This window comes from Neisseria sicca 4320 (assembly GCF_000193735.1).
GTDB classification, from domain to species: Bacteria; Pseudomonadota; Gammaproteobacteria; order Burkholderiales; family Neisseriaceae; genus Neisseria; species Neisseria sicca_E.
The window spans coordinates 1-57,671 of record NZ_AEPF01000056.1 but is presented as its reverse complement, the minus strand read 5'-3'; the positions used below and the strand labels follow the sequence as shown (position 1 = coordinate 57,671).

Genomic DNA, 57,671 nt, shown 5'->3' with positions numbered 1-57,671 from the left:
GCCTTGGTCGGCTTCGGGATCGGTTTCGGCTGTCTGCCCGATGTTTTCGGAGGGAATGTCGAGGCGGTATTCGCGCACTTTTTGTTCCTGTTCTTGCATGGTTTGGCGGGTGTTCTGCCACAGGCGTTGCGCGGTACGGTCGTCTGAAAAGTCAGAACGGGGCGCGGCAAGGACGGGGGCGGCGAGAAACAGGAGAAGGCAGGCAGACGGTTTGTACATGGTGTCGGCTTTCCGGTCGGCGGTTTTCAGACGACCTTGAGAAGGTTGGCGGGCTGGTGTTTAAAAAAGCCTGCGTGAAGCAGGCTTTCATTTTACTTAACTCATTTTACTTAGCTAGGGATTTTAGCGTTTTACACCGCCGTATGCCGTATCCAAGTTGCGGTCGGTTTTAAATTTGGCAACACCGGCCAGCGCGCTTGCGTTGTGACCGAAGAAGTGGCCTTCGGTTTTACCGAAGTGGCCGTTGGCGCGGGCATAGCCTTCAAACGATGCGCTGGATGGTTTGATGCGGGCATGGACATCCATGTTTACCGCGTTGTTTCTCATAGAACCCGCCAAGACGCGTTGACCGAAGTCTGCGCGCAAAGTACCCACCATCGGGTTGTTGCCGGTGTAGTTGTTGATACCTTTAACTGCGTAGTTGGCTACGCCTGATACCGGCATAGAGGTAGCGCGTTTGTCGCCTGAGTAGAAAACGCCGCGGTTGGTGCCTTTAACGTATTCTTTACCGACCCACTCGCCGTAGTACACTTCAGAGCCGCCGCTCTTAATGGTGTCAAATGCATAGTGACCGAGGTTTTGGCGGTAGTATGCGTCGTTAACCTGTACGGTTTTCACGCCGTTACGGTCTACATTGCCGGGCATATGGTTCACGTTGGTGTAGTACACGCCTGAACGGTAGGCAGCGTGTTTCATCACTTTTTCGCCTTCGGCTTCAGATGCGGGTTTGCCCCATTTTTTGCCGTATTTGTGGTTTTTGTAACCATAATCAAACGGGTTGTAGTAATCGTTGGCGGCAAATACGCCTGCGCTGAATAAAACAGCCAAAACAGCAGCGGTGGTTTTTTGCAGATTCAGTTTCATGATACTCTCCTTAAAAGAAAACGATGGTGGGAAAAATAATGTTCTGTCAGTGTGAGCAGATTATCGTTCGTTATGTGAGGAGACTTGTTTTTCTTTTGTCTAGATGTCATTCTAGGCTGGGAGTGTTAGAGGAGAATTAGCGGATGTTTTGGAGAACGTTGGAATGAGATAAGAATAGGATAAGAATGTTTGTTTTTAGTTAAGAAGCATAGTAAACACGGTTGGCGTTGGCGCACGCTGCAATTTAATCTGTCCTTATATATAGAATATATAGAGATGTTTTGGTGATGGATTAATTGAAATGATTTATAAAGAAGAGAAAAGGTCGTCTGAACATTTCTTTCGGCGGAACCTGCAGAGCTTGTTTCAGACGACTTTTGAAATTGAGAAATAATATCTAGGAAATAGGTAAAAAATAACCGCCAAAGGCGGTTTGTTTTGGTGGCCAGAGGCGGAATCGAACCGCCGACACACGGATTTTCAATCCGTTGCTCTACCAACTGAGCTATCTGGCCTTCGCTGTTTCGTTGCGAGATGTGCATTAAACCAAAAACGGCGTTTTAACGCAAGGTTTATTTCGATGCGCCGTATATTATTTTTATAAATATATGTTTTATATTGGATTAAAAAGCAGCCTATTTGGCAGGTTTTTTCTGTTTTTCGCAGCCTTTCCTATAAATAGGCAATACGATAAAATACGCGCTGTCTGAAACACCATTATGAAGGAAGCCGCCATGACCCGTATGGTTCACTGCGTCAAACTCGGCAAAGAGGCCGAAGGTATGAAATTTCCGCCGCTGCCCAACGAGCTGGGCAAGCGTATTTTTGAAAATGTGTCCCAAGAGGCTTGGAATGCGTGGACGCGTCATCAAACCATGCTGATTAACGAAAACCGCCTAAGCCTTGCCGACCCGCGCGCGCGCGAATATTTGGCGCAGCAGATGGAGCAGTATTTCTTCGGAGACGGGGCGGATGCTGTTCAGGGTTATGTCCCTCCGCAAGAATGAGCGCAAGCTGTTTTGAATGACAAAGGCCGTCTGAAACCTAAATTGGTTTTCAGACGACCTTTTTTATTAGTGGATTAACTTTAAACCAAGACGGCGTTACCTCGCCTTAGCTCAAAGAGAACGATTCTCTAAGGTGCTGAAGCACCAAGTGAATCGGTTCCGTACTATCTGTACTGTCTGCGGCTTCGTCGCCTTGTCCTGATTTAAATTTAATCCACTATAATGTTGATGGGCAATTATGCGCCGAACACTTTCAAACGGTTTTCCACCGGCTCGAAGGCTTTTTCACCGGCAGGCGCTTCGATGCCGCCGATGACCATTTGCGCGCGCAAAAGCCAGCTTTCGGGCAGATTCCATTCTTTGGCGATGGCGGCGTCGGGCAGCGGGTTGTAGTGTTGCAGGTTCGCGCCCACGCCGGCGGCGGCAAGTGTTGTCCAAAGGGCGTATTGCATCATCGCGTTCGCATGGTCCGCCCAAACGGGGAAGTTGGCGGCGTAGGCTGGGAACTGCTCTTGCAGGCCTTTGACGACGTTTTGGTCTTCAAAAAACAAAATGGTCGCCGCACCTGCTTTGAACAGGTTTAATTTTTGCGCGGTCGGCTCGAATTGTTCGGCAGGCACGATGGCGCGCAATGCGTCTTCAACGAATTGCCACACTTTGCCGTGTTCTTCGCCGAAGAGGACGACGACGCGGGTGGATTGCGAGTTGAAGGAAGAAGGCGTGTGCAAAACGGCGTGTTTGACGATTTCGCTGATTTCTTCGTTGCTGATAGGCAGGTTTTTGTTTAGCGCGTAAATGGAACGGCGGGTTTCGGCTGCTTGTTGCAAAGTTTGATAAGTCATTTTGTTTTTCCTTTGATTGATGTTTAATCAGTCGGCGGGTTGGGAAATGGATTCCCAAACCCGCTTTGTTTGTTTTCAGACGACCTTTGGGTACATCAGGCTTTGTCTTTGCCAATCAGGTTGTCCAATGCCAATGAGCCTCCGCCTGCTGCTGCGAGATAGAGGAACACGAAGCAGAACAAGACTGCCGATTCGCCGCCGTTGGCAAGCGGGAACAGCGCCGAACCTTGGGAGGCGTGTGCCATAAAGTAGGCAGCCGCCATCTGACCGGACAGGACGAAGGCGGTAGGACGGGTAAACATTCCGAAAATCAGCATGATGCCGCCGACGACTTCCAAAATACCCGCCACCAGCATCAAGCCTTCGGGCGAGCCGCTGCCCATGGCGGTCGGGAAGCCGAAGAATTTTGCCGTACCGTGTAAGAGGAAGAGGTAAGCAGTTACGATACGCAATACGGACAATAAAATAGGTTGGATACGGGCGCAGGTTGCAGACATGGCATACTCCTAATCAAAATGTAAGAACGGAATGAAAACTAATCTTATCTGGGCAGTATAGATAATTACTGCCAGTAGATATATACTGCTTTTATTGACACAACGTTTCCCAAAAAGAAAACATGGATACCCTGTTCAGCCTCAAAGTTTTCCGCCAAGTCGTCCAAAGCGGCAGCTTCACCCGCGCCGCCGAGCAGCTTGATATTTCCACCGCAATGGCGAGCAAACACGTCAGCCATCTGGAAAATTCGATTAAAGCCAAGCTGCTGCACCGCAACAGCCGCAACCTCCACCTGACCGAAGCGGGCGAAGAATACTACCGCCAATGCAGCTACGCGCTCGACACGCTCGACACCGCCGCGCAAAAGGCGGCAGGCGGGGCGGACACGCCGCAGGGTATGTTACGCGTGACCATGCCGCTTTGGTTTGCAGGCAATTTAATCAGCAACTGGCTGGCGGAATACCGCGAACGCTATCCCGAAGTCACGCTTGATTTGGTACTCGACAACCGCCACGTCGATTTGATTGCCGAAGGCTTCGACCTCGCCTTGCGCGTCTCAAAAACCCTGTCGCCGTCGCTTATTGTCAAACCGTTGGCGCAAATCCAATTCGTCCTGCTCGCCTCGCCCGACTATCTGGCAAAACACGGCAAGCCGCAAACGCCCGAAGAAGCCATGAGCCATCCCGCCATCCTGCCGTCCTACACCGACCAGCGCAATTTGGAAATCACACATCAGAAAACGGGCGAAAAAAGCATTCTGACGCTCAATCCGGTGATTCTAAGCGACAATACGCTGATGATCCGCGAATTGGTCAGGGCGGGCGCGGGCATCGCCTATCAGCCGCTGTGGGCGGTGAGACGCGATTTGGCGGAAGGCAGACTGGTCCGCCTGCTGCCGGACTATCGGGTGCGGGCCGATCAATTAAACGCGGTTTATGTGGACAGGGCGTTCTTAAGCGCGAAGGTGCGCAGTTTTATTGATTTTCTGAACGAGAAGATTTCGGCGGAAGGGCAATAAGGTCATCGTTCAAAACTAAAAAGGTCGTCTGAAAACGGAAAACGGTTTCAGACGACCTTTTGTTTGTTCGGCGGTTTATTTGACCTGCTGCATGTATTTTTTCAGACGACCCTTGCTCTGCATGGCGCGGTTTTCCAGTTCGTCCACAACGGCTTGCGCTTTGGCTTTGTTCACCGGTTTGCCGACCTGGATCACGCCGCTCATGTTCATCATGCGGTGCGGCGGGCAGGTATAGACATACACACCTTCTTTGTCGAGCTTGAGCGTGAAGTCTTTGCCGTCTTCGGAGAGGAAGTCGGCAACGCCGTCGGGCAGGGCTTTGCTTTGCACCCAGTGGCCTTTGTTGGCGGCTTTGAAGGTTACGGTGTCGCCGACCTTGGCGTTGACGTAGCCGGGTTCGAACACCATGCTGCCGTCTTTGCCGTTGTCGAGCATTTTGATTTCGTGGTTGGCGGCGTATGCGCTTAGGGAAGCAGTCAGCATCAGGAGGAAGAGGGATTTTTTCATGGAGAAAGTCCTTTCTAAGGATAAAAAAATATGGGGCGGGCTGATGAGTCGGAGAGGCAAGCCTTGGATTTACCGCCCTCTCCCTAATCCTCTCCCGCAGGAGAGGGGATAAATTGCAGGGAGTTTGCAGGCCGGATGCTCAAATCCGACATTTGCAGGAGCGGTTAAGTTACGCACTCTTCCGCATCGGGCGGATAACGGGCAGGCCTTTGCTGTCGTACAAAAGCTCGATGTCCACTTTGTACAATCTGCCGATCATGTCCGCCTGTAACACGTCCTGCGGCGCGCCCTGCGCCTGTACTTTGCCTTCGCCGAGCAGAATCACGCCGTCTGAAAACTGCGCGGCGAGGCTCAAATCGTGCAACACCATCAGCGTAACCAGATTGTGTTCGTGCGTGTATTGCACCACGCGCTCCAAGAGATTCAACTGGTGGTGCATATCCAGCGCGCTGACCGGTTCGTCCAGCATCAGGATTTCGGGGCGGCGCAGCATGACTTGGGCAAACATAACGAGCTGCCGCTGTCCGCCGGAAAGCCGCATAACGTCGCGGTGCGCCAGATGGCCGATGCCCAGCTCCGCCATGATACTTGCAGCTTCGTGCAGCAGTTCGTCGCCGACGTGCATGTGCAGCGCGTCCATGCGGCCGAGCAACACGACTTCCAGCGCGGTCAGCGAGGCTTCGGCGGCGGTGTCCTGCGGCATATAGCCTATGCGTTTGCGCCAGCTTTGCAGGTGGATTTTGCTCAACACTTCGTCGCCGTAGCGGATGGTGCCTTTGTGCGTCACTTCGCCGAAAATCGTTTTCATCAGCGAGGATTTGCCCGTGCCGTTCGGGCCGAGCACGGAATAGACTTTGCCTTGTTCCAGCGTCAAATCGATATTGTCGGCGACCACATAATCGCCGCGCCGGATATGGACGTTTTCAAGTTTCAACATTTCAGACGACCTACCGTTTCGTTAACACAATCCAGAAGAAGAACGGCACGCCGACAAACGACGTAACGATGCCCACCGGAAACAGCGCACCGGGGATAATCACCTTGGACAACACGCTCGCCACCGATAAAAACGCCGCTCCCGCCAGCATCGCGCCGGGCAGGAAGAAACGTTGGTCTTCGCCCAAAAGAATCCGCGCCACATGCGGAGCGACCAATCCAATAAAGCCGATCACGCCGACGAAACTGATGGCCGTTGCCGTCATCACCGCTACCAATACCAGCGTTTTCAGTCGCAAAAGTTGCAGATTGATGCCCAGCCCGACGGCGCGTTCTTCGCCCAGGCGCAGCGCAGTCAGCTTCCACACATCGCGCGAAAGCAGAAACACGCATACCGCCGTAACCGCCGCCGTAACGATGACCGTTTCCCAAGTCGCCTTGGTCAGGCTGCCGAACAGCCAAAACAGGATCTGCTGCGAAATCTCAGGCGCGGCGATAAACTGAATCAGCGACAGAATCGACTGAAACAGAAACAAAAGCGCAATCCCCACCAACACCAGCATCGCCGAATTAAAGCGGCGCGCCGAGGCAAACAGAAACAAGATGCCCGAAGCCAGCATGGTCATCACAAACGCACCGATGGGGACGGCGACCGTTTCAGGCAGCCCGAAACCGCCGAACGCAATCACCGCCGACGCGCCCAAACCCGCCGCCGCCGCCAAGCCCAGCGTATAAGGGCTGGCCATCGGATTGTTCAAGAGCGTTTGAATCTCCGCCCCGCCGACACCCAAAGCCGCACCGACCACCAGCGCCATCACCGCAATCGGCAGGCGCAAATCCATCACAATCAGGCGGTTCATCTCGTCTGTTTCGGGTTTGCCCAGCAAAACATTGACCACTTCGCCGACAGGCAGCGTGTCCGTCATCGCAGGGCCGGTGGCGATGTCGAATAGAAAACTGACCGCCGCGATGATTAAAAACATCAAAACAATCAACCAACGCTTGCCTTCCAACTTGCGCTGGTTCCTCACAATCTCGGCGACAACCGACTCATTCATTTTTTAAGCCTTTGAAATTAAGGAACAAGGCCGGACATCCATGCCCAACCATCTCTTTTGTCTGTATCCGTTTTGAAGGGTGGTTTTTTGAAAATCGGGATAACGGCATTCCAAACGGCTTTGCCCTCTCCCTAACCCTCTCCCACGGGGAGAGGGAACAAATGGCAGGGAATCACAACAATGGTCGGATTTCAGTCATCTGTTCCCTCTCCCCGTGGGAGAGGGGGCAAATTGTAGGGAATCAAAACAATGGTTGGACTTCAGTTATCTGATCCCCTCTCCCCGTGGGAGAGGGTTAGGGAGAGGGCCAAAACAGTCAAACCCACCTGAAGCCCCCCACTCGGCACGACGGAAAGTCGTAGCGTGGGCTTCGCCCACGAAAACAGGAAACCCCATACCGCTTGCCATCATTTCCGTAAACATTACCCGTGGGCAAAGCCCACGTTACTTTCAGACGACCTTTCGTATAAAAAGGTCGTCTGAAACCCATAAGCCCGCCTTGCTGCCCTTTCGGATACAGATACAATCAACCTCTTACATCGATACAGCTTATTACCAGCCGTCATTCCCGCAAACATCACCCGTGGGCAAAGCCCACGCTACGGTTCTGTACAAAACCCACGCTGCTTTCAGACGACCTTCCGCATAAAAAGGTCGTCTGAAACCCAGAAGCCCGCCTTATTGCCCTTTCGGATACAGGTAGAACGTACCGTTCGGTACAACCGGCAGGTTTTGGCGGTAGAAGTCGATATAAGTCTTTTCAGGATTGAAGTCTTTGAACAACTGCGGATAAATCGCTTTGGCCATAAATTGAATCGATGCGCCGTCGGAGAGTGTGCGCGAATTGGCGTGGTAGGCGGCGTAGAGGCGGTTGTTTTTAATCGCAGGCAGGTTCGCCCAGCCGGCGCGTTTGGCAAAACCGGCCAAGCGTTTTTCCGCTTCGGCTTTCGGAATGCCCCAGCCCATCACCATGGCGGTCGGGCTTTTCTTCAATTCGGTTTCGCGACCGGTAATCACGATGACGTCGGGTTTGGCGGCGAGGACTTTTTCAGGATTGATCGGGCCGTAGAACTCGACCGAAGAAGCGGCGATATTGTTGCCGCCGACCAGCGTCGCCATCGAACCCCACATACTCTTGCCGAAGGTTACGCTGTGTTCCGCAGGGCCTTTGTTGCCGAACTCGACATACACTTTAGGCTTGGGCAGATTGGCTTTTTTCACGCGCGCTTGGATGGTATCGGCGATGCGTTTGTAGTCCGCCGCCAATTTGTCCGCCTTTTGTTGCTGGCCGGTCAGCGTGCCGATAAGTTTGGTCGATTGGATGTGTTTGGCGACCGTTTGCGCGTTGTAGTCCAACACCACAATCGGAATGCCCGCTTTGTTGATGCGGGCAAGGTCTGAACCCAGAGCCTTATACTGCCAATCCGCCAGAATCAGCAAATCGGGTTTCAACGCCAATACTTTTTCAACGGAGAACGTGCCGACTTCCACCTCGCCCACGTCGGCAAGCTGGTTCAGCTTAGGCACGGCTTTGCTGAACGCCGCCCAGCTCGGCGGCGCCCAGTCGGCCCAAACCGCTTTGGAGAAGCCGACCACATTATTCAGCGCGTCCTTGCCGCCGATGGCCATGTAGTCTTGATAATAAAAGCCCAAAACCACGCGTTTGGCGGGCAGGTCGACGGTTACTTTGCGGCCGTTGACATCGGTAATTTGAACCGGTTTGGCATGGGCGGCGGCAGTGCCGAATGCCAATGCGGCGGCAAGGGCAAGGGAGGAGAAGCGCGAAAGTTTCATTAGAGTAAAATCCTTTTAATAAATAATGTTATATATAATTTATATATAATTTATATATAAATAAGAATCTTTATTATTTATATGCGAGACTAATAGATTTAAAATAAACGGAAAAGTTCCGTTATTCAGGGAAGTTTTTATTACAAACGTGATGGTGTTTATTGTTCAGAAGACGCCTGCCGTTTGCCCGATAAAAGGTCGTCTGAAATATCAAGCAAAGACATAACCCCTTGTCAATATTATGTCATTTCATTTTTCGAAAGTCCGCCATGCTGACGATTACCACCTACCTCACCTACCCCGAGCCGCCGTCCAACCTGCTGCCGTTGGCGGATGCGCTGACACGGAACGGCATACCCACCGCCTTCGCGCCTTGGCAAAACCGCCCGAAATCCGCCTTTATCCTGCCTTTGTGCGCATGGGATTATGCGGCGGAGCCTGAAGCATTTGGGCAGTGGCTGACCGAAGCGGAAGCGTGCGGGCAAAGGTTTATCAACCCCGTCGGGCTGATGCGTTGGAACATGGACAAACGTTATTTGTGCGATTTGGCAGAATGGGGGGCGGACGTGATTCCGAGCGTGCAGACGTCGTCTGAAAAAGAAAAATTGGAAGACATTTTAAAAAATCGGGGCTGGCGGGAAGCGGTCGTCAAACCCGTTATCGGGCAGAGCGGACGCGGCGTGGCGAAAATCAGGGCGGGAGAAGTGTCGTTGAAGGCGGAGGATTATCCGAAAGGCGTCATCGTCCAGCCTTATATCCGCGAAATCGAAACGGCGGGCGAAACCTCGCTGGTGTTTTTTGACGGGCATTTCAGCCATGCCGTACTGCGTATGCCGCCCCAAGGCGAATGGCGCGCCAATTCCGCCTACGGAGTCGCCGTCAGCCCCGCCGCGCCGCCGGAAAAAGCAATCGAAACCGCATGGCAGATATTGGACATGCTGCCTGAAATACCGGCATACGCCCGCATAGACGGGACGCTGATCGGCGACAGGTTGCTGCTCAACGAATTGGAACTCGTCGAACCCGCCCTTTACCTGCATACCGCGGAAAACGCGGTTGCCGATATGGTGCAGGCGGTAAAGCGCGTTATCGCGGGCAGACGATAAAGAAGTTCATGCTAAAAGGTCGTCTGAAAACAAAGGTAGCGGGTTTTCAGACGACCTTTGTTCAAAATCAGAAAACGAAATGAAGACCACGCATTATAAACGCGCGATAAAGCCGGGCAGCTCGGACAAATCGTTCAAGATTGCCAAATTCGGCCGCGTTGCCAGTTGCGCGGCGGTATGCGCGCCGGTCGGTACGGCAACGGCAGGGGCTTTCGCATTTGCCGCCATATCCAAATCGTGGGTCGTATCGCCGACAATCAAAGTTTGCGAAGGCTCCAGCCCTAATTCGGAACATAAGGCAAAAACCATATCGGGCGCGGGTTTGGACGCATATTCGCTTGCGCAGGCGGTTGCCATCCAAAAATCTGCCGTCCCCGTCTGCATAATAGAACGGTCCAAACCCGTACGCCCTTTGCCTGTCGCTACGGCAAGCCAAAAGCCTTGTTGTTTTAAAGTGTTCAAACAAGGAATGGCTTCGGGGAACAAGGTCATATTGTGATTGTTCGGATTCAGATAATGCGCGGCATAGGTTTCTGCCAATTCTTCGCGCAGGTGTTCGCCCGCATTAGGCGCAAGGCGGAAGATGATTTCGGGCAGGCTGTAACCGATTAAGGCGCGGATGACATCCGCATCGGGGGCTTTTAAGCCGCAGTCGGCAAAACTTTGTTGGAACGTACGGATAATCGGGCGAGTCGTATCGGCAAGCGTTCCGTCCCAGTCGAAAATAATCAGTTCAGGCTTCATCAGAAATCCTTTCAGACGACGTTATCGATATGATTGTATAGCGGATTTTAAGACGGTTCAAAACGGCATTTCATTTGAAGATTTGTTTGGCTGGCAGGAAAATACGGCAGTTTCGGGTAAAATACGGCGGTTTGCCAATCATCCGAAAGAAACCCATGTATTCCCTAGCCCGCAGCCTGCTGTTCAAACTCGATGCCGAAAAAGCCCACCATTTCACCCTCGACGCGCTCGACAAAGTATACAAACTCGGTTTGCTTCCGATTTCCGACAACCGTACCAAGCCCGTCAAACTCATGGGCATCACCCTGCCCAATCCGGTCGGGCTGGCTGCCGGACTCGATAAAAACGGCGAATACATAGACGCATTGGGCGCGCTCGGCTTCGGCTTCCTCGAAATCGGCACGGTAACGCCCAAACCGCAGCCCGGCAATCCGCAGCCGCGCCTCTTCCGCGTTCCCGAACACCAAGGCATCATCAACCGCATGGGCTTCAACAACCACGGCATCGACGCCATGATTCAAAACATCGAAAAAAGCCGTTATCAAGGCGTGTTGGGCATCAACATCGGCAAAAACGCCGTCACACCCATCGAAAACGCCGCCGACGACTATTTAATCTGCCTCGAAAAAGCCTACGCACACGCAAGTTACATTACCGTTAATATTTCTTCGCCCAACACCAAAAACCTCCGCGCACTGCAAGGCGGCGACGAACTGAGCGCGCTGCTCGAAGCCCTGAAAAACAAACAGGCGCAGCTTGCCGCCGCGCACGGAAAATACGTCCCGCTCGCCGTCAAAATCGCCCCCGATTTGGATGAAGTACAAATCGAAGACATCGCCCACGTCGTCAAATCCGTCGAAATGGACGGCATCATCGCCACCAACACCACCATCGACAAATCAAGCCTCGGCAGCCATCCGCTCGCAGGCGAGCAGGGCGGTCTAAGCGGTCTTCCGGTGCGCGAAAAAAGCAACCAAGTGCTGAAAACATTGGCGGAACACATAGACGGCAAGCTGCCGATTATCGGCGTAGGCGGCATCATGAACGGTAAAGACGCCGCCGAAAAAATCCGTCTCGGCGCAACCGCCGTCCAAGTGTACAGCGGCATGATTTATAAAGGTCCGGCATTGGTGAAGGAATGTCTGGCAGTGTTGAAGTAAGCGCAATTTCCAACACGAAAGGTCTGAAACCCAAGATTGGTTTTCAGACGACCTTTTGTGTGAACATAAATGAATAAAAGAATAGATGCGGGTATGCAGATTGGTTTGACAATCGTTTTCAGTCTTTTCAATGAATATTGTATCGGCTGCTTATCAAGCTTTAAGGATAGGTAGATATATAAAGTAGGTAAATATATAAATAAAAAAGACCTTGTTTGAACAAGGTCTTTTTTATCTGGTGGAGGTAAGCGGGATCGAACCGCTGACCTCTTGCATGCCATGCAAGCGCTCTACCAACTGAGCTATACCCCCGAAATTTGGTGGCGAATCAGGGACTCGAACCCCGGACACAAGGATTATGATTCCTCTGCTCTAACCGACTGAGCTAATTCGCCGTTTCGTGAAGTCGCTATTATATGTTGTTTTGAGTTTTTGGCAAGTTTTATTTTGTACTTTGTGTTTTGTTTTTGTTTTTTAATGGAATAAAGCATAGATGAGGCCGTCTGAAACTGTGTTTCAGACGACCTGTGTATTTGGTCAGACGACCTGTGTATTTGGAGAGATGGTTTGATGTGGGGGATTTCAAAGTTTGTGGCAGATGTCGCCGAAGCAGAAACCTGTCCAGTCTATGTCGATGTTTTTGCCAAAAGCGATGACTTTGAAGAGTTCACCCATTTCGTGCTGGTCGGTCAGTTTTTGTACGGCAGTGCTGATGCGGAGGTAGTCTGCTGTGCCTGGGGGAGCGGTTTGTGCCAGCAGGTCGGTAATGTCTAGGTTGAATAGGAAATGGGACTGAGGCAGGTAGCCGATGAGATCTAGTCCACCGTCAGTGCCCGCTTGGGCAATGTCGGTAAAGTTGACATGTGCGGTCAGGTCGGTCAGACCGATATGGAAAAACGGATCGTGAACGGTGTGGTGGCGGTAGTGGGCGATGAGCGTGCCTTCGTCGCGTTGCGGGTGGTAATACTGGGCGGCGTCAAAGCCGTAGTCGATAAATATCATGCCGCCGCGTGTGATTTTCTGCGCTAGGGTGAGAATAAAGGCGTATTGGGCGGGGTGTAGCTCGCTGGTGTAGGGGTGTTCGGTTTCTGGAAAGTAGGTGGTGGCTAAACGGAGGAGGTCGGGTTGCTTCAAGGGTTGAGGGCTTTGTTCAAGCTGTCCGTCGGGGGTGATGGAGATGCCGATGTGTTGAAAGGTGTTTTGAGTGCAGCGGATGATTTCAACAGGCATGGCATCGAGGACTTCATTGCCGATGATGATGCCGTCGAAGGATTCGGGCAGTTCGGTCAGGTGGATGACTTTTTGTGCCAGTTGCGGGGTGGTGTGTTCGGCGATGAATTGGCGTTGGCGTTCGGCAAGCTCGGGGGAAAGTTCGATGATGTAGTAATGCTTGAGGTCGTCTGAAAGGCTTTTCAATAAGGTGGCGGCGAGATGTCCTGTACCTGCACCGAATTCGTAGACGTTGCCGGCGGTTTGCGGGAGGAGTTCGGCAAGTTGTCGGGCGAGAGTTTGTCCGAACAATGGGGTGAGGGTGGGGGCGGTAATAAAATCGCCGTCTGTACCGATTTTATGGCTGCCCCCGGTGTAGTAACCGTATTCGGGGGCGTAGAGTGCAAGCTCCATGAATCGTGAGAAAGGAATCCAGTTATTTTGGGCTTTTATTTCCTGTGTGACGATTTCAAATAGTTTGGAACTTGAGGCTTGCGCGGCAGGGGAGGGGAGGGGGAGGTGTGCCTTCATAACTGTTAGATAATGTAAAATTTGTGAATTTATTTGTCTATTATAACGTGAACAGAAAAGGGGCGTTTTTTCATTTTTTTATACCATATATTGTGTATAAATGAGATTTTTAATACTACATATTGTGTTTTTAAAAACCAAATCGGGTAAAGTGAGAGGTTTGGTTTGTGTGCTTGTTTGGTTAAAATACTGTTTTTTAATGATTTTGTTGTTGCATATGTACTGGGATTTTAAAGTAAGGCGATTTGACCGAGGCGTTAAAATTTTTTATAGTGTGGGCTAGTGGGGCGATGTGGGTAAAAGTGTCTGCATTGCCCAAAAAATTCCGATTTAAACCGATAGGACGAAATTGTGTTTGGTGGCGCTCACGAATTGAGTATTGACAGCAAAGGGCGGTTGGCAATTCCTGCCAAGTTCCGCGATATTTTGCTGCGCCATTATACGCCGTCGATTGTGGTTACTTTGGATTCCCGTGAAAAATTGTTGATGTACCCGGAAGCTGAATGGGCAAAGGTTGTCGAGCAGCTTTTGCGCCTGAAAACAGCGGGGAACCAGATGTTGCAGCGCTACCAAAATCTGCTGCTGCACAATGCGGATACGCTGGAATGGGATAGTGCCGGTCGTGTACTGATTCCTGCCAATCTGCGCAAACGGGTGGATTTCGAAAAAGACGTTACCTTGGTCGGTCGTGCCAACCGTTTGGAATTGTGGGGCCGTGATCAGTGGGAAGCTGAAATGACTCAGGCTTTGGATGACGATCCTGAAGAGTTGGCGTTCCAATTAAGTCAGACGGATTTGCAATTGTGAGTAATGCTGAATATCAACATATCACCGTTTTGTTAAACGAGGCGGTTGATGCTCTGGCGGTTCGTGAAGACGGTATTTATATGGATGGGACGTTCGGCAGGGGAGGGCACTCCCGATTGATTTTGTCCCGTCTGGGCAGTCAAGGTCGTCTGATTGTGTTCGATAAAGACCCGCAAGCGATTGACGCGGCGCAACAGCTGGCTGAGCAGGATGGGCGCGTTACAGTAGTCCATGACGGGTTTTCAAGTTTTCAGACGACCCTGGATAAGCTGGGTATTGAAGAAATAGATGGTGCGTTGTTTGATTTGGGGATTTCGTCCCCGCAGATAGATGACGGCGCACGGGGTTTCAGTTTCCGTTTTGATGCACCTTTGGATATGCGCATGGATCCGACACGCGGAATGTCTGCCGCAGAGTGGATTGCAACAGCATCGGAACAGGATTTGCACGAGGTTATCAAGAATTATGGTGAAGAGCGGTTTAGTCGCCAGATTGCGCGCGCCATTGTTGCGCAACGGACAGAAAGTCCGATCGATACAACCCGCAAGCTGGCGCAGCTCGTGGCGCAAAACGTCCGTACTCGTGAGCGGGGGCAAGACCCTGCGACGCGCACCTTCCAGGCAGTTCGCATCTTTATTAACCGCGAGCTCGAAGAGGTAGAGGCGGTTCTTCCTCAAGTGATGGGTCGTCTGAAACAGGGCGGGCGTTTGGCGGTTATCGCGTTCCATTCGCTTGAAGACCGCATCGTGAAACAGTTCGTTAAAAAGTATTCGCAACATCCTCCTTTGCCGCGCTGGGCGGCAGTAAAAGAAGCGGATTTGCCTCTGCCGCCGTTAAAAGCGGTGGGAAAGGCGATAAAGCCGGGTGTTGGGGAAACCGTCTCCAATCCGCGGGCGCGCAGCGCAGTTTTACGAGTCGCAGAGCGGACGGGCGGTGAGATTACAGAATAAGCATTACGTGGGGCAGGTGTCCTCGGAACAAACATATTGAGGTCGTCTGAAAATAATGAATAAATTAAATATCCTTTTGTTGGTCTTGGTATCGGTATCTGCTTTTTCAGTAGTTACTGTGCAAGACCAATCGCGTTTGCACTTCATCGCTTTGGATAAAGCGCAAAAGCAGGAAATCAAGCTTGATCAGGACTATGCGCGCTTGAAATTGGATCAGGCGCGGCTGGCAAATCACAAGCTGATTAAGGTGGCGGCTGAGAAGCAGCGCCTCAAACCGCCCGGCGCGGATAATACTGTGATGGTGGAGAGAAAAAAATAATATTAATAATGATAAGCCTGAAAAATCTTGGATTTGGAGGGTTTGCGGAACGTAGTTCGGCAAATACATAATATGAGAATTTTAAGATGTTGATTAAGAACGAATATAAGCCTCGGATGCTGCCTAAGACCGAGAAGGTAAAAAAACCCGTCACCAGCGACGGGCGTATCCGTATTGTTTTGGGGTGTATGGCTCTTGCTTTCACTGCATTGCTCGGGCGCGGTATTTATCTGCAAACGACGCAACATGAGTTTTTGAAAAATCAGGGCGATCAGCGTTTCGTCCGCACTCTGAAGCTTCCGGCTTCACGGGGTATGATTACCGACCGCAACGGCGCAACTCTAGCTTTGAGTGCGCCGACAGAATCTTTGTATGCCATGCCTTCGGGTATGGAGGAGATGCCGACTGCCCAACGATTGGCCGCATTGTCGGATATTGTCGATGTGCCTGTTGACGTACTCTCGGAAAAACTTTCAAAAAAAGAGAAGGACTTCGTTTATCTCAAACGGCAGTTGAGTCAAGAAAAAGCTGATGCAGTTACTGCCTTGGGTATTAAAGGCTTGGCATTCCAGAAAGAGCTGAAACGCCATTATCCGATGGGCAACCTGTTCGCGCACGTTATCGGTTTCACCAATATCGACGGCAAAGGTCAGGAAGGTTTGGAACTGTCGCGTGAAGACAGTCTGCATGGTGCGGACGGTGCGAAAGTGGTTTTGCGCGACAATAAAGGCAATATCGTCGATAGTTTGGATTCTCCGCGCAACAGCGATCCGAAAAACGGTCAGGACATGGTTTTGTCTTTGGATCAACGCATCCAAACACTTGCTTATGACGAATTGAATAAGGCGGTGGCTTATCACAAAGCCAAAGCAGGTACGGTTGTGGTATTGGATGCGCAAACCGGCGAAATCTTGGCTCTGGTCAACAGCCCTGCCTATGATCCTAACCAGCCGGGCAGTGCAGATAGCGAACAGCGCCGTAACCGCGCCGTTACCGATATGATCGAGCCGGGTTCTGCCATGAAGCCGTTTACAATTGCCAAAGCATTGGATTCCGGCAAAGTCGGTGTTGCTGATCGTTTTAACACCATGCCTTATAAAATCGGCCCCGCTACCGTACGCGATACCCATGTGTATCCTACTTTGGATGTGCGCGGCATTATGCAAAAATCTTCCAACGTCGGTACCAGCAAACTGTCTGCAAAATTCACACCTAAAGAAATGTATGATTTTTATCATGATTTGGGTGTTGGTGTGCGGATGCACTCCGGTTTCCCGGGTGAGACGGCCGGTCTTTTGAGAAGCTGGCGCAGATGGCAGCCGATTGAACAGGCAACCATGTCTTTCGGTTACGGCTTGCAATTGAGCCTGCTGCAATTGGCGCGTGCTTATACCATGTTGACACATGACGGCGAATTGTTGCCGGTCAGCTTTGAGAAACAGGCAGTTGCGCCAAAAGGCAAACGCGTCATTAAAGCTTCAACCGCGCGTGAAGTTCGTGATTTGATGGTTTCTGTAACCGAACCCGGCGGTACAGGTACGGCAGGTGCGGTAGATGGTTTCGACGTCGGCGCGAAAACCGGTACAGCGCGTAAGTTGGTCAACGGACGTTACGTCGATAACAAACACGTCGCCACTTTCATCGGTTTTGCACCTGCCAAAAATCCCCGTGTGATTGTGGCGGTAACCATCGATGAGCCGACTGCAAACGGTTACTACGGCGGTGTAGTGGCAGGTCCGGTCTTCAAGCAAGTCATGGGCGGTAGCCTGAACATTTTGGGCGTTTCTCCGACCAAACCTCTGACTAATGTTGCAGCCGTCAAAACACCGTCTTAATCCGAGTATCAACGAGATTATTTTATGTTCAGCAAGTTAACCCCTTTAGCTGAAACCAACATTCCGCCTCTGCTGTGTGCAAACGCAGCAGGGCGTTTGTTGCATTCAGACAGCCGTCAAATCAAACAAGGTGATATTTTCGTTGCCTGCCAGGGCGAATATACCGACGGCCGCAGTTATATCCCCGCTGCCATTGCCAACGGCGCGGCTTTTGTTTTTTGGGACGACGACGGCAAATTTGCGTGGGATCCCGAATGGAAAGTCCCCAATCAAGGCATCAAAGATTTGAAACACCGTGCCGGTATGTTGGCGGCGCAAGTGTACAGCAACGTTTCAGACGACCTCAAAGTCTGGGGCGTAACCGGCACCAACGGCAAAACCTCCATCACACAATGGCTGGCGCAAGCCGCCGATTTGTTGGGCGAAAAAACCGCCATCATCGGCACGGTCGGCAACGGCTTTTGGGGCGCATTGGAAGAAACCACGCACACCACCCCCGCCCCCGTCGATGTCCAAACCCTGCTCTACCGTTTCCGTCAACAAGGCGCAACAGCCGCTGCGATGGAAGTCTCCAGCCACGGTCTTGACCAGTCGCGCGTCAACGGCGTGCCATTCCGCAGCGCAATCTTCACCAATCTCACACGCGACCACCTCGACTACCACGGCACGATGGAAGCCTACGGTGCCATCAAGTCTCGCCTGTTTTACTGGCACGGCTTGAAACACGCCGTCATCAACGTAGATGACGAATACGGCGCAGAACTCGCAGGTCGTCTGAAAAAAGACTGTCCCGATTTGGCCGTTTACGGCTACGGCTTCAGCGAACACGCCGACATCCGCATTGTTCATTTCACCGCTTCTTCAGACGGCATGGAAGCCGTATTCCAAACCCCGTGGGGTGAAGGACGCTGCCGCACGCGCCTGCTCGGACGGTTCAACGCGCAAAACCTCGCCGCCTGCATCGCCTTGCTTTGTGCCAACGGTTATCCGCTTGATAAAGTATTGGGTGTGCTGGCAAAAATCCGTCCCGCCTCAGGCCGTATGGACTGCATTATGAACAGCGGCAAGCCCTTGGTCGTTGTCGATTACGCCCACACGCCCGACGCATTGGAAAAAGCACTCTCCACCTTGCAGGAAATCAAACCGCAGGGCGCGGCTTTGTGGTGCGTATTCGGTTGCGGCGGCAACCGCGATCGCGGCAAACGCCCGCTGATGGGCGCGGCAGCCGTACAGGGCGCGGATAAAGTCGTCGTAACCAGCGACAACCCGCGTTTGGAAAATCCGCAAGACATCATCAACGACATCCTGCCCGCCGTTCCCGCGCCCGAATGCGTCGAAGCCGACCGCGCCGCCGCCATCCGTCACGCAGTCGAACGTGCCGCCGCAAACGACATCATTCTAATTGCCGGTAAAGGACACGAAAATTATCAGGACATGCAGGGTGTGAAGCATCATTTTTCTGATTTCGAAGTGGCAGAGAAAGCATTGGCAGAGCGGATATAACAACGGGTTCCAAAGTTTTCAGACGACCTGAAGGCCATCAAGGTCGTCTGAAAACGTTTATCTCCCACAATAAAAGCAACACGACACACGCATTACGGCACGTCAGCCATTAAACCTATCACAATTGTTTCAGACGACACTGATTTCGAATTTCAAAGGTCGTCTGAAAAACGAGGAGACCGATTTGATGCTAAAAATGCCGATAAAAGCCCTTTTAATCATTGCAGCCATGATTTTATTCGCGGGCTGTACCACCAAACAACTGCCGCGTCCGAGCGCTGAAATTGCCGAACTGAGGGCGAAAGAGCCGCCGGCGGCGCAAAGTCTGCCCAATCCTGTCAAAGGCAAGCGTTTTGACGACACTTGGGGCGCAGCGCGCAGTCAAGGACGCAGACATGAAGGCGTGGATATTTTCGCTAAGAAAAACACGCCGATACGCAGCACAACACCCGGTATCGTAACCAAAATCGGGCGCAACCGATTGGGTGGCAAAGTCATTGGCATACAAGGACCGGGCGCATGGCACTATTATGCCCACCTCAACAAATTCGCCAACGTCCGCCTGTACGAACGTGTGAAAGAAGGACAGGTCATCGGCTATGTCGGCAAAACCGGCAATGCCAAAACCACACCCGCCCATTTGCATTACGGCGTTTATTTGCCAAGCGGTGCGATCAATCCGTATCCGTTGATTAATCAGGAAAGATAAAATTTTCAAACGTCGTCTGAAATAAATTTTGAAACAAATAAAGAGGGAACATTATGGGTATTTTTCGCTGCAATAAATGCGGCTGCATGAATGAGCATGACTACGAATCCGGAATGAGTGAAATTACTTGTCCAAAATGCACGGCTCCGGTTAAGGTTTACGACACTTTATTTTTTATCAGTAAATTGTTAGAACGTTATTTTTCGGTGAACCGGGAATTGCAGGCTTTGAAGCAACAGGAAGACGGTGGGGAGGAAAATGTACAGCAAGATACCGGTTCGGAAAACCAAAATTATAATCCGCTGGCAGGCGTCAATTTATCGGAAACTGACATTTTAGCTACTGAAAAACAGCATGAGCCAATACGGCAATGGTTTGCCCGAGCCAATATTGTGCCAATGTTTAACTTACAGGCGGTAAATATGAGCGGTTTTTTTGATGAGGCTGCCGCTAAATTGGGCAGCAATTATCAGATTACTAAAAATATGTTGGGTCAGATCAGTTGGGCATATAGCCACAACCATACAAGCATTAGTTTGGATGTCGGCAAAATGTCGCAAAAAGATGGGCAAACAATGAATAATCTATGCCGACAATTTTATAGCCATACTCTGTTTTCTAAGTATTTTTATCAGAAACAGGAAAAAATTGTCCGCTTGAATCTGCAACGTGCCACTGCCATCAAACACTTTTTTTGTGGTGGATGGCTTGAATGGTTTGCGTTGGGCAAAATGCTTGAAGAAGCAAAACAAAAAGGCAAGGATTATGCTTTTTCTTGCGCGCGAAATGTAAAAGTCAAATTCGGCAATGAAGATAAACAGGAGTTGGATGTCGTATTATTGCCGATAGGTAAAGAGCCGATTGTGGTGGAATGTAAATCAGGGGAATTCAGACGAGACATTGAAAAATATGTACGCTTGAAAAAACGATTGAATTTGCCGGATGACCGTTTTGTGATATTGGCTGCCGATTTAGAGGAAAACCAGGCAGTAGCATTAGGCAGTATGTACGGTTTAACTTTTGTTACACCTAAATCTATGATGAAACATTTACGGATGGTTATGTAAGGCCGTCTGAAAAAAACAAACGAAAGAAACCATGAAACCACTAGACCTAAATTTCATCTGCCAAACCCTCAACCTTCCGCTGCCGTCTGAAAACAAACCTGTTTCGCGCATTGTTACCGACAGCCGCGACATCCGCGCGGGCGATGTGTTTTTCGCATTGGCGGGCGAGCGGTTTGACGCGCATGATTTTGTTGAAGACGTATTGGCAGCGGGTGCGGCGGCGGTTGTGGTTTCGCGCGAAGATTGCGCTGCAATGGATGGCGCATTGAAAGTCGATGACACACTTGCCGCATTGCAAACGCTGGCGAAGGCGTGGCGCGGGAATGTGAACCCGTTTGTGTTCGGCATTACCGGCTCTGGTGGCAAGACGACGGTGAAGGAAATGCTGGCTGCGGTATTGCGCCGCCGTTTCGGCGATGATGCCGTTTTGGCGACGGCGGGCAACTTCAACAACCATATTGGGCTGCCGCTGACTTTGTTGAAATTAAACGAAAAACACTGCTATGCCGTGATCGAAATGGGTATGAACCATTTCGGCGAACTGGCGGTTTTGACGCAAATTGCCAAACCCGATGCCGCTTTGGTCAACAACGCCCTGCGCGCCCATGTCGGCTGCGGTTTTGACGGCACGCTCGATATTGCCAAGGCGAAAAGCGAGATTTATCAAGGTTTGGGCGAAGACGGATTGGCTTTGATTCCGTGCGAAGACGAACATGCCGCCGTGTTTCAGATGACCTCCCAAGGTCATCAGCAACAGACTTTCGGCGTCGATAGCGGCGATGTCCACGCGGAAAATATCGTGCTGGAACCTTTGTCGTGCGAATTTGATTTGGTGTGCGGCAACGAGCGTGCTGCGGTGGTGCTGCCTGTTCCCGGTCACCACAATATCCACAACGCCGCCGCCGCCGCCGCGCTAGCTTTGGCGGCTGGTTTGAGTTTGAACGATGTGGCGGAAGGTTTGAAAGGTTTCAGCAACATCAAAGGTCGTCTGAACGTCAAATCCGGCATCAAAGGAGCGACCTTGATTGACGATACTTACAACGCGAACCCCGACAGCATGAAAGCTGCGATTGACGTGTTGGCGCGTATGCCTGCGCCGCGTATTTTCGTGATGGGCGATATGGGCGAACTGGGCGAAGACGAAGCCGCCGCCATGCACGCTGAAGTCGGCGCGTACGCCCGCGACCAAGGTATCGAAGCGGCTTATTTTGTCGGCGACAACAGCGTCGAAGCGGCGGAAACGTTTGGTGCGGACGGTTTGTGGTTTGCCGCCAAAGACCCGTTGATTCAAGTGTTGAGCCACGATTTGCCCGAACGCGCCACCGTATTGGTGAAAGGTTCGCGCTTTATGAAAATGGAAGAAGTGGTCGAGGCGTTGATGGATAAAGAGGTCGTCTGAAAATGAACAGCCGCGGTTTTGTGAAAGCCTTATTGCTGATTGCCGCGCTGATTGGCGCGTTTTATGCCGGAATGCAGACGCAGGCGTATCTTTATGATGACCTTTGTCTGGACTTGGGCGGCGGCAAGAATCCGGGGAATTATCCGGTTTGCGTGATTGAGAAAGACGCGAACGCCGCCTCCGCTCCATAACGCCGCCCGCGGTCTGGATAACGGATAAAAGTTCCCTAAAAACCTGAATATAAAGTGAACTTCATTAAGCCCTGACTGTCATAACCTGCTTGATAATCTACAAAGGTCGTCTGAAACTTTTTCAGACGACCCCAAAACCAAACTTTAAAACGGGCGATAAGCCCAATGTAACAACAAAAACAAAAGGAAGCCCCATGTTTTTATGGCTTGCACATTTCAGTAACTGGTTGTCCGGTCTGAATGTCTTTCAATACACCACATTCCGCGCCGTCATGGCAGCCTTGACCGCCTTGGCGTTTTCCCTGTTGCTCGGTCCATGGACCATCCGCAAACTGACGCAGTTAAAAGTCGGGCAGGCAGTGCGTACCGACGGGCCGCAGACCCACCTTATCAAAAACGGTACGCCGACGATGGGCGGCTCGCTGATTCTGACCGCCATCACCGTGTCCACAATCTTGTGGGGCAACTGGGCAAACCCATATATTTGGATTCTTTTGGGCGTATTGCTCGCCACGGGCGCACTCGGTTTTTACGACGACTGGCGCAAAGTCGTCTATAAAGACCCCGACGGCGTTTCTCCCAAATTCAAAATGGTGTGGCAGTCAAGCGTCGCCATTATCGCCGCGCTTGCCCTGTTCTTCCTTGCTGAAAACTCCTCCAACAACATCCTGATCGTTCCCTTCTTCAAGCAAGTCGCCTTGCCGTTGGGGGTAGTCGGCTTCGTCGTCCTGACCTATCTGACCATCGTCGGTACTTCCAACGCCGTCAACCTGACCGACGGCCTTGACGGCCTTGCCGCCTTCCCCGTCGTTCTCGTCGCCGCCGGCCTCTCCATCTTCGCCTACGCCAGCGGACACTCGCAATTCGCCCAATACCTGCAACTGCCTTATGTCGCAGGCGCGAACGAAGTCGTGATTTTCTGTACCGCCATGTGCGGCGCGTGTCTCGGATTTTTGTGGTTCAACGCCTATCCCGCGCACGTTTTCATGGGCGACGTCGGTGCGCTGGCGTTGGGTGCGGCACTCGGTACCGTTGCCGTCATCGTCCGCCAGGAGTTCGTCCTCGTCATCATGGGCGGCCTGTTCGTCGTAGAAGCCGTATCCGTCATGCTTCAGGTCGGCTGGTATAAGAAAACCAAAAAACGCATCTTCCTGATGGCGCCTATCCACCACCACTACGAACAAAAAGGCTGGAAAGAAACCCAAGTCGTCGTCCGTTTCTGGATCATCACCATCGTCTTGGTGCTAATCGGATTGAGTACGCTGAAAATCCGTTAACTATTCGGATCAATATCGAAAAGGTCGTCTGAAACAGATTTCAGACGACCTTTTTTATTTTTTGAGAGAGAAACAGAAATCACAGGATTTGTTTTGACGGCTTGCAAAAATATCTGTTTGAAACGATACGGTGATTTCTGTTCAACCCTTTAGATTTAATCGGCGCTACTCCGCCCAAATCACCGTTTCCGATGCATCGCGGCGCGGTTTCGGGGTGATGTCGCGCACACGGTAGCCAAAGGTTGCGGCGACGGACAAGCCGTAATGTTCAGTATCGAGCAATCCGGCTTCGGCAAGGATTTTTTCCACTTCGGCATACTCCATGCCTTCGATGGCGCAAGAATCGATGCCGAGCATCGCCGCGCCGGTGAGCATATTGCCCAGCGCGATGTAGGTTTGCTTGCTTGCCCAGTCAAACAGGGCGCGTTCGTCGTCGGCGATGGGCATATCGTGGGTTTGGAAACGGCGGTAGCGTTCAAGTGCCCCTGACCGTTCTTCAGCGGTCATACCGCGTCTGTCCATCATTTCTTCAAAAGCGGGACTGTCGTAGCGGGCGTGTTTCCGTGCCAACAGGAAAACGACGTGGCTGGCAACCGAAATGGAAGCCTGCATCCCCCAAGCGAAGGGTTTGATTTTTTCGCGCAATGCCGCGTTCTGCACAACCACAAACTGCCACGGCTCGAAGCCGACGGAGCTGGGCGAGAGGAGGCCGAAATCAAGGATGGCGGCAAAATCTTCGGTACTGATTTTGCGTGCAGGATCGTAATAGCGGACGGAAACGCGCCGTTTGAAAATTTCGAGGGCTTGTTCGCGGGTAAGTATCATGATGATTCCTTTGATTGATTATGAAAGGGACTTCCTTTCGAATAGTAAGAATGGTCAAACGTTTGCAAAGTTTGCAGCACCAGCGGCAGCGAAACCGTTTGACGGTTGTGTGCAGAAAGGTAGGCGGCGTTAATCAGCTCCAGCGATTTCAAGCCTTCCCGCCCGTCGACAACAGGCTCAGCCTTGCCGCGCAAGACATCGACAACATTCCGATAATACAGCGGATGCCCGAAACCGTACACCGACGTGGTTTCATAATTGGCGGTTTTGACCTGTTCGTCGTAATCGCGCTCGTCGGCAAAATTCCATTCCTGAATTTCGTTCACCGCCATGCCGCCGATGCGTACCGTGCCGGTTTTGCCCAAAATGGTAATCGAGCCTTCGAGGTTTTTCGGATAAGTGCACATGGTTACCGCCATCGAACCGAGCGTGCCGTCGCGCCAACGGAGGTTCATCACGCCCGTGTCTTCGGCTTCAATTTTGCGGTGGGTCGCAATCATCGCCTGCACTTCCGCCACCGGGCCGATGAGCCATTCCATCAAATCGACGTAGTGGCTTGCCTGATTCATGAACGCGCCGCCGTCCAGCTTCCAAGTGCCGCGCCAACCGCCTCCTTGGTCGTAATACGACTGCGGGCGCGTCCAAAAAACATTCAGATGCACCATATAGATTTTGCCGAAGCGTTGTTCCGTGACCGCGCGTTTGAGTAGTTGCAGCGTGGCGTTGAGGCGGTTTTGTTTCACGACAAACAAGCGTTTGCCCGCTTTGTCGGCGGCTTGAACCATGCGTTCGCCGTCAGTAAAGCAGGTTGCCATCGGCTTTTCGGTGACGACGTGAAAACCCGCTTCCAATGCCTGAACCGCCTGCTCGGGATGTAAGCCGGACGGTGTGGTGATGACGATTACGTCGGCATCGGTTTCCGTCAGCATTTCGGTATAGTGGGCATAACCTTTCGCGCCGGTGCGCTTGACCGCTGTTGCAAGCGCGGCAGGATCGATGTCGCACACGGCAACGAGTCCGCAATCTTCTTGCAACACTTCAAACGAGCCGAAATGGTTGTTGGAAATACGGCCGCAACCGACTAAGGCGAATTTTATTTTGCGGTTTTGAATGGTTTCAGACATTTTCAGACGACGTAACTGAAAAAATGGGGGTGTGGATTATAGTGACATTTTGGTGAAGCGTTATAGACGGAAAAGCGCAAAGATATCGTCTGAAAATCTGATTATGGTTTTTCAGACGACCTTTTTCTATTTCCTGAACTCTTCCCCGACGATGCCCAGCCAAGCCCTGAGCGCGGGGGTGGGACGCTGGTGTTTTTTTCCACGCCATCGTCAGTTGCCAGCGGATTTCGGGTTCGGTCAGCGGGACGGCGGCGAAAGTGTCGGGGTTGATTTTGCGGGCGTAGTATTCGGGCAGAAGGGCGATGCCGATATGGTGCGCCACCATGCGGCGAGCAGGTCCCATTGTCCGGTGCGGCAGACGACGTTGGGCGTGAAACCTTGCTGCGGCAGGCGGTTTGGATGGTTTCGTTGAGGGAAAACCCTGAGCCGAACAGGATAAATGGTTCGTGTTGCAGGCTTTTGAGGCTGAGAACGGCGGCGGGCTTGGGCGCGCGGCATGAGGACGACGAGCGGGTACTCGCAAAGGGTAATGCTGTCGAAGTCTTCGTGGACGGGGGCTAGCAGCAGGTCGCGTTCGTGCAGGAGGTTCAGCGCATGGCGGTACACTTCTTCGCCGATGGGCGTAGTGGCAACTTGGCGTTTTTTGCGGCCGTTTTCTTTAACCAGCAGCGGCGCGCCCAGCTCTTCTTCCAATGCCTGTATGGTTTTGCTGACGGTGGGCTGGGTCAGGTTGAGCGCGGATGCGGCGGCGGAAAAACTTTGCAGGCGCACGAGTTCGACGAAACAATGCAGGCTTTTGAAGTCTATTATTTCTCTTGGGCATGATTTTCGTTTTGGAATTAGAGAGTGATAAACCTTATGGATACGCTGACGCGATTTTTTCAGGCGACCTTGCAGCTTGCCGTGGTCGGCTTGGTGTGGCTGGTGTCGGATTTGAGGTGCGCTTTTGCCCATCTGCCTGTTTCTTCGAGCGTATTGGGGCTGTTTTTGATGCTTGCGCTGCTGGGTTTGGGCGTGATTCAAACCGGCATGGTCGAGCGCGGCGCCAAATGGGTGTTGGGCGAACTGGTGTTTTTCTTTATTCCGATTATGGTATCCGTGTTGCAATACCGTGATTTGTTGATTTCCGAAGGCTGGCGGCTTGTGCTGACGATTGCGGTCGGCACCGCGCTAGTGATGATCAGCACGGCGCTGACGCTGAATTTCTGCTACCGCTGGAAACGCCGCCTGCATAAAAAATTGCACGCCTGATAGGGAATTAAAATGGATTACGCCGCGCTTGCCTGCTTCGCTTGGACTTGTTTCGCCTATTTTGTGGCGAAAAAAATCTACCGCAAAAAACCGCTGATGATTTTCTCGCCCGTCGTTACCGTCTCGGTCAGCACCATCATCCTGATGCTGCTTTTAGGCATTTCCTACGATACTTACCACAAATACACGCAAAGCATCGTTTTCCTGCTCACGCCGGTAACGGTCGCCTTCGCCATCCCGATTTATGAAAACCGCGAAGTCATCCGCCGCCAGCTTCCCATCCTGTCAATAGCGATTATGGTCGGCATGTTCGTCGGCGTTGCCAGCGCGTTTTTGATGGGCAATATGTTCCACTTCGACAGCGAAGTCACCAACAGCCTGATGGCGCGCTCGATTTCCACGCCGTTTGCCGTCGTATTGGCAAGTGAAATCCACGGCTCGGCATCGCTGGTGTCGCTGTTCACCATCATCACCGGCTTCGTCGGCATGATATTCGGCGATTTGTTTTTGGCGTTTACACGCATCCGTTTCCATACTGCCAACGGTGTCGCACTGGGCAACGCCGCCCACGGCTTCGGCACTTCTCGTGCCGGACAACGCCACGAAACCGAAGGCGTGATGGCGAGCCTGACTATGATTTTGGCGGGGCTGTTTATGGTCATCATCGGGCAGAGCATGGTGCATTTGGTGGTTTGGCTGATGGGCTGATCGGCAGTTTTACCAAGGTATTGAAACGTCGTCTGAAAAGCCGTTAAGCAAAATCTGATGGCAGTATGGTACCTTGCTGATAGTTTCGGCATTGCACCCTGCTTACGCGGGGCAGGCTATGGCAAACATGATGGAGATTGGGGCTTTTCTTTGAATTGACTGTGTTGATGAGAAAAAAGGTCGTCTGAAAATTTTCAGACGACCTTTTTGACAACAAACCTTACCTATCGTCAGGCCTTTGGTTTTTCTGACGTAGTTTTCTTGGCTGTTTTTTTGCCTTCGGTAGGCGTTATGTAAGAATAGTAGTAGTCGTAAGTGCTGTTTGCCTCGCGTTTCATACCATTGAGGATAACGCCTTTGATGGTGATTTTGTTTTGACGCAGGCGCTCCGCACTGATAGCCAGCTCTTTGGTAGTCGTATTGCCGTAGCGGCTGACCAGTAGGACTGTGCCTGCATGTTGTCCGACAACGACGGCATCGGTTACCGCCAAAACGGGCGGGGTGTCGATGATGACGTAATCGTAACGTTTTTGCGCGTTTGACAACAGTTCTTTGAAACGGTTGTCCATCAGCAGCTCGGACGGATTTTTAGGATAGCTGCCGGTGCTGATGAGGTGCAGGTTGGGAATGTTGGTTTGAGTAACAGCCTGTGCAGGGGAAACTTCCCCGGAAAGAAGATCGGACAGGCCGAATTCGGGTGTTACGTTCAGCAACTGATCCAGATAGCCTTTGCGCATATCCGTATCAATCAGCAAGATGCGTTTACCGGACTGTGCCATCACGGTGGCGAGGTTGGCGGAAATGAAGGATTTACCTGCTTCAGGAGCCGCACCGGTAATCATGAGGATATTATTGCGTGCGTCCAGCATGGAGAAGTAGATGTTGGTACGCAGGGCGCGAATGGCTTCGACGGCGATGTCGGTACTGTCCTCGTTTGCCAAAAGATAGTTGGAACGGCCTTTGAGCGATTTGAACTTGCGCTTGATAAGGTCGCGTTTTTGCTGGGTTTTTGAATGCGGGATAAGGGCTGAGACTTCGAGATCGAGGGCTTCGATTTCTTCAGACGACGTAATGCCGCGGCGCATACGGCCTTGCAGAAGGAACCACATGGAGGCAAGTGCGCCTGCGGCCAGCGCGCCCAATGCGGCGATAACGGCTTTACGCGGGGCGATCGGTTTTTCCGGCGTGTAGGCATGGTCAACGACGCGGACGTTGCCTTGCGCACTGGCTTTCATGATGTTGAGTTCTTGTTGTTTCGCCAAGAGTTGGACGTAGGTCGCTTGGTTGGTTTCTACGTCGCGGGTCAGACGGATGACTTCCTGTTGTGTGTTGGGCAGGCCGGCAATTTGTTGGTTGATTTTGCTCTTGGCGCGTTCGAGGACAGCCAGTTTATCCAAAACGGCTTTATAGGAAGGGTGTTCCGGAGTGTACAGTTCTGCCAAACCCGCTTCTTCGGTTTTGAGCAGGGTGATTTGGGTTTCGATGCTGGTCAGGCTTTCAAGTGCGCCTTTGGACTCAAGCGGAATATCGAGCGAACCGGAGCGTTCGCGATAGGCGTTGAGTTTGTTTTCTGCGTCTTGCAAGGTTTCTTTCAGACGAGGTAATTCTTCGCTGATGAACGCCAAGCCGCTGGACGCGACTTGAACGTCTCGTTCACGGTTTTGGGAGACGTAATTGTCGGCGATGCTGTTAAGAATAGTACTGGTTTTTTTAGGATCGGTATCGGTATAAGACAGGTTGATGATAGGGCTGGTTTTACCTTTACTGATGACCGAGAGCTTGTTTTTTAGGTTTTCGATAGCGCTGAGTTTGGAGAATTTGGTCAGCTCGAAATCTTGCTCTGCCTCAGCAAGAATGCGGTCGACTTTTAAAACGGTTTCGTTATTGACTTTAAGGGGAGCGCCGACGCGGCCTTCTTTAGTTGTACCGTCAGGGAGCGTCAGCAGATAGGTTTTGCTGTCTTTAACGGTCAGTTTGAAAGGTTTGTTGATCCAGTCCTCAGAAACGGTAAACGAACCGATTTTTAGCATAGGATCGTCGCTGCCGCTGAGGTTGTGCACTATATTTCCGAAAATCGGGAAATAGGTGGCTTTGACTTCTTGGTCGAGTTGTAGGTCTTCAACGGTTTTGCCCAATACCAAACGAGATTGAACGAGCTCCACTTCTGCTTCGGACGGGGCGGGTTCGTTGGAAAGCATGTTGTTGATTTCGGTTAGAATCTGGTTTTGTTTGGTTTCGATTTCCAACATGGCATCGGCACGATAGAGCGGGGTGGAGGCCAAACCGATTACGGCACCTGCCAATCCGCCTGCTAAGATTGCAGCGGCGATTTTGTTTTTGTTTTGCCACAGGCTTTGCATTTGTTGGCCGAAGTCGATTTCGTCGTTGCCGGCAGGGGCTGATGAGGGATATTGTTTGTACATCAGTAGACTTTCTTCTTAAACGGGTTCTGTTGTGCGCAGGATGGAGATTATTGCTCTGCCTGTCCGCTCAGTTTATCCGCCCATGTGTCGGCGGCTTGCTCGATTTGTAGGAAGACTGCTTCGAACATTTCACTGCTTTGTTTGAATGGGTCGGGTATATTTTTTTTCGGTAGCCATTGGGCAAGCAAAATAGCTTTGCTGCGTGCAGAGGGTTGAATGTCGGCAACCATGTCGATATGTGCCGGCTCCATGACCAAAATCAAATCCGCTTCGTCGCACATTTGCGGCGTCAGTTGGCGGGCGGTATGTCCTGCGACGATAACGCCGTGTTTGAGGGCAGTTTTGATGGCTTGAAAATCTGCATCTTTTCCCGCCAATGCGTTAATGCCGGCAGAGCTGATACGGTGATTGGGCAGTTTTTTCTGCAAAATACGTTCTGCCGTCGGGGAGCGGCAGATGTTGCCCATACATACTACTAAAATATTTTGAAACATAAGGGAAGCGGTATTTTTCTTGTATAGGGTCAAATCATTATAAAACAGTTTGCGGCCGGATATTTTATCGGTCTGGATGGGGATTCCGTTCATATATTATTCAGAATTCAGACGACTCATACCCGAACCGCTGTTCCGCCTGACAACAGATGTTGCCGGACCGTCAGGTTATTTGAATGTGCTGTCGATAGAGTTGACGTTGGTAACGAAGCTGGTTATTTGCGACACTACGCGGTTCCAACGGGTAACCGGCGCGGCAGTTACATAGACGATGTCGTTGGGGCGCAAGTCAAAATCGTTGCCTAATGCGTAAGCAGTCGCGTCTTTCAGGTTAAGTTGGTAAATATGGATAGGTTTGATAGCATCCTCAGGTGCGCGGCGGATGACGAATACGCCTGTTGCATCGGCTTGAGTTTGGTTCATGCCACCAGCCTCACCCAATGCCTGTGTGAGATTTAAGCCATGATTGCCGATAGGCAGGGTCGCTTGGCGGCCGACTTCGCCCATAACGTACACTTTGCTGTTGCTGTTGTTCGGCACGTAAACGATGTCGCCGTTGCTTAAGAGGTGGTTTTGCGACATGTCGCCGTACTGCATGATGCTTTGCAGGGAAATGGTGCGGTCGACACCGTTGTGCGTCCATTTGATGTTGTGGGTGTCGGCATTTTGCGCCACACCGCCCGCTTGGTTGACGGCATCAAGGATGGTCATGGGGACGTTGGTAATCGGCAGTTGTCCGGCTTGTCCGACCGCCCCGGCAACGGATACGCGTTGCGAGCGGAATTCGGTTACGTTGATGGCGACTTGGGGATTTTTAAGATAGCGTTTCAGACGACCTGTCAGGATGTTTTGCAGCTCGTCTATGGTTTTGCCTTGCGCTTGGATTTTGCCGACCAGCGGATAGGTGATGTAACCGCCTTCGTCCACCCATGCGCCACGGCTGACTTGGTTGGTTTGCGGGTTGCTTTGTTGTACGGGCGAATTGAGGTCGGTGTGCGCCCAGACCATGATGTTCAATACGTCGCCTTTGCCGATGTGGTAGCGGTAGGCGGCTTTGCTGCGCTCAAGCACACCGTTGTTTTGTGACAACACTGGAGGTTTGCGCATTTTTTCAACGAGGCCGAAGGTAATCGGATATATGGCGACGCGCTTGTCGAATTTGGTGTCTGCTACGGTTTCGCCGTTTTCGTAAACGATGGTTTTGTTGCGTGTGTTGATGGTGGAGCCGGGAATGACGGTGCTGCTGTTGCAGGCGGTCAGTGCCATCAGGGACAGGCTGATGAGGGCAAGCTGTTTTTTCATGTCGGTATCCTTGTCAGTCTTATCGGGGTCGTCTGAAAACTTTCAGACGACCTTTTTGTGGAATGTTTTGCTTTATCGGTAGGGTGTTTAATGTGTCTGCTGCCAAACCAAATCGCAAATATCGTCTTTGGGATTAAAGCCTGCGGGGGCTTCGAGCAGCAGGGCGCGCAGGGTTTGTTGGTCTGAATTTGAGCACGCTAAGTCCATACGCATAATTATGTCATTTAATTGTGCCCATGGCAGCATTACTTCGCTGGCGGTCATAATTCGGGGATGAGTGGTTTTTTGTACTTCGTCTCCAATAAGCAACTCTTCGTAAAGTTTTTCGCTCGGACGCAGTCCTGTAATTTTAATTTCGATATCGCCGTCGGGATGTTGGGCATCTTTCAATTTCAGGCCGCTAAGCGTAATCATTTGTTTGGCTAAGTCAATGATTTTAACAGATTCGCCCATATCCAACACGAATACGTCGCCTCCTTTGCCCATTGCGCCCGCTTGAATGACGAGTTGGGCGGCTTCTGGGATGGTCATGAAGTAGCGGGTGATGTCTTGGTGGGTCAGAGTGATGGGGCCGCCTTCGGCGATTTGTTTTTCAAATACCGGCACGACAGAGCCTGAGGAGCCTAAAACGTTGCCAAAGCGTACCATACAGAAGCGGGTATATTGGTTGGGTTCAGCCGCGAGTGCCTGCAGGCAGAGTTCCGCCATGCGTTTGCTCGCTCCCATGGTGTTGGTCGGGCGCACGGCTTTGTCGGTTGAGATAAGCACGAAGGTGCTGACGCCGGATTCGACGGCGGCTTGGGCGCACAAGAGCGTACCGAAGACGTTGTTGCGTATGCCTTCGACAGTGTTGAACTCGACCATGGGGACATGTTTGTAGGCGGCGGCGTGATAGACGGTTTCAACGCCGTACGCGGTCATGACGCTGATCAGGCGTTCTTTGTTTTGTACGGAACCAAGCAGGGGCACGACTTCGATTTGACTGCCGGCGGCTGCCTGAGTTTCACGCAATTCTTTGTCTATGCTGTACAGGGAGAACTCGGACAGTTCGAACAGCAGCAATTTGGACGGGCGGCATTTCAGGATTTGGCGGCAGAGTTCGGAGCCGATGGAGCCGCCCGCACCTGTCACCATGACGGTTTTGCCGGTGATGTCCGCGCCCATGAGTTCGGGTCGCGGGGCGACGGGGTCGCGGCCGAGCAAATCGACGACGGAGATTTTTTTCAGCGCGCTGACTTTGATTTTACCGTCCACCAAGTCTTTCATGCCCGGAATGGTCAGCACTTCGCATTTGTATTTTTCGAGGCTTTGGATGATGCGGCGGCGTTCTTCCTGAGTGGAGCTGGGGATGGCGAGCAGGATTTTTTCCACACCGTAGCGGTCGATGAGCGATTGGATGTCTTCAGGACCATAGACGGTCAGGTCGTAGATGACGGTGCGGCGGATTTTGGGGTTGTCGTCCACAAAGGCGACGGCGGAATATTCGTTGACCTGTTTGATGGCTTCCAGCAGTTGGCGGCCGGATTGTCCTGCGCCGTAAATGATGACGGGCGCCATTTGTTTTTTGTGCCGGTCGGTCAGGATGGCGCGCAGAATCATGCGCGAACTGGTGATACAGACGACCAGCAGCAAGAAATAAACGACAGGCAGGGCAAGGTGTAGCTTACGTTCGAAAACCAAGGTGGTCAGGCAGAACAAGACGGCTGAAATCAGGCTGCCGAATGCGGCGGCGGTCAGGACGCGGGTACTGACGAAGCGGGTAACGGCGCGGTACAGCCCCAGTCTGACGAATAGGGCGATGGTCAGTATGGCGGTCGAGCCGAACGCCAGCCAGTTTGCCAGACTTGCCCATTCGTCGGAGTATTGTGCACGGAGGCTTTGCGCAAACCAAAAGGCGATGAAAATCATCAAAACGTCGTGGATGACGAAGAAGGTTTTTTTGACGTTGCGGGGCAGGGATAACAGGGTTTCCAAATTCATTTTGGTATGTTCTGAATAATGTTGTAGGTGGGTTTCAGACGACCTCGGTCATGCAAAGGTCGTCTGAAAAGACGTTTGTTGCTACGGAGCATTGGTTTTCCGTATGTGTCGGCTGATTGCCGGTTCCCTTTTTTATTTTGCTGAAGCGGTAAACCGCCGCCGTCCCGATGATACGGGCACGGCGGTTTTGCTTTATGCCGTAGCTTCTGCCAATACGGCTTCGATGTGTTCTTTGCAGAACGCGATTTCGTCGTCGGTCAGCGTCGGGTGCACCAAAAACATCAGGCTGGTGTCGCCCAGTTCGACGGCGTTTTTCAGTCGCTCTTTGGGTCGCCACGGCGTGTTGTCGAAGGCTTTTTCCAAATAGACTTCGGAGCAGCTGCCTTGATAGCAGGGGACTTTGCGTGCGTTCAGTTCGTTCACGATGCGGTCGCGTGTCCAGCCTTCTTTGAGGTGTTCGGGTTTGACGAAGGCGTAGAACTTGTATTGCGCGTGTTCGATGTAGTCGGCGACTTCAATCAGGCGGATGCTGGCGAACTTGCCCAAACTTTCTGCCAACTTGGCGGCGTGCGCTTGGCGGCGTGCCGTCCATTCGGGCATACGTTTGAGCTGGATGCGGCCGATGACTGCCTGCATTTCCATCATGCGCCAGTTGGTGCCGAAACTTTCGTGCAGCCAGCGAAAGCCGGGGGCGTGTTCGCGGTGGTACACGGCATCGTAGCTTTTGCCGTGGTCTTTGTACGACCACATTTTGCTCCACAGCTCTTTGTCGTTGGTGGTGACCATGCCTCCCTCGCCGCCGGTGGTCATGATTTTGTCTTGGCAGAATGACCATGCGCCGACGTGTCCGATGCTGCCGACGGATTTGCCTTTGTATTTCGCGCCATGTGCTTGGGCGCAGTCTTCGATTACCCACAAATCATGTTCTTTTGCCAAGTCCATGATGTCGTCCATTTCGGTGGGCATACCGGCGAGGTGGACGACGATGATGGCTTTGGTATTCGGCGTCAGCGCGGCTTTGATGGTTTCTGCGCTGATGTTTTGGCTGTTCAAATCCACATCGGCAAACACGGGGTTTGCGCCTGCGGTAACGATGCAGGAAGCGGAGGCAAGGAAGGTGCGCGAGGTAACGATGACGTCGTCGCCTGCGCCGATGCCCATTGCTTTGAGCGCGACATCGAGTGCCAGCGTGCCGTTGGAAAGGGCGACGGCGTATTGCGTACCGGCGAAGGCGGCGAATTCTTTTTCAAATTCGCGGCATTCGGTGCCCGTCCAGTAGTTGACTTTGTTGGACAGCAGGACTTTGGAAACGGCGTCGGCTTCTTCTTGGGTGAAGCTCGGCCATGGGGAAAGGGATGTGTTAAGCATTGGCTTTTCCTGCGAAAAGGCTGGTGGAGTCTTTGGGGGCGACTTCTTCCAGCAGTTGGCGGTTGATCAAGGTGTATTTTTGACCGTCGATTTCGACGTATGCGCCGTCGTAAGGCGGGAACCAGAACGCGCGGATTTTTTTCTCCACATCGTCGCCGTCGCGGATTTGCTTCATGGCTTCCATCTCGTCGCGGCTGACGTAGCGGCCGCCGATGTTGGGCGTGGTCGGCAGTTTGGCTTGCGCTTCAATGGCGCGGGCGATAATGCGTTGTGCGAACGGCTCCAATGCCTGCATGGTTTTGCGTTCGAGCGATTGGGCGGTTTCGGCGGCGGGGTCAATGGGGAAGCGGTCCACTTCGATGATTTCGCCGGTGTCGATGGACGCATCGACGTAGTGGGCGGTGCTGCCCCATTCGGACAATTCGTCCATGATGGCGAGATTGTAGCCGCCCGTGCCTTTGTATTCGGGCAACAGGGCAGGGTGGAAGTTGATCGTACCCAAGCGCGGGATGGTCAGGAATTCGTCGCGTAGTTTGCGCCAGTAGAGTACGGACAAGCCCAAATCGTATTTCAGACGACCTTCCTTCATCGCTTCCAAGGCGGTATCGAAAGTGTAGAGCGGCAAGCCCAATTCTTTAGCGGCGGCGGTCGTCGGCGAGCCTTGCAGGTGGCTGTCGGTCAGAACGCCGACGATTTCGATGCCGTCTTGTGAGGATAAGAGTCGGAGTAGGTTGGCGGAAAGCCGTTTACGTCCCATGAATAATATTTTCGTCATGAAATAGTCCTTTTTAGTATCGTGAGTGTACGTTTGATTATGTAATGTTTAAATGCTTGAATTGCCCAAAGATGCTAAATCTTGAAGGGAATCAATCCAAAAGTTGGGATGATATTCTGTGTTAAAACTTTCAGGCAGGTGGCGGTGGATGTTCTGCCCGGAGGGACGCAATCCTATGGTTATCCAGCCTAAAGCGTTCGGCGTGATGAAGTCTTTGGAAATGTTGTCGCCGATATAGATGAAGCAGTCTGCCTTTTCGGCATATTTGTCTTGCAGATGGCGGAAGCGTTTGCCGTCTGGCTTTTCCGAAGCGCAGGCTTCGGAGACGAGGATGTCGTCAAACAGGGAAGACAGACCCAAGGCTTCCAGTTTCAGACGTTGGGTCAGGCTTCTGCCGTCGGTAATCAGTGCGCGTGCAGCGAAGGGCGCGGTCAGTTCGGACAGGAAATTCTGAGAGGCATACGGCGTCAGCGTCGGGCGGTGCAGCCGGTATTGCCATAGAAGAACCTGTTTCTCTGATTCGTTGAAACCGCAGTGGCGGCACAACTTGTCCAGCCAGTCTTTGCCATCGGGGTCGATGCTGCGCCATAGGTCGTCTGAATTCCAATCGGGATACAGTGCGACAACGGTATCGACGACCGCACGGATGCCGGACAGCTTGTATTCGTATTCGGAATACAGCGTATCGTCCAAGTCGAAGACAATGACAGCGGTTTCGGGATTAATCGTTTTCATGAACCAAGACCTTGGCATCGTAGCGCAGCATGATGAGGTTGTTTTCCCAGTCGTCTGAAAACGGGATTTCTTCGTTGCGGAAGTATTCGTGCATCAGCCAGCCCGGGTAATTGCCGCCTGCGGCATACGTCAGCGGGAAGCCGCCGCCGAAGCGGGGGTTGATTTCCACGCCGTAGAATTCGCCGGTTTCTTCGTTGCAGAAGAACTGCGCCGTGATGCAGCCGCGCGCGCCTTCCAATACCGCTATTTTTTCCAGCAGCGTTTGGTAGAGGCTGTTTTTGCGGGTGATGCCTTTGCTGACTTCGCCGGAGCGCACTTCCAAGCGTTTTCGCGGGATGGCGCATTTCAGACGACCTTCATGGTCGTAATACATATCGACGGTAAATTCGGAAAATTCGTTTTCGATATCGATAAGCTCGCAGAACATCAGTTTGGGGTCATCCAAAATTTCAGGTGTCAGGCAGGCAGGCGTGTCGATTCTTTTGGCACCGATGGCGCGGCTGCCGTCGTAAGGCTTGGCGAAGCAAGGGAAAACCAATTTTTCGCGGTCGTAAATTTCGGGCGAGCGTATGCCGTACTGTGCAAACAGGTCGGCAGTTTTACGTTTGTCGCGGCATTGCGCAATAAAGTCCGCATCGGAAACGACGATGTGGATACCAGCCGCCTCGAAGCGGTCGCGTTCATTCGCCAGTTTTTGCAGTTCGGTATCTATGGTCGGGATGATCAAACCGATGTTTTCGCGTACCGCCAAATTGAAAATGCTGTCGATATACGAATCGGAACTGATCAGCGGCACTTCAAACGAACCGTCCGAAACATGGCAGGCGGAAGACATACGCGGTACCAAATCCGTCGTCAAAATCTTGACGTCGTCTGAAAACTTGGCGGCTTCGGTTTGAAAATCCTGTACCAATTCGACGCGCCTTCCCGCGGAAAGGATAAGTACGTTATTTTTTTTCATCTGTGTCATTCCCTGTGAAATACGGCATGGTGGCTTCTCCCTCAGCCGAAATGCCTTCTTTGATAAAGACTTTTTTGACTGTCAAAAACAGGATCTTCATATCCAGCCAAAAACTGTAATGGTCGATATACCAAATATCGTGTGCGAACTTTTCGTCCCACGAAAGCGCGTTGCGCCCGTTGACCTGCGCCCAACCTGTTACGCCCGGTTTCATTTCGTGGCGGCGGAATTGAAATTCGTTGTAAAGCGGCAGGTAGCTCATCAAAAGCGGTCGCGGGCCGACCAAGCTCATCTCTCCTTTTAGGACGTTCCAAAGCTCAGGAAGTTCGTCCAAACTCGTCGCGCGCAGTTTCTTGCCGAAAGGAGTCAGCCGCTCGCTGTCGGGAAGAGGGTTGCCGTCTTTATCGACCGCATCGCGCATTGAGCGGAATTTGATCATTTTGAACGGTTTGCCGTCTTTGCCCGGCCGCTCTTGGGTGAAGAATACCGGTTCGCCCAGGTTTTTGCGGATGAGGTAGATCAAAATCAGAAATACGGGCGATAGGAAAATCAGTCCCGAGGCGGAGGCGACGATGTCAAACAGGCGTTTGAAGAATTTACTCATGGGCTAATCTTTCAATCAGGTTGACGATTTTTTGATACGCCACATCGCGCTTGAAGCGTCGGACGATTTCGTCGGATTGAACGGGGTCGTTTTTGCGCGCCAGAATGTCTTTGGCGGCTCGGACGAAGCTGTCCACATCGCCGGAACGGTAGTCCGCGTGCGGCAGCAGGGTGAGGACTTCGGCAACTTCGTCATTGACTTGGCTGTTTAAAATCGGTTTTTGCAATGCCATGTAGTCGGACAGTTTGTTGGTAATCGACTGCATGGCGTAGGAATGGATGGCGTTGACGGAGATGTCGCAGCCTTTGGCGACCGACATCATTTCGGTGTAGGGGATGTAGCCGTAAAACCGGATGCCGTCGCAGGCGTATTGTTTGAGCCTGTCCAAATCAGGGCCGCCGCCCATGATGTGCAGCTCTACATTTTCGCCGTCGTCCAACAGTTTGCGGATGCCTTTGCACACGGTTTCCACGTCATAGCTGTAACTGAGCGTACCCAAGTAGAAGAAACGGGTTTTGCTGTCGCCGAAGTCTTTTGCCGGCGCGGCATCGAGTTTCGGAAAATCCGCACCGATATAGACGACTTCGCCGGGTACGTTCGGATTGGCTTCTTTGGCGCGGTCGAGGTAGGTCTGCGACACGGCGACCAGCGCGTCGGCGTAGCGGTAGGCACGGTTGGCGCGGGAGGAGAAGGGCAGCAGGTTGTGCGGTATTTTTTTCAAAAACGGCACGACTGAGGAGAAAGACTCAGGCCATACGTCCTGCACGTCGATAATCAGTTTATAGCCCAAACGCGCTTTGTGTTCGCCCAAAAGCAGGTTGGTGGCAATCAGCGGGTAGGCGGAAAAGACGACGTCTTGCTCGCCCGGACGGCAGTTGTTCAGCCATTGCTCAAAATGTTTGACGAACACATGATGGCTTTTGACACGGTCCAGCGAGACGTTTTTGCCGTAGCCGCTCTCTTCCAGCAGCATGACTTTCAGACGACCTTGCGAAGCAGATTCGGCATCTTCAGGTCGTCTGAAAGATTTGTCGTAGTGTTTGAAATTGCTGGTAATCAGCAGCACGTCATGAGACTGCGACAACAGCTCGGCAAGATACCAGAAGCGGTTGAAATGCGGCTCGGACGGCAGCGAACAGTAGGGGGCGACAATGGTGATGTTCATATTTTCAGACGACCTCACATATCGTAAGCGGCCATTGTGGTGCGATAGATTTCATCATCGGAACACAAGGTCTCAACGTGTTTATGCAGGGCTTTGCCCATTTTCTCGCGCAGCTCGGGTTGCTTGATGAGTTTATCGACGGCTTCGATAAAGGCTTCGTCTTCGCCGAAGGGGTAGCAGTATCCGGTTTCGCCGGTAATGACCATTTCGGAAATGCCGCCCATGTTGTAGGTCACGACAGGCGTGTCGTAGAGACCGGCTTCAAGGATGTTGTTGCCGACGCCTGCGCCGTGGTCGCCGATACAGTGCGGCGTGTTCACCAAAATATCCACATCTTTGAAATAGCCGGTCAAATCGCGCACACCGCCGAGAAAGTTGACTTTGTCGTCTATGCCCAGACGTTTCGCTTGCGCCTTCAGATTGTCCATCTCTTCGCCTATGCCCGCCACGTTAAGGCGTACGGGCATATTGCGGTCAATCATTTTCTTAAAGATGTCCAACATCACATGCACGGCGCGGACGGTGTCCAAGCGCGACAGGGTGCCGAGCATGACGTACTCTTTGGCGGTTTTTTCAGGAACGTAATCAGCTTTGTGCAAAGCGTTGTAGGTGTAGGCAATGCGGTTGGCAGGGAAGCCGTGGCGGATGAGTTTTTCTCGTTCGTGTCTGCAGTTGCCGATGATATATACGCCCAGCTTGTCGAAAAGTTTGGCGATTTTCGGATAAGTTTCAGCATCCAGACCGCGCGCGTGGTAGAACACTTTGGTTTTGGGAGAAGCTATTTTTGCTGCGATGGCGCAGGCGGGAACGATGCGCGCCATTTGGCAGTGGACGATGTCGGGTTTTTCCTGTTTCAACATCTTCATGTAGGCGAACATGCCCTTGATGTAGCCCAAGATGCCGCCCTGATAAAAATCAATAGGACGCCATTGGATGCCCAAGGCTTGGGTTTCTTTGATGAGCGGGCCATCGGAAGAGGCAAGGACGACCTCGTGGCCGCGCTGCCTGAGCAACCGTCCTAAGCGGAAGGTCGCGTTTTCAGTGCCGCCGAGGCCGGACATGGAAGTAGTCAAAACAATTTTTTTCATAACGTGTTTTCTATCAAGGGGTGTATCGGTACGCGTTATACGCCGCATCGCGCTGGGGCAGGACGCTGTACAGGAAAATCAAAAAGCAGGGCAGCCAAATGAAGGGCATACGCAAAATGGTGGACGGGATAAAACCTGCCAAAAGGAACAATCCCATTGCTGCCAACCCAATGACGCGCTGCTTGCTTTTCATATTCCTGCCTGCGGCGACGCAGAAGAAATAGTATGCGGCATAGAAAAAGAAAGCTGCCAACGAAATCAGGCCGAAACCGAGATATAGCTCGATAAGGAAGCTGTGCGGGTTTTCAAAGGCCAGACTGTCGCTCAAGTGGCCGCCGAAATATTCTTGGAATTTTTTCGGACCATAGCCCAACAGCAGGAATGGCGGATGTTCCCAGAAATAGTTATAGATTTCCTGACGATAGCCGACCGAATTGTCGCTTTCCAAATCAAATAGGAATAAATACAGGCGTGAGGAAATATTTTCCAAAAAGGCATTGCCGTGCAGGGAGAGCAGGAAATCAGCAATGTAATGTTTCGGAATCATCGACAAGCCCGCGCCTGTAACGCCTATGGTCATCAGCGTAAACAGCCCGTTGTTACGGTAAATCAGGTTCAGGATAAACAAAATGATGTAACACAAAGTGGCGGTACGCGACGCACTGGCAAAAATGACTACGCCTAAACATAAAAAAAGCATCCAGCCGAGCAAATATTCTTTTTTACTGACGTCAATATTGAAAAATACTAAAACGGCAGGTGCGAAACAGAGGGCGGTCGTGCCTAAGTTGTTAGGGTTAAAGAAGAAACCTTTAATAATCCCCGCGTCAATCGCCAATACTTCATCTGCTTGAACGAATTGGATGCCGGTCAAAATCTCCACAGCGGGCGGGATGATGATGAATGCGCAGAAAAACAGCAGTAGGCGGCGGATAAACGCCGCCGGATTTTCATGCCGGCTCAATACCAGGTACAGCAGATAAAACAGGCTGGGTAGGGACAGGAAAAAAAACGTATCCATAATCCTGACCGAATCCAGCGTGGTAATAAACAGATGGATGCCGCCCCAACCGCACATGATGGCAAGCGCCGCCAGCATTTTGCCTGCTTTGCCGTTGAACCGTTTGGACTCTAACGCAAAAAGCAGCAGGGCGGTAGGCAGCAGCAGGATGGTCAGGGGATTGTCGATACGCGGAATCCCGGCTTTGTACGACAGCATCGGCCCCAGCATATAGGCGGTTGAAATCGTGTATATCAGCGTAATGTATAAAGTTTGTGTTTTGAGTTTCACTTTGTTTCCTGAGGTGGGACGGTTTCGGAAATATTATTATATGCAGAAACAATTTGTCTGACCGCAGAATCCGACTGAATGCGTCGGTAATGCATTGGGCGGTATATCGGCCGAAAAGTTTCAGTTCCGATGGTTTTGTGTCTGTTTGAAAACTGCTGCTTCCTTTGGATTATCTTTTCAGACGACTCTTGACAGCAGCTGCTGCTGAAATAAGGGATGACTTGCGACACCATATCAGATAAGAAAGTCCTGCCAGCCAAAGCAAGGCGAACAACGGATAGTTTTCCTTTGTGCCGAAATAGGTGTAGCTCACACAAAGCAGTACGCTCAAAGCAGTATTGGTATAAATTTTCAGCCGCGGCAGAGAGCGCCATACCCTAGATGAAAATTCGGTTTTGATGACGCAAAACACCCAAAACGATATTGCGCTCGCTATGGCCGCACCACGCGCCCCCAAATGGGGAACCAGTAGCGAGAGCAGACCGAAATTGATGGCAAAAGCAACAATGTTGACTGCTGTAATCAACCAAGTCCGTTTGACAACGTTCAATCCGATACCGCTGACTTCCGTAAGCGTATAGAACAGCGGATATAACATACATGAGAGCAGTAAAAACTGTACCGTAGCGTATTTGTCGGGCAATATCCAAGTAACGACGGGCGAGAAAATGCCGATAAAACAAATCATCGCACTGATTAATTCGGTCATCGAAAGAGTGATGCCGCCGATTTTATCCAAATGGGTTTTGTTTTCCACCCATTTGAACACCAAAGGCGCCCAAATGGTTGAGAATACGCTTTGAAAAATCAGGGCAACCGCGCCGAAGCTGACCGCCATCGAGTAAATGCCAAGCTCATCCAAACCCGCCCACTGTTTGAGCGCAAAACGATCGATCGAGGTCAATCCCCAATAAGCCAAATTTCCAAATGCCAAGGGCAAGCCGTAGCGCAGGCTTGCATGATGGGTTTCAGACGACCAAGGAGCGCGCGCAGCAGCGCGCAGTTCATGTCTGGTTTGGTATGTCAAAACGGCGACAGTCAATACTTGCGCCACGGTGTAGGCAAGAACAAGACTGACGGTATCAGTTTCGACACCGCTGAAAACGAATAACAAAACCAACGCCAAAATCAGGAATTTCGGTGTAAGTTGGCTGAGGGAAAAGGCGACGGCTTTTTCCTGCATCCTCAGTATCAGGGAGAGAAACCGCGCAAAAAGGCTGGTCAACAGGAAAATTAAAAACAATAAACCCAGGGTTTTATCTTGCAAATCAAAAATCAAATCTGCCGGCCAAGCCGTATTCCATACAAGCACTGCCAAAATCACGACAATCGCCAAAACGAAAGGTGACAGGCTGATGGATTTAAACAGGGACGCTTTGTCTTTGGCGGCGTAGTATTCGCGGATATACGCCTGATCCAAACCCAGCCCCAAAATCAGGATGGTCAGGCCGGAGATGGTTTGCAGTAAGACGATGCGGCCGATGTCTTCCGCAGGGTAGTACCATGAAATCAGCGGAAGCGAGAGGATGCCGAAAGCCGCGCTGCCTATCGGGCCTAAGGCATAGCCGAGTATTTTTTTTATATTCATAAATAGGTGGGGTTTGTTGCAGCCGAGATTTTCAGACGACCTGAAAACGCAGCCGCGTCATGCAAATAAGAGCTTTCTTAGGTCGTCTGAAAACAAACGGCCTAAGAAAGCCGACTGCCTGCCGAAACCCGTCGGCAGGCAGTCCGCCTCAATCGTCAAAGGTATTACGCTTTCACGACTTTCGGGTTTTTCGCAGGGAATTTGCCGCGCGTATCGACAATCAGTTTGGCGTGTTCGGCAATCATGTCGTAGTCAAACTTATCGTGGTCAGTGGTCAACACCACGCAGTCGTATTTCGCTACGGTTTCCTGCGTCAGCGGCTCGCTCTTCAGGTCGAAGTAGTGGTGGCCGGGGATGTACGGGAACTCAAGCACGTGCGGGTCGGAGTAGGAAATGTTTGCCCCCAATTTGTGCAGGCGGTCCATCACTTCCACAGACGGGCTTTCGCGCATGTCGTCCACATTTTTCTTGTAGGCGATACCCAAAACCAAGATTTTGCTGTCTTTGATGGAACGGTTGTGTTCGTTCAAAGCCAGTCCCACTTTGCCGATAACGTAGTCGGGCATGTGGGAGTTCACTTCGCCTGCCAACTCGATGAAGCGGGTGTTCACGCCGTATTCGCGCGCTTTCCAAGTCAGGTAGAACGGGTCGATGGGGATGCAGTGTCCGCCCAAGCCCGGACCGGGATAGTAGGCGACGAAGCCGAACGGTTTGGTTGCCGCGGCGGCGATGACTTCGTGAATATCGACATCCATTTTGTCGGCGACGATTTTCATCTCGTTCACCAAACCGATGTTCACGGCGCGGTGGATGTTTTCCAGAAGCTTGGTCAGCTCGGCGGCTTTGGTGGAGCTTACCGGTACGACTTTGTCGATGGCAGGCTGATACAGCGCGATACCGACTTCCAGACAAGCAGGGGTATGGCCGCCGATGACTTTCGGGATGGTGCGGGTTTCAAAATTCGGGTTACCCGGGTCTTCGCGTTCCGGAGAGTAAACCAAGAACACGTCTTTGCCGACTTTCAGACCGCCTTCTTCAACGCGCGGCAGCAATTCTTCTTCGGTCGTACCGGGGTAGGTGGTGGATTCCAAAGACAGCACTTGACCGGCGCGCAGGTAAGGTTTCACCGCGTCGGTGGTGTCGATAACGAAGCTCATGTCCGGCTCGCGGTATTTGTTCAACGGAGTCGGTACGCACAAAATCACGGCTTCCACTTCGCCGATGCGGGAGAAGTCGGTGGTGGCTTCAAACAGGCTGTTTGAAGCGGCGGCGATTTTCTCGGCAGGAATATGCTCGATGTAGGTCTCGCCTTTGTTGAGTTTGTCGACTTTGGTTTTGTCGATGTCGAAGCCCAAAACCTGATAACCGATGTCCACATAACGGAGCATCAGAGGCAGGCCGACGTAGCCCAAGCCGACGATACCGATTTTGGCGGTTTTATCTGCAAATTTCTGAATGGTGGTATTTTTCATGATAGGTCTCATGTGATGGAAAACAAACCGACGCGACCATGTCGGACTCGCGCCGTGCCTGCCTGTGGAGGCATTCAGGGAAAGAGGAGGAGTTGTTCGCAGGTTTAGAGTAAAAGGGGAAAAAAAGTTTTACGCCTTATATAAAAACGGCGCGAACAAAAAATGCAGTATTATAATATATGCATATATTATAAAACAATGATGACGGAAAGAAAGAAATCTTGTTGTTTTTAATGTATATTATTTCGTTAGTTACAAAAATTTGCATTGTAAATACAAATGATTTGCCGATTGTAAATTCCAAAATATTTTCGTAAATTAACCAAGGTTAAGATTTTTGTAAAACCGGACGTAAAATTATAAAGGTCGTCTGAAAACCTTAAAAATTGGGTTTTCTGACGACCTTTGCACATTTGGCCGTATCGCTTCAAGGCATTTTAAAACATAGAATGCCCGCCCACTGTTTTTTCCGGTACGGATTGAATCACGTCCCAATGTTCGACGATTTTACCGTTGCGGTCGAAGCGGAAAATATCGACGACCGCTTCGCCCCGGTCTTGGGCGGAGGTTTGGCTGAAGACGTGCATGAACACCAAATCGCCTTCCGCCGCGATACGTTTCACTTCGGCGCGCGAGCCGGGATTTTCTTTCAAAAACGGGGCGAAGGCGTCAATAAAGGCTTGTCCGCCGTCGGCAACGGTCGGATTGTGCTGGATGTAGGTTTTGCCGACATATTTGCTGACGGCTTCTTGCAGTTTGTGTTGGTTGAATGCGAGGTCGTAGAAGGCAAGGGCGTTGGCTTTGTTGCGTGCCTCTTGGGTTTGCGCGGCTTTGGTATGTACGGGTTTGGCTTGGGAAGCGGCGTATGCGGCGGTCGATGAGAGAGCTGCTGCGGTCAGTAAGACGGCGATGATTTTTTTTATTTTCGATTTCCTTTTGGTTTGGGGGAGGGAAAGGTCGTCTGAAAACTTGATTTTTAAGGTTTTCAGACGACCTTTGCTCTAGACAGCGGTTAAGCGGCGGCAACGGTAAAGCGTTCAAACAATTGCGTTTTGTTTTCCGCGTCGTCGGCGATGGCGACCGCCAGATCCGCTACGCTGATGCCTGCCGGAATTTCACCGTCCATCAGCAAATCGTCTTTGCCCAAGCGGTATTTGCCGGTTTTGTCTTCGCCGAACCCGCCGTCCGCGCCCAGTCGTGCCGGAGGGGAAACGAAAGACCAGTTCACATCGCGGCGCGGCAGGAGTGCGGTCAAGAGATGGCGTGCGGCATTGGCGCCGTCGTAAATGGCTTTGGGGAAGTCGGGCGTATCGACAACTTGCAAATCAGGCGCGACATACAGGCTGCCCGCGCCGCCGACGATTAAGAGATACGGCACTTGCGCCGCTTTTGCCGCTTCGACGATGCTGTTTGCGCCGCGTGTAAAATCCGCGCCGATATTGGGATTGGTCCAGCCGGGATTGAACGCGCTGACCACAGCGTCAAAGCCTGCCAGCTTGTCGGCGAAATCTGCCGCGTTCACGTCTGCGGAGACGGCGGCAACATTTTGCGCTTGGAACACTTTATCCGTATTGCGCGCGAAAGCGGTAATTTCATGACCGCGACCTGCTAATTCTTGAACGACTGCGTTGCCGACATAACCTGTTGCGCCGATGACTGCGATTTTCATGTTTGACTCCTTGTTGGGATGTGATTGATTAGATGAACGCATTGTAAGGTCGTCTGAAACGCTTGATAATCCCTGATTTGCTGTTGTTATTGTTAAGTTGAACTAAGTAATAGAAATAGAATGCAAGACATCAAACCCCTGCTCGTTTTCGCCGCCGTCCTCGAACACGGCAGCATGAACGCCGCCGCCGCTGCGCTGGGCATGACCCCGTCTGCCGTCAGCCAGCACATCAACCGCCTCGAAACCCTGCACGGCATCAAGCTGTTAAACCGCAGTACGCGCAGCCTTGTGCCGACCGATGCCGGCAGAGCCTTGGGCGAATACTGCTGCCGCCTCGCCGCCACCCTTGCCGATACGCGTACCATTATCGACAACCTCAAAACCGAACCCGTCGGCGAACTGCGTATTTCCCTGACTTCCACCGTCATCGAGTCCCGCGCTTTTCAGACGGCGTTTGCACGATTGCAAACCGAGTTTCCCAAAATCCGCCCCGTCCTCAATTTCAGCGATACTTTGGACGACCTGCAACACAGCCAAACCGACATCGCCATACGCGGCGGCGACCGCGCCCTAGACGATCCCAATCTGGTCGCGCGTCATCTCGTTACCTGGCAGTACACCATTTGCGCTGCGCCCGATTATCTAGACCGCCATCCGCCCATTACCCATCCCTCGCAGCTTCATGCCCACCGCTGGCTGCACTTCCTGCCCGTCCGCACAACCTTGCAACACGGCGGCGAAAGCTATTTCCTCGACATCGCAGACAGCATTGCCTGCACGCATCTTGCCGCCGTGTGCAGCCTGACCGAAAGCGGTTTCGGTTTGTCTTTGCAAGTGGGCGGCGAAGTTCGGGAAAAAATCGCCCAAGGTCGTCTGAAAACCGTTTTGCCTGAATGGACGCTGCCGCCGGTCAGCCTCTATTTGGTGACGCCTTATCGTGTCCAGTCTGCCAAAACCGAAGCCGCCGTCCGTATCTTTACGGAAAGTTTCGCCAAGGAAGCAGACGCATGAGTGCGGAAAATTGGAGCGTTTACCTGATTTTGTGCGAAAACGGCGCACTCTACTGCGGCATCAGCAACCGCCCGCAAGAACGGTTTGCCGCCCACCTCGCCGGCAAAGGCGCGAAATACACGCGGCTGAACAAACCGACGGCGATGCGTGTCGTTTCAGACAACCTCTCCAAAAGCGAGGCGCTGAAACAGGAAATCGCCATCAAAAAACTGACGGCAAGGAAGAAGAGGGAGTTGTGGGACGAGGCGGCGGAAAATTGTCTCTCTGATCGGTAGTGTGAATGCTACTCGCACGTATATGGAAAAGGTCGTCTGAAAAACGGATTTCAGACGACCTTGATTTTCCGTAATCCGTCGAATTTAACATTCTTAAAAGATAAGTTGAAATTCTCTAACCGGCAGCATAGTATAATGTCCGCTTACCGAAAACCTTCAGGCCGCCATGAAACCGATACCCCATATCCTTGCGGCTGCGCTCTGCCTCAGCAGCTCAGCCGTATCCGCAAATCCCGTTACCTATATCTGCAAAACCGCAAACGGCATTGTCTTTACCAACCAGAAAACCGGTGCCGAATGTACCGTGTCCCATGTTGACGGCAGCGCGACCGTCAGCAGCGAAGAAGCCGACAGCGCCGTTCCCGAAACGGTCAGCCTGAAAGAAGCCATCGGTCAGGCAGCCCCCGAAATCGACGACATTAAAATCCTTCCGCGTCCGGCAGTAAGCAGCGTAACCAACACCGCAGAAGCCGCCAATCCCCGCCTGGATGTGAGACTGCGCAACCAGCCGGATACCAAAGCCGCCAAAGCGCGTGCCGCAGAGATGAACCGCAAAGCGAAAATCCTTCCTGCGCCCGTTGTATCCGCACCTGCGAAGCCCCAAATGTCGCGTAAGCAAATCCTTCAAAAAGAAGTCCGCAACGAACAGGCCGCACTCGCGCGCGCCCAATCCCAACTTGCCGCCGCCCGCCGTCAGGGGGATCAGGCAAAAATCAACCGCCTGACCCGTGATGTCAGCGACAGGCAGGCAAGCATCCGCGCCATGCAGAGCGAAATGGGGCGTTGATTCTTTTTTATTTTATAGCTGTATTGCAATCCACCTTCAAAAGGTCGTCTGAAAAGTAGCGAAACCCGCTATGGATATTTCAGACGGCCTTTTTGCGTTGTTTTCCCGTTTCTGCCATCAAGAGTTTGAAAGACCGGAGTGTAGCGCGGGCTATGCCCGCGAGTGCAGTTGATGGAATTTATGGTGGAAGGGAAGTTGTATTGTCGCGGGCAAAGTCCGCGTTACGGTTTATAGCAGTTTGTTTTAAGAAGGTCGTCTGAAAAAGCATCGGGTTTGCGATGCACGCATTTTCAGACGACCTTTTTGCGTTGTGTTCCCATGTTTGCTGTCAAGAGTTTTAAAGATTGGAATGTAACGTGAGGCTTGCACACAAATGCAGTTGTCGTGAGTCATGGCGGCAGCAAAGTGATGTTCTCCCAAGTTTGGCGCACGTTCATGTCATCAATTCAGTTTCTTGCGATAGAAGGTGATAAGCACAGGGTGAAGGATTAATTCTACAAATCAATACCGTTGCAACGGCATCTTGGATTTATCATCATATTCATTCAAGTATAAATATTTTATAAAACGACATAGCAATAAATTCAATATGAGAGTTTGGCATAAAAATTGCAGTATGACATGTATAGTTCCAATTTGATATGTAAATATACGTCAAAAAATAAAAAAATTTTAGAGATTATCGGGGCTTATTTTATATAAGCGGTAATTTAATGAAGCTTATATACTATTTTTACCGATATAGAAATGTTCTAAAAAATGTATTTAAGTGACAATTAACGTCAGGAAAGTTGATTTTTAATAATATATAAACAAAATAAATGAATGCCTGTCTCATAAAATCCGCGTGTGCCTGAAGAAAAAGATCCGGCGGCGGGGCAGTGCGGGGAGTACGTCTTGTTTTGATTATATATGCCTGAATTCAATCCGATATTTTTAATAAATCCAACCCAGAGAGATTGTTATGAATAAGATTTTCAAAGTTGTATGGAACCGTACCATCGGCTCTTTCGTCGTTACCTCCGAATTGGCGAAGGGACGTGTCAAATCAAGCAGCGAATGTGCTGAAGGGGATGTGCGCGCCTTAGAGGAAGGTCGTCTGAAAACCTTATTCAGGCTGACGGCGTTGAGCGCGGCATTATTGGGATTTTCCGAAGGAGCTTGGGCAGTGGTTGCGCCTACCGCTGCGGTTGCAAATGGTGGAGGTGGTGAAACTGCTGTCAATGGCGCTCATGCTAATGGTACAGGCGCTGTTGCAGTTGGTGCCTATGCGCGTGCAGGAACAAGGGCTGCGCCGCCTAATGGTTTAAACACGGGTGCTATTGCAATTGGTGGTAGTGATCCAACTACAGCTACATATGCTGATGGTAATAATGCGATTGCAATTGGTACAGGTTCAAATTCAAACGCAGCTAAGGCAACCGCTGTTGGTGCGGATACTGTTGCATCAGATCAATGGACTACTGCTTTGGGTGGTCGTGCCGAGGCGAAGGCAAGGGGTGCAACAGCCATTGGTAGTTGGACACAGGCCACAGGCCAATTCGCGGTTGCTATTGGCGGTAGTGACCGCTTTGGGCGAGATAAAAATACAGAATTGAATGACGGCAGTGGCGCGACTTTGGCTTCAGGGACTCGCAGTACCGCCATTGGTCGACGTGCGATGGCTACGAGGGATGATACGCTTGCTTTCGGTACGAATGCGAAGGCTACGGGCATAGATGCGGTTGCTTTTGGAACGAACGCAAATGCATCAATTCTTAAATCGATTGCTATCGGTAAAAATACACAGGCAACGGGAGAGGCTTCTATCGTTATTGGTAGTGATGATCCTCTTTATGGAGAAATTAAAGCAACCTCCAGACAAGGTATTGCCATCGGTACGGGAGCTAAGGCGACAGGGAGGAATCAAGCGGTTGCCATAGGTCCGGATGCCACTGCTTCGGGTCAGCAATCAACCTCCATTGGTAACAATACCCGTGCGGTAGGGGACTCGTCTATCGCCATCGGCGGTGATGACTGGGATATTGCAAAAGAAAGCGTCAATACACAGTACAAAAAATTGACTGGCTCTGATATGGCCGGGGGTTATAAAGGTACGGAAGCGGCTACGGCGGCAGTTGCGGTCGGTGTTAGGGCAGTTGCGAGCGGTTCATTGTCAACGGCTTTTGGTCCGGGAACGACAGCTAGCGGTTTGGGTGCATCAGCATTCGGTGTGGGCGCATCTGCTACTCAAGATAAATCCGTTGCCATCGGTGCGGGCTCGACCACAACCATTAATGCGGAAAAGATAACTACTGCAACTGTCAATGGTATTACCTATGGTGGTTTCGCGGGTACGAACAACTTGACGCATGGGTCACAGGTTTCTTTTGGTACGGCAGGCTACGAACGCCAGCTTAAAAATGTTGCCCCAGGTGCAATCACTGCAACTTCCACCGACGCGATTAACGGCAGCCAGCTTTACGCGCTTCATGCTGGTTCGGGCAATATCGCCAAAGCGGTTGCCGATGCATTGGGCGGCGGCGCGACTGTGAGTACTGATCCTACAAACCGTCAAGGTACGGTAACGTTACCGTCTTATAACGTGCTCAAAGGCAGTGCTACGCCGAATATGGCAGGTAATGGTACAGCTAACTTCAATGCAACTCCTGCTCGGAGCGTCGCTGATGCGCTGACCAATCTCAATACTTACGTCAACCAAGGCTTTACCGTCAAAGATAATGCAGGCGCGGCGAAGGGCATTGTTACGCCCGGCGAAAGCGTGCAATTTGCCGACGGCAATGCGACTACCGTTACCGTTGATACCGAAGCAGATGGTAATACTAAAGTCAAATACGACGTTAAGGTGGACGACAAAACCATCAAGGTTGTTGACGGTAAGCTGACCGGTACGTCGCAAACCCATTTTTACAGCGTCAAAAACGAAGATCAAACTAAAGCCAACTACAACAACGACGGCGCGACAGGCGAAAACGCGATTGCCGCTGGCCCTGAGGCCAAAGCGGCTGCAAGTAATGCGGTTGTAATTGGTAATAAGGCTACTGTTGAGGCGGCCGCAGGCTCTAATTCCACTATTAATGGCGAGACTACGGGTGAAGGCTCGGTCGCCGTTGGTGCTCTAAGTAAAGCAAGCGGCAAGAATGCAACCGCCATCGGTCAGAAAGCAAATGCCTATGGTCAAAACTCGTTTGCAGGTGGTCAGGATACTGAGTCATCAGGTAAATCCAGCGTGGCTGTGGGTGACGGCTCAAGAGCTACTGATGATTCTACTACTGCCGTTGGTCCATATGCCAAAGCTACAAAAGCAGGTGCGTCAGCGTTCGGTTTCAATGCCAATGCTCAAGCAATAGGCTCTGTGGCTGTGGGTCGACAAGCACAAGCTCTGAATTTGAATGCTGTTTCGGTAGGTAATGAAAGCAAAGCAAAAGGAGAAGATACTGTTGCTATCGGTACTAGTGCCGATGCTGTGCAAAATCGGGCAATGGCAATCGGTAAAGGGGCTGTTGCTAATGGTGCTGACACCATTGCATTCGGTGCCGCTACGAAGGCTGATCAAAGATTTGCTATCGCTATCGGCTCGGGCAATAATGCTTGGAAGGAAGATTCTGTTGCGTTAGGACGTGCTGCCAATGCAGACGGCGCGGCTTCGTTGGCGCTTGGTTTGAACAGCCATACACGTTTGGAAAACGCTATCGCTTTAGGTAATGGTGCAAACGCCGATTATAGTAATAGCATCGCCATTGGTACGTCCAGCCATGCGGCTGAATCTACGGCAATTGCTATCGGTAATAACGCACAGGCTTTGAAATATAGAGCCGTTGTTATCGGTGATCAGGCTCAATCCAATAACTCGCGCTCTGTCGTTATCGGCTATAACGCTTCTGCAACCAATCCTGCAATGTCCGCATCCGGACAAGATTACAATCAAACCGTTGCTATCGGTTCATATGCCAATGCATGGGGTGATCAATCCACTGCCATTGGTAACAATGTAAAAGCACAAGGCAATTCTTCTATTGCCATCGGTGCGGACGACTGGGAGAACGTTGCGGTGAAAACTGTAGCCGGTACGGGTAAAACGGTTAAAGAGGTTTATCAAGACTATACCGGCGATGTGATGATAACCGGTCAAAATGCTACTGAACAGACGACCTCAGGCGAAGCTGCGGTAGCGATTGGTACTAAATCAAAGGCAACAGGCGAATTGTCTACCGCCTTTGGTACGGGTACACGTGCCGAAGGCGTTGCCTCTGCTGCATTCGGTATGGGCGCGAAAGCTACTAAAGGTAACTCTGTGGCAATCGGTGCGGGCAGTACGACTGCAACCGATGCAACCAAAGTCAACGAAGCTACTGTCAACAATCTGAAATACTCAGGTTTTGCAGGCGGCAACAATATTAATCCGGGCGACCAAGTGTCTTTCGGTACGGCAGGCTACGAACGTCAACTGAAAAACGTTGCTCCGGGTGAAATCTCTAATACTTCTACCGATGCCATCAACGGCAGCCAGCTGTACGCGGTACAAAACGTTTTGGGCAATACTGCCAAAACTGTTAAAAATGTATTGGGTGGTGATGCTGCAGTCGGCGAAGATGGCAGCTTTACAATGAGCAACATCGGCGGTACAGGTCAAAATACCATCGATGCGGCTATCCGTGAGCTGAATACTAATGCGTACAAACCGTTCAAGCTGACAACAGCGAAAACTGCTAATACCAACGGTACGGTACAAGATGACTCGCTTCAAAACATTACCAGCGGTTCGACCATTACGCTGGAAGCGGGCAAAAATATCTCCCTGCGTCAAAACGGTGCAACCGTCAGCATCAATACCGTCGATAATCCGGAATTCGCGGGCAAAGTTACCGCTAAGGGTGGATTGGATATGAGCGGCAACAAGATTACCAATGTTGCCAAAGGTGATACTGCCGGCGACGCGGTCAATCTGGAGCAATTGCAAGAAGCAATGGCAAACCTGCGCGTCAGCACGCTGACGACTGTCAATAATGATGCGCCGTTCTCTTATATTGATAAAGATGGCAGATTGCTGAAGCGCGAGGTTACCAGAGACCCTGTTACAAGCCAAAAAATCGTATCGTTCAAACATTTGGATGACGATACAACATACACAGGCGATGTAACCATTGCCGCATTAAACCCGACCGATCCGCAAACCACTACTCCGACCACAGTCGGCAATGTGAAGGACGGTGCTAAAGCCAATGATGCGGTCAATGTTTCCCAATTGAACAAAATTGCTGAAGCCATCGGTACTAAAGTGAATCCCGACGGCACGATTACTGCGCCGACTTACAGCGTCATTTCAGGCGACCCTTCAAAAGCAAGCGTAGCTAATTACAACAATGTGGGTAGTGCGCTTACCGCTTTGAGCAATGCTGTACGTACGCCGTTATATTTCGAAGGTGATTCAGGTGAAAAAATCGACCGCTTGTTAGGCAGCACCGTAGCCGTTAAAGGCGGACAAAACAATGCGGATAAATTGTCTGAAAACAATATCGGCGTCGTTGCGGACAAAAACAGCGGCACATTGAACGTCAAACTGGCAAAAGAATTGACCGGCCTGACTTCCGCAGCCTTCAGCGATGGCGTTACTACTGGAGGTACGACCGTTAACGGCTCCGGCGTAACCATTGGCTCCGGCAGCAACCCAGTGAGACTGACTGCTGACGGACTCTCCAACGGCGGTAATAAAGTTACCAACATTGCCGACGGTGCAGTAGATACCGACGCAGCAAGCTACAAACAAGTTAAAGCCGCGAAAACCGAGGTTCAAAAAGGTACAAACGTCGTCAGTGTTACTAAAACCGATAGCCTGACTGACGGGCATGCGGTTTACACCGTCAATGCCAAAGGTGCGGCTGTCTCTGCGGAAGGCGCAGACAACGGTTTGAAACTGACGTCGTCTGAAAATACAACCACCAATGTCACTACCTACAATTTGGATTTGTCAGACAAAACCAAAGCCTCTTTGACAAAAGCCGACAGCGCATTGCAAAACATCGGCGTACAAGTTAACGGCGAAGATGCTAAAACGTTGAATCAAGCTGATTCCAAGCTGAACTTCGTTAATGGCACAGGTACGACCGCCGAAAACAAAGGGGGCGCCGTTGCGTTCAATGTCAATAAATCTACATTGACAGCAGGTACGGACGGTACGGTTAATGCTGGAAAGGCGGGCGATGCTTTCGCCACGGCTGCCGATGTTGCACAAGCCATCAATGAGGCTGTTGCCAACAGCGAAAAAACCAGCGTGGTCGAAAAGGGCGACAATACCCATGTTACTGCTGTGGAAGCAGGTAATAAAACGACCTACACCGTTCATGCTGACAATACAACCGTCAGCGTGAAAGATGGCGGTAAATTGAAGTTGGAGTCGTCTGAAAAAGCAAACGCCAACCAAACCAAAACTACCAACTACGAACTTGACCTTACAGACGCCGCAAAAGCCGAGATTCAAAAAGGCGTGGATGCAAAAGAGATTGTTGACACCAAAGGTATTACCTTCAGTGGCAACAGCGGCTCTCCTGTAACCAAAAAACTGGACGAAACGCTGGCAATTAAAGGCGACAACAAAAATGTGGTTACCGAAGCGGGTACAGACGGCATTAAAGTCAAGCTGAAAGACGACGTTACGTTGAACAGTGTAACTGCCGAGACTTTGAAGGCAGGCGACAGCGAATTGACCGCTGCCGGACTGACTACGCCTAAAGTTACCGCGGGCGACAGCGTACTGACGACCGATGGTCTGAAGATTGGTGATGACAGTTCTCCGAACCAAGTGTCACTGACTACTGCCGGTCTGAACAACGGCGGCAACAAGATTGCCAAAGTAGCCAAAGGTACGGATGCCACCGACGGAGTGAACGTAAGCCAGCTGAGCCCGATTGCCAAAGCGTTGAATACCAGCATTGATCCGGTAACCGGAGATGTTGCAGCACCTGCCTTTACCGTAACCAAAGCGGACGGTACGAAACATGAAGCCGTAGGCACCGTTCAAGACGCATTGAACAAAGTAGGCGAAGAAGTCGGCAAAGGTCTGAACATTGCAGCGGACAACGGCAATGCGGACAAAATCAACCTGGGCGAAACCGTAACCTACACGAGCAAAGATAAAAATATCGTAACGACTGTAGGCAGTAACGAAATAGACTTCAGCTTGGCTGACAAGATTACCGTTGGCAAAGCAGGTCAAAAACCGGTTGTGATTGACGGTACGACCGGTACAGTGAGCGGACTGACCAACACCACATTGGGCGGCACAGACTTTGCGACTTCGAACAAAGCCGCGACCGAAGCCCAGTTGGACGCAACCCAAGTGAACCTGAAAACCATCTTGGGCGGAGAAGCTGAGAACAACAACGGCAACGTAACCACTGCCAACATTGGCGACACAGGCAAAGGCAACATTCACGAGGCGATCAAGTCAGTGAAAGAGACTGCCGAGAAAGGTTGGAAGCTGAAAGTCAACGAAGAAACGTCGTCTGAAAAAATCAGTCCTGATGATGAAGTAGCCATTAAAGAAGGTAAAAACATCAAAGTGACCCGCAACGGTAAGAACATCACCGTAACGACTGCGGAAGACGTTGAGTTCAATACTGTCAATGCTACTACTGCGATTGCAGAAACTGTCATCGCAGGCAACAGCGTATTGACTACCGACGGTCTGAAGATCGGTGCAGACAGTTCTCCGAACCAAGTGTCTCTGACCACTACCGGTCTGAACAACGGCGGTAACAAGATTACCAACGTAGCCAAAGGTGCGGCAGACACTGATGCGGTTAACGTCAGCCAGCTGAACCCGATTGCCAAAGCGTTGAATACCAGCATTAACCCGACTACCGGCGCGATTGAAGCTCCTGTCTTTACTGTAACCAAAGCAGACGGTACGAAACATGATGCCGTAGGTACCGTTCAAGACGCTTTGGATAAAGTGGGCGAAGAAGTCGGCAAAGGTCTGAACATTGTTGCGGACAACGGGTCGTCTGAAAAAGTGAACTTGGGTGATACTGTCAAGTACACAAGCAAAGACAAGAACATCGTTACTACAAGCGGTACAGGTAAAGCGATCGACTTTAGTCTGGCTGAGAAAGTTACCATCGGCAAAGACGCAGCGAACGGCGGCAAACCGGTAGTGATTGACGGTAAAGAAGGTATTGTCAGCGGACTGACCAACCAAGCGTTGGGTGGTGCGGGCTTCGCTACCAAAGGTCAAGCTGCAACTGAAGAACAGTTGAACGAAACTCAAGCCAACCTGGCGAAACTCCTTGGTGGTAACGCGGCCAACGACAAAGGCAACGTAGCCACTAACGACATCGGCGGTACAGGCAAAGACAACGTTCACGACGCGATTGCCGCAGTGAAAGAGACCGTAGGTAAAGGCTGGAACCTGAAAGCCAACGACGAAGCCGACAGCGACAGTGAAAACATCGCTTCAGGCGACACCGTGACCGTGAAACAAGGTAAGAACATCCGAGTGAAACGCAGCGGTAAAGAGCTGACGATTGAGACTTCAGACGACGTCGAATTCGGTACGGTTTCTGCTACTACCGTACTCGCCGACAGCTTCATCTCCGGCAACAGCGTACTGAGCGGAGAAGGTCTGAAGATCGGTGCGGACGGTTCGCCAAGCCAAGTGTCTTTGACCAATGCCGGTCTGAACAACGGCGGCAACAAGATTGCCAACGTAGCCAAAGGTACGGCAGCCACCGACGCCGTCAACGTTGCCCAGTTGAACGAACAACTCGCCGCAACCGAAAAAACCACTACCGTCGCAGCCGGTAAGAACGTGACCGTCAGCGAAAAAGTGGACGGCAACAACACCGAGTACACCGTCAACGCCGACAAGACCACCCTCAGCCAAGCGGCTAATGGTGCGGTTAAAGTCAGCGAAGGTGCGAAAGACGCCGACGGTGTCACCGATTACGCTTTGGATCTGACTGACGAAGCCAAAGCCGACATCGCCAAAGGCGTAGCGGCGAAAGACGCGGTGGACAACAAAGGTCTGACCTTTGCCGCCGACAACGGCACGACCGGTGCGAAGAAACTGGGTGACAGCCTGAGCGTCAAAGGCGACGGCAACATCCTGACCCGCGCCGACGAAAACGGCATCGGCTTCTCGCTGGCCGACAAGATTACCGTCGGCAAAGCAGGCAAAGGCAACAAACCGCTCGTGATCGACGGTACCGCCGGTTTGATTTCCGGTTT

51 protein-coding genes and 3 tRNA genes (1 of these 54 running past the window's edge) are annotated in these 57,671 nt (G+C 51.6%); 21 read left to right on the top strand and 33 right to left on the bottom strand.

The genetic code is table 11. From position 1 onward, the window contains the following. The 3 genes from NSCA4_RS0105625 to NSCA4_RS0105615 all read right to left on the bottom strand — a co-directional run. Positions 1–219, bottom strand: the 5' end (the start) of a protein-coding gene (locus tag NSCA4_RS0105625) for a surface lipoprotein assembly modifier (protein ID WP_016687227.1). 1,221 nt of this gene lie to the left of the window's left edge; 219 of the gene's 1,440 nt are visible here — the first part of the coding sequence; its start codon is at positions 217–219; the stop codon falls past the left edge of the window. Between the two features lie 123 nt (positions 220–342). Continuing rightward, positions 343–1,083 carry a Slam-dependent surface lipoprotein gene (locus NSCA4_RS0105620; RefSeq protein ID WP_016687226.1) on the bottom strand — a complete coding sequence of 247 codons (741 nt, stop codon included), beginning with the start codon at positions 1,081–1,083 and terminating at the stop codon, positions 343–345. Between the two features lie 439 nt (positions 1,084–1,522). Beyond that, positions 1,523–1,598: transfer RNA gene (locus tag NSCA4_RS0105615), tRNA-Phe, on the bottom strand. A 219-nt stretch (positions 1,599–1,817) separates the two neighbouring features. Between NSCA4_RS0105615 and NSCA4_RS0105610 the strand changes: the two genes are divergently transcribed. Beyond that, a complete protein-coding gene (locus NSCA4_RS0105610; protein ID WP_029609564.1) occupies positions 1,818–2,090 on the top strand; it encodes an oxidative damage protection protein in 273 nt (90 codons plus the stop codon). Positions 2,091–2,326: 236 nt separating this feature from the next. Here NSCA4_RS0105610 and NSCA4_RS0105605 read toward each other — a convergent pair whose 3' ends face one another. Together NSCA4_RS0105605 and NSCA4_RS0105600 are read right to left on the bottom strand one after the other, a co-directional pair. Beyond that, complete coding sequence (locus NSCA4_RS0105605) at positions 2,327–2,932, bottom strand: nitroreductase family protein (protein ID WP_016687225.1); 606 nt, start codon at positions 2,930–2,932, stop codon at positions 2,327–2,329. Between the two features lie 95 nt (positions 2,933–3,027). Next, positions 3,028–3,429: a DoxX family protein gene (locus tag NSCA4_RS0105600; protein ID WP_016687224.1), complete on the bottom strand. Its 402-nt coding sequence runs from the start codon at positions 3,427–3,429 to the stop codon at positions 3,028–3,030. A 122-nt stretch (positions 3,430–3,551) separates the two neighbouring features. On the opposite strand from NSCA4_RS0105600, the gene NSCA4_RS0105595 reads away from it, so the two are divergent. Further along, positions 3,552–4,448, top strand: a complete 897-nt coding sequence (locus NSCA4_RS0105595; protein WP_016687223.1) for a LysR family transcriptional regulator — start codon at positions 3,552–3,554, stop codon at positions 4,446–4,448. 75 nt (positions 4,449–4,523) lie between these two features. Here the strand turns inward: NSCA4_RS0105595 and NSCA4_RS0105590 are convergent, their stop codons facing one another. The 4 genes from NSCA4_RS0105590 to NSCA4_RS0105575 form a co-directional block, all read right to left on the bottom strand. Then, a complete protein-coding gene (locus NSCA4_RS0105590) occupies positions 4,524–4,955 on the bottom strand; it encodes a plastocyanin/azurin family copper-binding protein (RefSeq protein WP_016687222.1) in 432 nt (143 codons plus the stop codon). A gap of 169 nt (positions 4,956–5,124) precedes the next feature. Beyond that, complete coding sequence (locus tag NSCA4_RS0105585) at positions 5,125–5,892, bottom strand: ABC transporter ATP-binding protein (protein WP_016687221.1); 768 nt, start codon at positions 5,890–5,892, stop codon at positions 5,125–5,127. 10 nt (positions 5,893–5,902) lie between these two features. Beyond that, positions 5,903–6,949 (bottom strand): FecCD family ABC transporter permease, encoded by a 1,047-nt coding sequence (locus tag NSCA4_RS0105580; RefSeq protein WP_016687220.1) that lies wholly within the window; start codon positions 6,947–6,949, stop codon positions 5,903–5,905. Between the two features lie 678 nt (positions 6,950–7,627). Continuing rightward, entirely contained in the window at positions 7,628–8,743 is a 1,116-nt protein-coding gene (locus NSCA4_RS0105575; protein ID WP_016687219.1) for an ABC transporter substrate-binding protein, read from the bottom strand. A gap of 269 nt (positions 8,744–9,012) precedes the next feature. Between NSCA4_RS0105575 and NSCA4_RS0105570 the strand changes: the two genes are divergently transcribed. Beyond that, positions 9,013–9,849, top strand: coding sequence for an ATP-grasp domain-containing protein (locus tag NSCA4_RS0105570; protein ID WP_016687218.1), 837 nt, complete (start codon positions 9,013–9,015; stop codon positions 9,847–9,849). A 93-nt stretch (positions 9,850–9,942) separates the two neighbouring features. Here NSCA4_RS0105570 and NSCA4_RS0105565 read toward each other — a convergent pair whose 3' ends face one another. Then, entirely contained in the window at positions 9,943–10,596 is a 654-nt protein-coding gene (locus NSCA4_RS0105565; protein ID WP_176621473.1) for an HAD-IA family hydrolase, read from the bottom strand. A 152-nt stretch (positions 10,597–10,748) separates the two neighbouring features. On the opposite strand from NSCA4_RS0105565, the gene NSCA4_RS0105560 reads away from it, so the two are divergent. Beyond that, entirely contained in the window at positions 10,749–11,753 is a 1,005-nt protein-coding gene (locus NSCA4_RS0105560; protein WP_016687216.1) for a quinone-dependent dihydroorotate dehydrogenase, read from the top strand. 236 nt (positions 11,754–11,989) lie between these two features. On the opposite strand, the gene NSCA4_RS0105555 is transcribed toward NSCA4_RS0105560, so the two are convergent. The 3 genes from NSCA4_RS0105555 to NSCA4_RS0105545 form a co-directional block, all read right to left on the bottom strand. Continuing rightward, a tRNA-Ala gene (locus NSCA4_RS0105555) sits at positions 11,990–12,065 on the bottom strand. Positions 12,066–12,071: 6 nt separating this feature from the next. Next, a tRNA-Met gene (locus NSCA4_RS0105550) sits at positions 12,072–12,148 on the bottom strand. Between the two features lie 187 nt (positions 12,149–12,335). Further along, positions 12,336–13,493 carry a class I SAM-dependent methyltransferase gene (locus NSCA4_RS0105545; RefSeq protein WP_029609563.1) on the bottom strand — a complete coding sequence of 386 codons (1,158 nt, stop codon included), beginning with the start codon at positions 13,491–13,493 and terminating at the stop codon, positions 12,336–12,338. A gap of 351 nt (positions 13,494–13,844) precedes the next feature. Between NSCA4_RS0105545 and mraZ the strand changes: the two genes are divergently transcribed. From mraZ to mraY, 10 genes are all read left to right on the top strand, one after another. Further along, complete coding sequence (gene mraZ, locus NSCA4_RS0105540) at positions 13,845–14,300, top strand: division/cell wall cluster transcriptional repressor MraZ (RefSeq protein ID WP_016687214.1); 456 nt, start codon at positions 13,845–13,847, stop codon at positions 14,298–14,300. Continuing rightward, the gene (rsmH, locus tag NSCA4_RS0105535; protein ID WP_016687213.1) at positions 14,297–15,250 is read left to right on the top strand and encodes a 16S rRNA (cytosine(1402)-N(4))-methyltransferase RsmH; all 954 of its coding nucleotides are present in this window, start codon (positions 14,297–14,299) and stop codon (positions 15,248–15,250) included. Before mraZ ends, rsmH begins: the two co-directional genes overlap by 4 nt. A 55-nt stretch (positions 15,251–15,305) precedes the next feature. Next, on the top strand, positions 15,306–15,569 hold the full coding sequence (gene ftsL, locus NSCA4_RS0105530) for a cell division protein FtsL (protein WP_016687212.1): 264 nt from the start codon (positions 15,306–15,308) through the stop codon (positions 15,567–15,569). A gap of 86 nt (positions 15,570–15,655) precedes the next feature. Then, positions 15,656–17,404: a peptidoglycan D,D-transpeptidase PBP2 gene (gene penA / locus NSCA4_RS0105525; RefSeq protein ID WP_029609561.1), complete on the top strand. Its 1,749-nt coding sequence runs from the start codon at positions 15,656–15,658 to the stop codon at positions 17,402–17,404. 24 nt (positions 17,405–17,428) lie between these two features. Continuing rightward, positions 17,429–18,907 (top strand): UDP-N-acetylmuramoyl-L-alanyl-D-glutamate--2,6-diaminopimelate ligase, encoded by a 1,479-nt coding sequence (locus NSCA4_RS0105520; protein WP_016687210.1) that lies wholly within the window; start codon positions 17,429–17,431, stop codon positions 18,905–18,907. 187 nt (positions 18,908–19,094) lie between these two features. Next, positions 19,095–19,616, top strand: a complete 522-nt coding sequence (locus NSCA4_RS0105515; protein ID WP_016687209.1) for a M23 family metallopeptidase — start codon at positions 19,095–19,097, stop codon at positions 19,614–19,616. 53 nt (positions 19,617–19,669) lie between these two features. Continuing rightward, positions 19,670–20,683: a hypothetical protein gene (locus tag NSCA4_RS0105510; protein WP_016687208.1), complete on the top strand. Its 1,014-nt coding sequence runs from the start codon at positions 19,670–19,672 to the stop codon at positions 20,681–20,683. Between the two features lie 31 nt (positions 20,684–20,714). Further along, positions 20,715–22,082 carry a UDP-N-acetylmuramoyl-tripeptide--D-alanyl-D-alanine ligase gene (locus NSCA4_RS0105505; RefSeq protein ID WP_016687207.1) on the top strand — a complete coding sequence of 456 codons (1,368 nt, stop codon included), beginning with the start codon at positions 20,715–20,717 and terminating at the stop codon, positions 22,080–22,082. Positions 22,083–22,084: 2 nt separating this feature from the next. Further along, on the top strand, positions 22,085–22,273 hold the full coding sequence (locus tag NSCA4_RS0105500; RefSeq protein ID WP_016687206.1) for a hypothetical protein: 189 nt from the start codon (positions 22,085–22,087) through the stop codon (positions 22,271–22,273). Positions 22,274–22,467: 194 nt separating this feature from the next. Continuing rightward, on the top strand, positions 22,468–23,550 hold the full coding sequence (gene mraY, locus NSCA4_RS0105495; RefSeq protein WP_016687205.1) for a phospho-N-acetylmuramoyl-pentapeptide-transferase: 1,083 nt from the start codon (positions 22,468–22,470) through the stop codon (positions 23,548–23,550). Between the two features lie 165 nt (positions 23,551–23,715). On the opposite strand, the gene NSCA4_RS0105490 is transcribed toward mraY, so the two are convergent. From NSCA4_RS0105490 to NSCA4_RS12870, 4 genes are read right to left on the bottom strand one after another with little or no spacing between them, the layout of a single operon-like run. Next, on the bottom strand, positions 23,716–24,378 hold the full coding sequence (locus NSCA4_RS0105490; RefSeq protein WP_303660079.1) for an NAD(P)H-dependent oxidoreductase: 663 nt from the start codon (positions 24,376–24,378) through the stop codon (positions 23,716–23,718). Continuing rightward, positions 24,372–25,499, bottom strand: a complete 1,128-nt coding sequence (locus NSCA4_RS0105485; RefSeq protein WP_016687203.1) for a Gfo/Idh/MocA family protein — start codon at positions 25,497–25,499, stop codon at positions 24,372–24,374. The genes NSCA4_RS0105490 and NSCA4_RS0105485 overlap by 7 nt, the downstream gene beginning before the upstream one ends. Next, the gene (locus NSCA4_RS16020) at positions 25,492–25,824 is read right to left on the bottom strand and encodes a LysR substrate-binding domain-containing protein (RefSeq protein ID WP_255265282.1); all 333 of its coding nucleotides are present in this window, start codon (positions 25,822–25,824) and stop codon (positions 25,492–25,494) included. The genes NSCA4_RS0105485 and NSCA4_RS16020 overlap by 8 nt, the downstream gene beginning before the upstream one ends. Next, positions 25,737–26,270 (bottom strand): LysR family transcriptional regulator, encoded by a 534-nt coding sequence (locus NSCA4_RS12870; RefSeq protein ID WP_255265280.1) that lies wholly within the window; start codon positions 26,268–26,270, stop codon positions 25,737–25,739. Before NSCA4_RS12870 ends, NSCA4_RS16020 begins: the two co-directional genes overlap by 88 nt. An 87-nt stretch (positions 26,271–26,357) precedes the next feature. On the opposite strand from NSCA4_RS12870, the gene NSCA4_RS0105475 reads away from it, so the two are divergent. Together NSCA4_RS0105475 and NSCA4_RS0105470 are read left to right on the top strand one after the other, a co-directional pair. Beyond that, positions 26,358–26,750, top strand: coding sequence for a CidA/LrgA family protein (locus NSCA4_RS0105475; protein WP_016687202.1), 393 nt, complete (start codon positions 26,358–26,360; stop codon positions 26,748–26,750). Between the two features lie 12 nt (positions 26,751–26,762). Further along, a complete protein-coding gene (locus NSCA4_RS0105470) occupies positions 26,763–27,458 on the top strand; it encodes an LrgB family protein (protein WP_016687201.1) in 696 nt (231 codons plus the stop codon). Between the two features lie 230 nt (positions 27,459–27,688). Here the strand turns inward: NSCA4_RS0105470 and NSCA4_RS0105465 are convergent, their stop codons facing one another. The 15 genes from NSCA4_RS0105465 to NSCA4_RS13800 all read right to left on the bottom strand — a co-directional run bounded on the left by NSCA4_RS0105465 (position 27,689) and on the right by NSCA4_RS13800 (position 45,603). Continuing rightward, entirely contained in the window at positions 27,689–29,881 is a 2,193-nt protein-coding gene (locus NSCA4_RS0105465) for a polysaccharide biosynthesis tyrosine autokinase (RefSeq protein ID WP_016687200.1), read from the bottom strand. 47 nt (positions 29,882–29,928) lie between these two features. Further along, the gene (locus NSCA4_RS0105460; protein WP_029609560.1) at positions 29,929–30,375 is read right to left on the bottom strand and encodes a low molecular weight protein-tyrosine-phosphatase; all 447 of its coding nucleotides are present in this window, start codon (positions 30,373–30,375) and stop codon (positions 29,929–29,931) included. A gap of 168 nt (positions 30,376–30,543) precedes the next feature. Next, entirely contained in the window at positions 30,544–31,677 is a 1,134-nt protein-coding gene (locus tag NSCA4_RS0105455; protein WP_016687198.1) for a polysaccharide export protein, read from the bottom strand. An 87-nt stretch (positions 31,678–31,764) separates the two neighbouring features. Further along, the gene (locus NSCA4_RS0105450) at positions 31,765–33,657 is read right to left on the bottom strand and encodes a polysaccharide biosynthesis protein (protein ID WP_016687197.1); all 1,893 of its coding nucleotides are present in this window, start codon (positions 33,655–33,657) and stop codon (positions 31,765–31,767) included. 192 nt (positions 33,658–33,849) lie between these two features. Further along, positions 33,850–35,025 carry a DegT/DnrJ/EryC1/StrS family aminotransferase gene (locus NSCA4_RS0105445; protein WP_016687196.1) on the bottom strand — a complete coding sequence of 392 codons (1,176 nt, stop codon included), beginning with the start codon at positions 35,023–35,025 and terminating at the stop codon, positions 33,850–33,852. Further along, positions 35,018–35,800, bottom strand: coding sequence for a formyltransferase family protein (locus NSCA4_RS0105440; protein ID WP_016687195.1), 783 nt, complete (start codon positions 35,798–35,800; stop codon positions 35,018–35,020). The genes NSCA4_RS0105445 and NSCA4_RS0105440 overlap by 8 nt, the downstream gene beginning before the upstream one ends. Positions 35,801–35,848: 48 nt before the next feature. Further along, complete coding sequence (locus NSCA4_RS0105435; RefSeq protein ID WP_016687194.1) at positions 35,849–36,535, bottom strand: HAD family hydrolase; 687 nt, start codon at positions 36,533–36,535, stop codon at positions 35,849–35,851. Beyond that, positions 36,522–37,496, bottom strand: a complete 975-nt coding sequence (locus NSCA4_RS0105430) for an ATP-grasp domain-containing protein (protein WP_016687193.1) — start codon at positions 37,494–37,496, stop codon at positions 36,522–36,524. Before NSCA4_RS0105430 ends, NSCA4_RS0105435 begins: the two co-directional genes overlap by 14 nt. Further along, a complete protein-coding gene (locus NSCA4_RS0105425; protein WP_016687192.1) occupies positions 37,483–38,100 on the bottom strand; it encodes a sugar transferase in 618 nt (205 codons plus the stop codon). Before NSCA4_RS0105425 ends, NSCA4_RS0105430 begins: the two co-directional genes overlap by 14 nt. After that, positions 38,093–39,265, bottom strand: a complete 1,173-nt coding sequence (locus tag NSCA4_RS0105420) for a glycosyltransferase (protein WP_016687191.1) — start codon at positions 39,263–39,265, stop codon at positions 38,093–38,095. Before NSCA4_RS0105420 ends, NSCA4_RS0105425 begins: the two co-directional genes overlap by 8 nt. 14 nt (positions 39,266–39,279) lie before the next feature. Then, entirely contained in the window at positions 39,280–40,353 is a 1,074-nt protein-coding gene (locus tag NSCA4_RS0105415) for a glycosyltransferase family 4 protein (RefSeq protein WP_016687190.1), read from the bottom strand. A gap of 13 nt (positions 40,354–40,366) precedes the next feature. After that, the gene (locus tag NSCA4_RS0105410) at positions 40,367–41,644 is read right to left on the bottom strand and encodes an O-antigen ligase family protein (RefSeq protein ID WP_016687189.1); all 1,278 of its coding nucleotides are present in this window, start codon (positions 41,642–41,644) and stop codon (positions 40,367–40,369) included. A gap of 169 nt (positions 41,645–41,813) precedes the next feature. Further along, positions 41,814–43,232, bottom strand: coding sequence for a lipopolysaccharide biosynthesis protein (locus tag NSCA4_RS0105405; RefSeq protein ID WP_016687188.1), 1,419 nt, complete (start codon positions 43,230–43,232; stop codon positions 41,814–41,816). A gap of 164 nt (positions 43,233–43,396) precedes the next feature. Beyond that, positions 43,397–44,704 (bottom strand): nucleotide sugar dehydrogenase, encoded by a 1,308-nt coding sequence (locus tag NSCA4_RS0105400; protein WP_016687187.1) that lies wholly within the window; start codon positions 44,702–44,704, stop codon positions 43,397–43,399. Positions 44,705–45,141: 437 nt separating this feature from the next. Next, positions 45,142–45,603: a nuclear transport factor 2 family protein gene (locus NSCA4_RS13800; protein ID WP_255265281.1), complete on the bottom strand. Its 462-nt coding sequence runs from the start codon at positions 45,601–45,603 to the stop codon at positions 45,142–45,144. On the opposite strand from NSCA4_RS13800, the gene NSCA4_RS16015 reads away from it, so the two are divergent. Then, on the top strand, positions 45,500–45,709 hold the full coding sequence (locus NSCA4_RS16015) for a hypothetical protein (protein WP_255265278.1): 210 nt from the start codon (positions 45,500–45,502) through the stop codon (positions 45,707–45,709). The two genes, NSCA4_RS13800 and NSCA4_RS16015, sit on opposite strands and share 104 nt — an antisense overlap. A 7-nt stretch (positions 45,710–45,716) precedes the next feature. On the opposite strand, the gene NSCA4_RS0105390 is transcribed toward NSCA4_RS16015, so the two are convergent. Beyond that, positions 45,717–46,373, bottom strand: a complete 657-nt coding sequence (locus NSCA4_RS0105390) for an NAD(P)-dependent oxidoreductase (RefSeq protein WP_016687185.1) — start codon at positions 46,371–46,373, stop codon at positions 45,717–45,719. A gap of 120 nt (positions 46,374–46,493) precedes the next feature. Here NSCA4_RS0105390 and NSCA4_RS0105385 point away from each other — a divergent pair, with 120 nt between their 5' ends. The 4 genes from NSCA4_RS0105385 to NSCA4_RS15020 all read left to right on the top strand — a co-directional run. Next, positions 46,494–47,384, top strand: a complete 891-nt coding sequence (locus NSCA4_RS0105385; protein ID WP_016687184.1) for a LysR family transcriptional regulator — start codon at positions 46,494–46,496, stop codon at positions 47,382–47,384. Further along, positions 47,381–47,659, top strand: a complete 279-nt coding sequence (locus NSCA4_RS0105380) for a GIY-YIG nuclease family protein (RefSeq protein WP_016687183.1) — start codon at positions 47,381–47,383, stop codon at positions 47,657–47,659. Before NSCA4_RS0105385 ends, NSCA4_RS0105380 begins: the two co-directional genes overlap by 4 nt. 166 nt (positions 47,660–47,825) lie before the next feature. Continuing rightward, on the top strand, positions 47,826–48,446 hold the full coding sequence (locus NSCA4_RS0105375; RefSeq protein WP_016687182.1) for a hypothetical protein: 621 nt from the start codon (positions 47,826–47,828) through the stop codon (positions 48,444–48,446). Positions 48,447–49,410: 964 nt separating this feature from the next. Further along, positions 49,411–57,671 (top strand): ESPR-type extended signal peptide-containing protein (locus tag NSCA4_RS15020; protein ID WP_141565458.1); only part of this gene is annotated, 8,261 nt, incomplete at its 3' end.

Excerpts from the sequence above, each read along its gene's own strand:
- NSCA4_RS0105430 (WP_016687193.1), bottom strand. The coding sequence starts at position 37,496 with ATGAAAAAAAATAACGTACTTATCCTTTCCGCGGGAAGGCGCGTCGAA.
- NSCA4_RS0105435 (WP_016687194.1), bottom strand. The coding sequence starts at position 36,535 with ATGAAAACGATTAATCCCGAAACCGCTGTCATTGTCTTCGACTTGGAC.
- NSCA4_RS0105570 (WP_016687218.1), top strand. The coding sequence starts at position 9,013 with ATGCTGACGATTACCACCTACCTCACCTACCCCGAGCCGCCGTCCAAC.
- NSCA4_RS0105515 (WP_016687209.1), top strand. The coding sequence starts at position 19,095 with ATGCTAAAAATGCCGATAAAAGCCCTTTTAATCATTGCAGCCATGATT.
- NSCA4_RS0105520 (WP_016687210.1), top strand. The coding sequence starts at position 17,429 with ATGTTCAGCAAGTTAACCCCTTTAGCTGAAACCAACATTCCGCCTCTG.
- NSCA4_RS0105590 (WP_016687222.1), bottom strand. The coding sequence starts at position 4,955 with ATGAAAAAATCCCTCTTCCTCCTGATGCTGACTGCTTCCCTAAGCGCA.
- NSCA4_RS0105610 (WP_029609564.1), top strand. The coding sequence starts at position 1,818 with ATGACCCGTATGGTTCACTGCGTCAAACTCGGCAAAGAGGCCGAAGGT.
- NSCA4_RS0105575 (WP_016687219.1), bottom strand. The coding sequence starts at position 8,743 with ATGAAACTTTCGCGCTTCTCCTCCCTTGCCCTTGCCGCCGCATTGGCA.
- NSCA4_RS0105385 (WP_016687184.1), top strand. The coding sequence starts at position 46,494 with ATGCAAGACATCAAACCCCTGCTCGTTTTCGCCGCCGTCCTCGAACAC.
- NSCA4_RS0105440 (WP_016687195.1), bottom strand. The coding sequence starts at position 35,800 with ATGACGAAAATATTATTCATGGGACGTAAACGGCTTTCCGCCAACCTA.
- NSCA4_RS0105595 (WP_016687223.1), top strand. The coding sequence starts at position 3,552 with ATGGATACCCTGTTCAGCCTCAAAGTTTTCCGCCAAGTCGTCCAAAGC.
- NSCA4_RS0105585 (WP_016687221.1), bottom strand. The coding sequence starts at position 5,892 with ATGTTGAAACTTGAAAACGTCCATATCCGGCGCGGCGATTATGTGGTC.
- NSCA4_RS0105460 (WP_029609560.1), bottom strand. The coding sequence starts at position 30,375 with ATGTTTCAAAATATTTTAGTAGTATGTATGGGCAACATCTGCCGCTCC.
- NSCA4_RS0105470 (WP_016687201.1), top strand. The coding sequence starts at position 26,763 with ATGGATTACGCCGCGCTTGCCTGCTTCGCTTGGACTTGTTTCGCCTAT.
- penA (WP_029609561.1), top strand. The coding sequence starts at position 15,656 with ATGTTGATTAAGAACGAATATAAGCCTCGGATGCTGCCTAAGACCGAG.
- NSCA4_RS0105420 (WP_016687191.1), bottom strand. The coding sequence starts at position 39,265 with ATGAACATCACCATTGTCGCCCCCTACTGTTCGCTGCCGTCCGAGCCG.
- NSCA4_RS16020 (WP_255265282.1), bottom strand. The coding sequence starts at position 25,824 with ATGGTGGCGCACCATATCGGCATCGCCCTTCTGCCCGAATACTACGCC.
- NSCA4_RS0105560 (WP_016687216.1), top strand. The coding sequence starts at position 10,749 with ATGTATTCCCTAGCCCGCAGCCTGCTGTTCAAACTCGATGCCGAAAAA.
- NSCA4_RS0105405 (WP_016687188.1), bottom strand. The coding sequence starts at position 43,232 with ATGAATATAAAAAAAATACTCGGCTATGCCTTAGGCCCGATAGGCAGC.
- NSCA4_RS0105475 (WP_016687202.1), top strand. The coding sequence starts at position 26,358 with ATGGATACGCTGACGCGATTTTTTCAGGCGACCTTGCAGCTTGCCGTG.
- NSCA4_RS0105620 (WP_016687226.1), bottom strand. The coding sequence starts at position 1,083 with ATGAAACTGAATCTGCAAAAAACCACCGCTGCTGTTTTGGCTGTTTTA.
- NSCA4_RS0105455 (WP_016687198.1), bottom strand. The coding sequence starts at position 31,677 with ATGAAAAAACAGCTTGCCCTCATCAGCCTGTCCCTGATGGCACTGACC.
- ftsL (WP_016687212.1), top strand. The coding sequence starts at position 15,306 with ATGAATAAATTAAATATCCTTTTGTTGGTCTTGGTATCGGTATCTGCT.
- NSCA4_RS0105465 (WP_016687200.1), bottom strand. The coding sequence starts at position 29,881 with ATGTACAAACAATATCCCTCATCAGCCCCTGCCGGCAACGACGAAATC.
- NSCA4_RS0105505 (WP_016687207.1), top strand. The coding sequence starts at position 20,715 with ATGAAACCACTAGACCTAAATTTCATCTGCCAAACCCTCAACCTTCCG.
- mraY (WP_016687205.1), top strand. The coding sequence starts at position 22,468 with ATGTTTTTATGGCTTGCACATTTCAGTAACTGGTTGTCCGGTCTGAAT.
- NSCA4_RS0105600 (WP_016687224.1), bottom strand. The coding sequence starts at position 3,429 with ATGTCTGCAACCTGCGCCCGTATCCAACCTATTTTATTGTCCGTATTG.
- NSCA4_RS0105500 (WP_016687206.1), top strand. The coding sequence starts at position 22,085 with ATGAACAGCCGCGGTTTTGTGAAAGCCTTATTGCTGATTGCCGCGCTG.
- NSCA4_RS0105545 (WP_029609563.1), bottom strand. The coding sequence starts at position 13,493 with ATGAAGGCACACCTCCCCCTCCCCTCCCCTGCCGCGCAAGCCTCAAGT.
- NSCA4_RS0105415 (WP_016687190.1), bottom strand. The coding sequence starts at position 40,353 with ATGAAAAAAATTGTTTTGACTACTTCCATGTCCGGCCTCGGCGGCACT.
- NSCA4_RS0105450 (WP_016687197.1), bottom strand. The coding sequence starts at position 33,657 with ATGAATTTGGAAACCCTGTTATCCCTGCCCCGCAACGTCAAAAAAACC.
- NSCA4_RS0105445 (WP_016687196.1), bottom strand. The coding sequence starts at position 35,025 with ATGCTTAACACATCCCTTTCCCCATGGCCGAGCTTCACCCAAGAAGAA.
- NSCA4_RS0105605 (WP_016687225.1), bottom strand. The coding sequence starts at position 2,932 with ATGACTTATCAAACTTTGCAACAAGCAGCCGAAACCCGCCGTTCCATT.
- NSCA4_RS0105390 (WP_016687185.1), bottom strand. The coding sequence starts at position 46,373 with ATGAAAATCGCAGTCATCGGCGCAACAGGTTATGTCGGCAACGCAGTC.
- NSCA4_RS0105485 (WP_016687203.1), bottom strand. The coding sequence starts at position 25,499 with ATGTCTGAAACCATTCAAAACCGCAAAATAAAATTCGCCTTAGTCGGT.
- NSCA4_RS0105380 (WP_016687183.1), top strand. The coding sequence starts at position 47,381 with ATGAGTGCGGAAAATTGGAGCGTTTACCTGATTTTGTGCGAAAACGGC.
- NSCA4_RS0105510 (WP_016687208.1), top strand. The coding sequence starts at position 19,670 with ATGGGTATTTTTCGCTGCAATAAATGCGGCTGCATGAATGAGCATGAC.
- NSCA4_RS0105375 (WP_016687182.1), top strand. The coding sequence starts at position 47,826 with ATGAAACCGATACCCCATATCCTTGCGGCTGCGCTCTGCCTCAGCAGC.
- NSCA4_RS0105400 (WP_016687187.1), bottom strand. The coding sequence starts at position 44,704 with ATGAAAAATACCACCATTCAGAAATTTGCAGATAAAACCGCCAAAATC.
- NSCA4_RS0105580 (WP_016687220.1), bottom strand. The coding sequence starts at position 6,949 with ATGAATGAGTCGGTTGTCGCCGAGATTGTGAGGAACCAGCGCAAGTTG.
- NSCA4_RS0105425 (WP_016687192.1), bottom strand. The coding sequence starts at position 38,100 with ATGAGTAAATTCTTCAAACGCCTGTTTGACATCGTCGCCTCCGCCTCG.